Consider the following 55,956-nt stretch of genomic DNA (forward strand, 5'->3'; position numbering starts at 1 on the left):
GGTCGCCCGCGCGGTGCGGGCCGTGGAGGGCGTCGTCGACGTCCGCATGGATCTCGGTGCCCCTTGAGACGCTCCGTGACGGGCAATGTCTCGGTCTCGCTTCGGGACCCGGTGGCGGCGAAGCCGCCCGAGGACGAGCGGCTGCGGTGCTGTCCGAGCGTGAGGGGTCCGTACTCGAACTGATCGGCGCCTGGTGGCCGGGGCGGGTGCGTCCGCGCAGGAAAGGAGCGGGTGATGCGACACCGCAGGATCGACAAGCTGATGACCCGTGAGGTGGTGAGCGTCCGCGGCGACGCGCCGTTCAAGGAGATCGTGCGGGTGCTGTCGCAGCATCGAGTCACCGCGCTGCCGGTGGTGGACGGGGAGAACCGGGTGATCGGAGTCGTGTCGGAGGGCGATCTGATGCGGAAGACGGCCGACCGGGCCATCACCTCGGGAGACTTGCCGGGCGTGCCGGGGCTCGAGGCGTGGGAGCGCGCGAAGGCCGAGGGAACGCGCGCGGAGGACCTGATGTCCGCACCCGCCGTGTGCGCCCGCCCCGACTGGACCGTGGCGGAGGCGGCCCGGCTCATGGAGGTCCAAGGGATCAAGCGGCTCGTCGTCGTCGACGGCGACGACCGCCTGGTGGGCATCGTGAGCCGCCGCGACCTCCTGAGCATCTTCCTCCGCCAGGACGACGACATCCGCCGGGAGATCGTCGAGGACGTGCTCGGCGCCACTCTGCGTCTCGACCCGGCCTCGCTCACGGTCGACGTGCGTGACGGGCGGGTCGGCCTCACGGGGAAGCTGCGCTTCCGCGGCATGATCCCGGCCGTCGAGCGCATGTGCGCGACGGTCGACGGAGTGGTCTCGGTCTCCTCGACCCGTCTCACCTACGACATCGACGACACCGACGACACCGCACAAGGAGGTGGACGATCATGACCCGGCGCACCAGGGGTTCGGCAACGGGCCGCAGTCAGTCACCGGTCGTTCTCGTCCCCCACGGCTGACCTCGGGGCCGACGAGTCGTGGGATGAGGCCGGCCGCAGCCGTACCGCCGTGACCTTGTACTCCGGACACGAGGTCACGGTGTCGGCGTGCTCCGAGGTGAGGGAGTTGACGCCGCTGGCCGGGAAGTGGAAGGCGCAGAAGACCTGTCCCGGAGCGAGTTCCGTGCCGATGCGGGCGATGAGTCGCGCCTGTCCGTGGCGGCTCTCGACGGTGACAGGGGTGCCGTCCCGCAGTCCGTAGCGTGCGGCATCCTCGGGATGCAGGTCCAGGCGGTCGTGCGCGTCGAGGAGGAGGTTGCCGCCGCGCCGGGTCATGCTTCCGGAATTGTAGTGGGCCCAGCGGCGCCCCGTGACGAGCACCAGCGGATAGTCCTGGTCCGGCTCCTCGCCGGGCGGCAGGTAGGGGGCCGCCGACAGGTGCGCGCGCCCGCCGGGAGTAGCGAACTCCGTGCCGTACAAGGTGCGTTCGCCCGGCTGGTCCGGTGCGGGGCAGGGCCAGGGCACGGCCCCCTCCCGGTCGATCCGCTCGTGCGAGAGACCGGCGAAGAGAGGTGTCACACGTCCGCACTCGGCGAGAGCCGCCGCCGGGGTGGGGCACCCCAGGTCGGCACCGAGGGCATCGGCGACGGCGTGCACCACCTCGAAGTCGGAGCGCGCCGTTCCAGGCGGGTTCACCGCCTGCCGTACGCGCTGGAAGCGGCGGTCGAAGTTGACGAAGGTCCCGTCCTTCTCCAGCCACGAGGCCACGGGCAGGACGACATCCGCATGCCGGGCGGTCTCGCTGAGGAAGAGCTCGTTGACGACGACCAGCGGACAGGCGTCAAGGGCCTCCGCGACCCGCCGGCTGTCGGGATCGGTCGCGCACACGTCCTCGCCGATGACCCACAGCGCCCGCAGCCTGCCATCCCGGGCCGCCGCGAACATCTCGGGGATGCGCATCCCGGGCCGCTCGGGGACCGGACGCCCCCACACCGCCTCGGCGCGGGCACGGGCCTCCGGGTCGGTGACACGGCCGTAGCCCGGCAGCAGATCGGGCAGGGCGCCCATGTCGGACGCGCCTTGGACGTTGTTCTGGCCGCGCAGGGGGCTGATGCCGAACCCGCGGCCGGTGCCTCCGACGGCGCCGCGCAGGATGGGCAGGTTAGCCAGGGTCCGGACGCCGTCGGTGCCGTGCAGGTGCTCGGTGACGCCGAGCCCGTACAGGACGGCGGGGCGCTCCGCGCGACCGTAGAGCCGGGCGGCCTTCCTGATGTCGTCGGCGGGGACGCCGGTGATCTCGGCTACCCGCCCGGGCGGGTAGCCAGCCAGCAGGTCGTTGAGTTCGTCCAGCCCGGTGGCGCGTTCGCGGAGGAAGCCCCGGTCGGTCATGCCTTCGTCGACGAGGACGTGGGCAAGGCCGTGGAAGAGCGCGACGTTCGTACCGGGGCGCGGACGCAGGTGCAGGTCGGCATGGCGGGCGAGTCCGACGGTTCGAGGATCGGCCACGATCAGGGAGGCGCCTGAGAGCGCCCGCTGGAGGAGGCGGGCGCCGACGACGGGGTGGGCTTCGACGGGGTTGGCGCCGACGACCAGGAGGCAGTCGGCGGTCTCGACGTCGTCGAAGGGGTCGGTGCCGCCGGCGCGTCCGAAGGAGGCGGTGAGGCCGGCGGCGGAAGGGGCGTGGCAGAGGCGGGAGCAGTTGTCGACGTTGTTGGTGCCGATGACGGTCCGCAGGAACTTCTGGACGAGGTAGTTCTCCTCGTTGGTGGCACGGGCGGAGGAGATCGCGGCGACCGCGTCGGGGCCGCCGTCACGGACGGCCGCGCGCAGACCGTCGGCGATCCGGTCCACGGCCTCCGCCCAGCTCGCGGGCCGCAGGACCCCGTTCTCACGGAGCAGGGGCTCGGTGAGGCGCTCGGCGGAGCCGAGGTATCCGTACGCGAAGCGGCCCTTGACGCAGGCGTGGCCCCGGTTGACGGGGCCGTCCCCGGCGGGGAGCACGGCGGCGACGCGGTCCTCGCGGACGACGACGTCGAGGGTGCAGCCGACTCCGCAGTAGCCGCAGGTGGTGCGCACGCGGTCTGCGGGTGTCTGCCGGGAGGTGAGGCCCTGGCCGGGTCCGGGCTGGGTGATCGCCCCCGTGGGGCAGGTGTCGACGCAGCCGCCGCAGGACACGCAGTCGGATTCGGCCCAGGGGCCGCCGGTTCCCGGGGCGACGACCGTGTCGGCGCCGCGCCCGGTGAGGGTGAGCGCGAACGTGCCCTGGACGTCGGAGCACATCCGGACGCAGCGGCCGCACGCGATGCACAGGTCGCGGTCGAGGTGGACGTACGGGTGGCTCTCGTCCCGCCCGCGCGTGGAGCCGCCGGCGGCCGTGTCCGCCGGTATCCCCAAGGCCCGGCAGGTCTCGGCCAGTTCACTGTGCGCGCTGTCGGCGAGTGCGTGTGGCGGGAGCGCCGAGGCGATCAGGGCGACCGCGTCCCGGCGCAGGTTCCGCAGGCCCTCGTCGGCGGTGTCGACGGTGAGGTCCGCGGTCGCGGGTGTGACGCAGGCGGCGACGGTCCGGCCGTCGGCGCGGACCAGGCAGGTCCGGCAGGAGCCGGCCGGCCGGAGGCGGTCGTCGTGGCAGAGGGCGGGCAGGTCGGTTCCGGCCGCACGTACCGCGTCGAGCAGTGAGGCCCCGGCGGGCAGTTCGACCGGAACGCCGTCGACCTGGAGCCGGGTCATCGGTCCCAACCTTCCAGGGCCGGCCCGAAGGCGCGGGCGAGGCTGCGGACGGCGGCGGGGACTCGGCGGCCGAAGGCGCAGAGGCTCGCCTCGCCCATCACCCGTGCCAGTCGCTCGTAGGTCTCCCCCGGTCCGCCCCGGTCCCGCGCGAGTCCGAGCCCTCGCCGGGTGCCGAGTCGGCAGGGCGAGCAGGCTCCGCAGCTCTCGTCGGCGGCGAACTCCCAGATGTGGCACATGAGTTCGCGAGGATCGGTGTCGGCGTCGAAGGCGACCGTGCCGCCGTGGCCGAGGGCGGCGCCGTGCTCGGCGAGCGCCGCCGTGGTGAGCGGGACATCGAGGGCGGTCCCGGCGAGGAAGCCGCCGAGGGGTCCGCCGATCTGGAGGGCCACGAGCTCGCGCCCGTCCTTGAGACCACCGCCGAACCGGGTGACGACCTCGTCCACGGGAGTGCCGAGTTCGACCTCGTACGCCCCCGGCCGTGCGAAGCGCTCGGACAGGCACACCAGTTTGGTGCCGGTCTCGTCCGGCACGCCGCGTCGGGCGTAGGACGCTCCGCCGTGGGCGACGATCCAGGGCACGGCTGCCAGCGTCTCCACGTTGTTGACCACGGTCGGCCTGTCCCACAGGCCGTGGTCCGTGGGGTAGGGCGGCCGGGGGCGCGCACAGCCGCGACCGCCTTCGAGGCGGGCGATGAGGGCGGTCTCCTCGCCGGAGACGTAGGAACCCGCTCCTTCGACGACCTCGACGAACGGCCGCGGACCGGCCGCCCCGGCCGAGGGAGCCAGGTCGCCGGCCTCCGTCGCACGTTCCACCGCCCGGTGCAGCCGGGCCATGGCCCTCGGATACTCGGAGCGCACCAGGACGGTCCCGCGCCGGGCGCCGCAGGCGAAGCAGGCCAGGGCGAGTCCCGCGAGGACGCGCTCGGGGTCCTCCTCCATGAGCAGCCGATCGGCGTACGAGCCCGGGTCGCCCTCGTCCCCGTTGGCGACGACGACCGCGCCCGGCCTCCCCGCAGCCGCGGCCCACTTGTCGGCCACCGGGAAACCGGCGCCGCCCCGCCCACGGAGTCCCGAGGCGGCGGTCTCCCGCCGTACGTCGTCGGGCCGCAGTCCGGCCACCGCCCGGCGCCACACGTCCCAGGCGTCCTGACCTCCCACGATCCCGGCGAGCAGGACGGGCGCCCCCGTGGTGTCGGCCGCGGGGATGCCCGGCGCGCGCGGTTCCGTCCGCCCGCGGAGCTGGTCGGCCAGGTCCGGGCCCGTACGGGGCAGGGTGCCGTCGAGGGCGGCGGGGCCCGCGTAGCAGTAGCCGAGGCAGTGCACGGTCTGCAGCGAGGTCGAGCCCGCCTCGTCGACCGTGCCCGCCACCACGCCGAGAGCGCGCTCCACCTCCGCCAGATGCTCCCCGCGCCGCGCGGCGAAGCACGCCGTCGCCGTGCACACCCGCACATGCCGCTCGCCGCGCGGGGCGGCGAGATCGGCGAAGAAGGTGGCGGGGCCGAGCCCCGCGGCGGCCGGGAGTCCGGCTGCCGCCGCGACCTGGGGCGCCCACTCCTCGGGTCCTTCGGCGGTGCCCGCCCTGACCCGTTCCAGCGCGGCGGGCAACAGCCCTCCGCGCCCTCCGTGCCGAGCGGTCAGCTCACGGAGCGCGTCGGGGCGTCTGCCCGGCTGCCCGGGCGTCCGACCGGCCATGGTCCCATGGTGAGCGGCCGCACCCGCGCCCGCATCCCGACCGGTCACGGTCCCGCGCTGCGCAAGGCGGTCAGGCGCCGGCGGTACTCCTCCTCGTCGATCTCACCGCGCGCCAGCCGCTCGCCCAGGATCTGCTCGGCCGACGCCGCGGGGCCGAAACCCCGAGGCCGTCCCGCGGCGCGGTCCAGTGAGCGGAAGAGTCAGTCCTCCCGGCGGCCCGGCGATTGGGCCCTTCGGCCCCCTGTCGGGCCTGGGTGGCCGTAGCGCAGCGCTTCCTCCGGAGGTTGGGATGGAGACCATGAACAGCGAACGGGCACTCCTCGTCGCCACCGGGGTACGCAAGATCTACCGGACGGGCTCCGTCGCGGTCACCGCCCTGCTCGACCTGGACCTCCTCGTACGCCGCGGCGAGATGGTCGGGGTCATGGGTCCGTCCGGTTCCGGAAAGACCACCCTGTTGAACTGCCTGTCCGGCCTGGACGACATCGACGGCGGCCGGGTGGAGGTCGACGGTCACGACCTGTTCGCCATGTCGGACGCCGCGCGCACGGAGCACCGGGCCCACACCATGGGCTTCGTCTTCCAGGCGTTCAACCTCATCCCCGTCTTCTCCGCCGTGGAGAACGTCGAACTGCCCCTGCTGCTCGTGGGCACCCGGCCGCGCGAGGCGCGCCGCAGGGCCCTGGACATGCTCGACCGGGTGGGCCTCGGTCACCGGGTCGAGCACCGGCCGAGCGAGATGTCCGGCGGTGAACAGCAGCGGGTGACCATCGCCCGCGCCCTCGCCGGACGCCCGGCCATCGTCTGGGCGGACGAGCCGACGGGCAACCTGGACAGCGCGATGGCGGACCAGGTCATGGACCTGCTGTGCGAGCTCAACCAGGACGAGGGCCAGACGATCGTCCTGGTCACGCACGACAGCGCCATCGGCGCGCGCGTCCCCCGGCTGATCCGGATGCGCGACGGGCAGCTGGTCGACGACGTCCGCCAGGCCGTCACCGCTCCGGCCGCGATCCGTGACCTCCCCATGGGCTGACCATGTACCCGAACCTCCTCATCCCGCTGCTCGGCGCCCTCGCGCTCGCCCTCGCGGCCCTGTTGCTGGTGGCCGTCCGGCAGCCGGTGTCACGACGGCTGGCCTTCCGGCAGGTCGCCCGCCGGCGCACCGAGGCAGCGCTGGTGATCGGCGGATCGATGCTCGGCACGGCCATCGTCATCGGTGCCCTGGTCGTCGGTGACACTTTGAACTTCTCCGTGCGCCAGGAGGCGTACCGCACTCTGGGGCCGGTGGACGAGCGCGTCGTCGCACCCCCTGGACCGACCGGGCGCGTCGTCACGGAACGGCTGGCCGGCCTGGTCGGCGATCCCGATGTCGACGGTGTTCTGAACGCCGGGGCCGCGCAGGCATCCGCCGTCAGCGGTGCCGGTGGCCGCAAGGTCGCCGAGCCGCGGGTCCTGGCCTGGCAGATGGACTTCGGCGAGGCCTCGCGGTTCGGCGCGCCGGGTGGCGACTCCGGTCTCGGCGGACCGAACCCGGAGCCCGGTCAGGTCGTGGTCAACGAGCCGCTGGCCCGGTCCCTGAGCGTGGGAGCCGGTGACCCGGTCACGGTGTACCTGTTCGGCGCACCCCGGACGTACCGGGTCGAGCGTGTGGTCCCGGAGCAGGGCCTCGCCGGTGTGGGTCTCGGCGGCAGGCTGAACCGCGACGTCTTCCTGCCGCCGCAGGCCCTGGACGCCGCCGCCCGGGCCGCAGGCACGGAGCCGCGCTCGGTCACCTTCGTGTCCAACCGGGGCGGCGTCGAGAGCGGCGAGGCCCTGACCGAACAGGTGACCGCCGACATCCGGCAGGCTCTGGGCCCGCTCTCCGGCCAGACGGCGATCGACACTCCGAAGCACACCGTGCTGCGGGACGCCAAGCAGGCCGGGGACTCCCTCGGAGCCCTGTTCCTCATGATCGGCAGTTTCAGCATCATCGCGGGCGCCCTGCTGCTGGTGAACATCTTCGTGATGCTCGGCGAGGAGCGGAAGTCCCAGATGGGCATGGTGCGGGCCGTGGGGATGAAGCGCTCGCGGCTGGTCAGGTCCTTCACCCTCGAAGGGGCGACGTACGCGTTGCTGTCCGCGCTGCCGGGCGTGGCCGTCGGGGTCGCGGTCGGCTGGGGTGTCGCCGTGGTGGCGGCGCAGATCTTCCAGGGCTGGTCGGTCGGCGGCAGCAGCATCCGCATCGCCTTCGCCATCACACCCACCAGCGTCCTCAACGGACTGGCCATGGGCCTGCTCATCGCCTTCGCGGCGATCCTCGCGACCAGCGTCCGCATCAGCAGGTTCAACATCATCGCCGCCATCCGCGACCTTCCCGCCACGCCCGGACAGGGTCCACGCCGCCGTCTGCTCGCGGTCTCCACCACCCTGGCCGTCCTGTGCGCGTTCGTGGCCGTCCCGGCCGTGGCACGCAGCCAGCCCGACGCGACGTACCTCATGCCGGCGCTCGCCCTCGCCTTCGCCGCTCCGGCGCTGCTGCGCGTCCTTCCCCGTCACACGGTCACCACCCTGGTCGCCGGGACCGTGCTGGCCTGGACGCTGCTGGCGCCCGTCATACGTCCCCGGGTCTTCGACACGCCGTCGATGTCCGTGTACGTCATCCAGGGCGCCCTGGCCGCCTTCTCCGCCGTGGTGCTCGTCAGCGACAACCAGAAGACCCTGCTCCGCCCCGTACGGCGGCTCCTCCGGCGGCCGACGGAAGGCGGCCTCGCGGCGCGGCTCGCCGTCGCGTACCCCTTGGCCAAGCGCTTCAGGACCGGCGCGACGCTGGTGATGTACACGCTGATCGTGTTCGTCCTGGTGCTCCTGACGGAGATCTCGGGCATTCTCCGCGCCGGCGTCGACGGCGTCGTCGCCGATGCCACCGCCGGATACTCCCTTCGGCTGGACTACAACCCGGAGGTCGCCGGCGATCGACTCGTCTCCGATCTGCGGGCCGGCCCTTCGGCCGCCGGGATCTCCGCCGTGACACCGTTGCTCAACGCCACGGGGCGGGCCACCGATCCGGGTGGCCGCGGCCCTCAGCCCCTGGACACCGCTGTCGTCGGCGTACCCGACGGGGCGATCACCGGCATCACGTTCCGCGAGCGGCTGCCCGGCCTGGCCGACGACCCCGCGGTATGGCGGGCCCTGGCTTCCGACCCCCGCTACGTCGTGCTCGACGGCTTCTTCGGCAGCACCGGCGGCCCGGCCGGCGACTATTACGACCCCGGGGACACCCTCACGCTGACGGATCCCCGGACGGGCCGCGGCGAACAGAAGGTCATCGCCGGCGTGCTCAGCAACGGCATGGTCTTCTACCCGGGCACCGGCGCGAGTTCCACCACCTACCCGGTCGTGATGAGCGAGCGGGCCACGCACGAACTCTTCGGCGACCAGGCACAGAACGCCTCCGCACTGGTGAGAACCAGCCCTGGCACCGCACCCGACGCGTTGGCGACCCGACTGCAGGGCGAGCAGCTGTCGTCCAGCCTGGTCGCCACGCCCATCGAGTCGGACATCCGCCGCCAGTTCGACTCCAGCACCGCCTTCTTCCGCCTCATGCAGGGCTTCCTCGTCCTCGGCCTCGGCGTGGGCATCACCGGTCTCGGTGTCGTCATGGTCCGAGCCGTACGCGAACGCCGCCGCACCATCGGAATCCTCCGGGCCCTCGGCTTCCGGGCGCGGACCGTCCAGCGGTCCTTCCTGGGGGAGAGCGCCTTCGTCGCGGTGGAGGGAATCGTGCTCGGATCCCTGCTGGGCGTGCTGACGACCTGGCTGATGTACCGGAACAGCGCCGCGTTCGAGGGCCTCGAAGGCGGGTTCCCCGTCGAATGGGCCGGCGTCGGCGGCCTGGCGGCAGCCACCTTCGTCGCGTCGCTCCTGGCCACGATCGGACCGGCACGCCGCGCGGCCGCCATCCGCCCGGCCCTGGCGGTCCGCGTCACCGAATGACGGGCAACCCGGGACAGCTCATCCGGCCAACCCAAACGGGGACCACTGCGAACTCACCGCTCCGCGCCGGGAGCCCGGTACCGGACTTGCCCGGCTCTGCCCAGGGCATCCAGTGTTTCATCGACGGTCGGGGCCCGCTGATCCCCCGAACAGCGGGCACGATGCCTTGAGCCGACACGACGGACGCCCGCCTTCCCAGGTCAGTGTGGGTTGCGGCGGCTCTTGAGCGGGGTCGTGGGGAGTTCGGGGGCCGGGAGGCGGTCGCCCGGGTAGCCGTGGACCTCGCCGAAGCGGGTGCCGGTCATCCAGTCCTCCCTCGCCTGGCGGATCTCGGCGTCGGTGCGGGCGATGAAGTTCCACCACATGATGATCTCCTCGCCGAAGGGGGTGCCGCCGAGGAGGACGGCGCGGGCGCGGTGCGGGGAGGTGTTGGTGAGGGTGAGGGAGGTGCGGCCGGGGGCCGTGTAGCCGAGTTCGGTGGGGTGGAGGACGGTGGCGTCGAGGCGGATGTCGCCCTCGTCGACGAGGAGGCCGTGCTCGAAGGCGGGGTCGGTGTCAAGGGTGACGGTGGCGCCGGGGTCGAGGAGGAGTTCGGCGCCGAGCAGCGGGGTGAAGGTGCGGACCGGGGAGGTGTCGCCGGCCAGGGTGCCGAGGAAGACCCGGAGTTCGGCGCCGTCGACATGGACCGGCTTCGGGGCGTGGTGCTGGAAGGCGCGCGGGGTGTGGCGGTGGGCGTCGGGGAGGGCGAGCCAGAGCTGGACACCGTGCAGGACGCTGGTGTCGGAGGTGGAGACCTCGGAGTGGCTGATGCCGTGGCCGCCGGTCATGAGGTTGATCTCGCCCGGGCGGACGTACGCGTGGGTGCCCAGGCTGTCGCGGTGCTCGATCTCGCCGGTGAACAGCCAGCTGACGGTCTGCAGCCCGGTGTGCGGGTGCGGGGCGACGTCCATGCCGCCGGACACGGCCACCCGGTCGGGGCCGTAGTGGTCCGCGAAGCACCACGCGCCGATGAGGGTGCGCGACCGCTGCGGCAGGGTCCGTCGTACGGTCATGGCGCGCGGGCCGCCCAGCGGGACGTCCCGGGCGGTGAGGACCTCGACCTCGTTGGCACCCATTCCCGACCCCTCTCACCGGTCTCACCGGTCTCACCGAACAAGATAGTTTCTGATTCAACAATCATGGGCGATAATAGTCCCGAGGACAACCCGGGACAACGGTCCCGGGACGACGGCGAAGGAGCAGACCGTGAGCGAGCAGCGGGTGTACGTCGACAAGCAGAGCCCCGCCGCCTACCAGGCGCTCGTGAAGACGGCCGAGGCCGTCCGGACGACCGCCGCCGAAGCGGGCCTCGACCGCGTTCTGGTGGAGCTGGTGAACCTGCGGGTCTCGCAGCTCAACGGCTGCGCGTACTGCCTGGACGTGCACACCCGCGCCGCGCTCCGCGCCGGCGAGACCACCCGCCGGATCGGCGTCCTCGCCGCCTGGCGCGACACCGAGCTCTTCACCGCGCGCGAGCGCGCCGCGCTCGCCCTCGCGGAGGCGACCACCCACCCGGCGGACGCCCTCGCCCAGGAGCACGCCTACGCCGAGGCGCGGGAGGCGCTGACCGAGAACGAGCTGTCCGCGGTGATCTGGGTGGCCATCACCATCAACGCCTTCAACCGGGTCTCGATCCTCAGCAAGCACCCGGTACGGGACACCCCCGTCCGCCGCTAGGCCGCTCTCGCTAGGGGGCGGTCGCCCACACCGCGTCCGGGGTCGAGAGCCGCCACAGCACGGCAGCGGCCGTCGCAAGCAGGCCGAGGCCCACGCCGAGGACCAGCGGAATGCCGGAGCCGAACAGGAGCAGACCGCCCGTCAGTCCGCCGAGGCCCAGGGCGAGCACGGACAGGACGCGGCGGCCGCGACGGTGGGTCGCTCCGCCCACGTCGGCGGTGTCCGCCACCAGACCGGTCAGGGTCTGGTTCACCACGGTCGTGGTCTCGTCCGGGACGCCGAGCCGGCGGGCGACCGCGTTCTGCAGGCCCATGGCGAGGCCGAGCGGCACGATCACCAGGAAGCGGGCGGGCCGCCCCTCCAGGCTGCCGACCACCACGGACACCACGAGCGCCGCGGCGAAGAGCGCGGCCTGCACGGTCATCGCCCCGGCGATCAGGCGCCCGCGGTGCGCGGCGAGCCGCCCCCCGAAACGCCCGCCGGCCGCCGCCCCGGTGACGAAGGCGGCGAGCGACACGCCGGAGGCGAGGACGGAGTGGCCCTGGGCACCGGCCAGCGCGAAGCCGAGGAACACCACGTTGCCCGTCATGTTGGCGACGAAGACGTGCCCGAGGCCCAGATAGCTGACCGCGTCCACCAGGCCGGTCAGCACCGTCAGGGCGAGGAGCAGCGGGGGCAGCGGGCCGTGCCGGTCCCCCTTCGGGGGGACCAGCGCGCGGGCCGCGTCCACGAGTAGCGTTCGCATCCTCGTCAGGCTCCTTCCGCGAGGGGGGCGCGGCCCGGCGGCTCCGCGCCCGTCCATGATTCACCGCGGACGGGCCCGGCTCAGTCCGCCGCGTACGTGTCCACGACCTTTCCCTTCTGATCGGCCACCAGATAGCCGGTCGCGTGGTAGGCGTTGAGGAGGTAGAAGCGCATCGAGGGCCGGTCCTCGTTGAAGGTCCAGCGGTCGACGATCACATAGCGCTGCGTGGGGTTCTCGACGTTCAGTTCGCGCTCGCCCCGGGCGATCAGCGCGGGCAGCGTGTCCCAGGACATCGCGGCGACATCGAAGGGCTGCTCGTCCGCGGCGTCGATGGTCCCGCCGGGGCCGGTCTTCGTGACGACGCCGTCGCGGTACGCGTAGTTGTCGTACGTCTTCGCACCCGGCTTGGTCGGGATCTCGGCGGAGGCGTGCTCCTCGTAGACGTTGAACTCCTTCATGGTGGTGGTGCCGGTGGCGTCGCGGAACGCCTTGAGCACCGCCCGGACGTTGGCCGGGGTGAGCAGGCTGCCCTGGGGCGCGGGGGCGGCGGAGCCGGTCGGAGTGGCGGTGGGCGTCCGGGTGGGGGTGCCGGTCGTGCCCCCGCCGGGCGTGCGGGCCGCCGTCGACGGCGTAGAACCGCCCTTGGCGCCGGCGTCCCCGTCGCCGCCGTCGCCGCGGTCGGGCAGCAGCTTCACCACTCCGACCACCACGGCGGTGACGAGCACCGCGGCCCCGGCGACCAGCACGGCCCGGCGGCCGGCCGTGGCGGTGGTACGGGTACGGGGTGGGGCGGCCGGGGCGGTCGGCGCACCCCACGGGGACGGGCCGGGCGCCGGAGCGGGCGCCGGGGTTCCGTAGGCGGGGTGGGCGTACGGCGCCCCGAACCCGGCCGGAGCCGGTACGGGGGCCGGTGCCGGAACAGCGGCCGGTGCCGGAGCCGGGCTCGGGGCCTCGGGCGCCTCGGCCTCCGCGAGCAGCCGGTCCAGGAGCGCGCCGTCCGGCCGGGCCGCCGGGTCGCGCACCAGGACCTGGGCGAGGACCGGGGCCAGCGGCCCGGACCGTACCGGCGCGGGGATCGGGTCGTCGAGCACGGCGACGACCGTGGCCAGGCTGGTGGCGCGGCGCAGCGGGTGGTGGCCCTCGGCCGCCACGTACAGGAGCATGCCGAGGGACCACAGGTCGGAGGCCGGGTTGCCCTCCTCGCCGCGCAGTCGCTCCGGAGCGATGAACTCGGCGGAGCCGATGACGTCGCCGGTGGAGGTGAGCCGCGAGGTGTTCTCGCTGAAGGCGGCGATGCCGAAGTCCGTGAGGACGGCGCTGCCGTCCTCACGGAGCAGCACGTTGGCGGGTTTGACGTCGCGGTGCTGGATGCCGGCGGCGTGGGCGGCGCGCAGCGCGGACAGGACCTGGCGGCCGAGGGTGACGGTCTCGGCGGGCGTCATCGGACCGTCGGCGAGCCGGTCGGCAAGCGAGCGGCCGGAGACCAGCTCCATCACGATCCACGGGTGGGCGCCGTCGCCCGGCTCGACGATGTGATGGATGGTCACGACGTGCGGGTGGGAGAGCCGGGCGAGGGCGCGGGCCTCGCGGAGCGCCCGCTCGCGCAGCTGCGCGGTGAAGCCGGGGCTCGCCTCCTCGACGGCCGGGTCCGGCGGCCGGACCTCCTTCAGGGCGACGTCCCGGTCGAGGGCGATGTCCCGCGCCCGCCACACCGTCCCCATGCCGCCGCTGCCCAGTCGGCCGACCAGCCGGAACCGCCCGTCCACCAGCGGTCTGTCGTCCTCACTCGTTCCCATGGGCGGTCATGCTAAAGCCTGTGCATGACACCGCCCACGTCACCTCTGACGCTTCTCCCGATCAGTCCTCGGCGGGCAGGCTGTCCATGAACGAGCTCACCGAGAAGACCGCGCGGCCGGGGCCGGCCGGGCCGTAGCCGGGGGGCGAGCTCAGGCCGTTGGACTCCATCGTGGCGCGGTAGGCCTCCAGGAGGCGGATGTGGTACTCCAGGGGCGCGCCGGCCGGGTTGGCCTTGCCGAGCGGGGTGGTGGGCTCGGGGCACCAGGTGGTGAAGCGGGGCGTGATGCCGCGCGACATGAAGTACTCCAGGCCCTCCGTCGTGGAGGCGATGGCCTCGTCGACCGTGGTGAAGCCGAAGGGCTCGGCCATCTCCACGCCCGCCACGAAGTTGGGGATGACGTTGCGCGGCCCGAAGACCTCCGCCGAGTCGAGGATCCGGCGGTGCCACTCGTCGCGGCCGACGTAGCGCTCCTTGCCGGGGCAGTACAGCTCGAACAGGCGCTTGTCCCACACCTCGTAGTTGGGGTGGTAGATCTGGATGCCGTAGTCCTTGAAGCGCTGCACGTCGGCCTTGGGCAGCGCCTGGGCGACGACCTTGCCGATCCAGCGGCCGGGGAACCGCTCCTCGATGGCCTGCGCGTACTGCCCGTAGAAGTCGGCCTCGTCCTTGCCGCCGACACGGGAGGTGACGGCGCCGCCGGTGAGGGTGTAGGCGGTGGAGGCGCCGGCCGTGTCGTACTTGTCGATGATCGAGAGCGCCTCCAGCACCTCCTCCACGTCCTTCACGCCCGTGTAGGGGCGGCCGGCGGCCTTGTGCTGGCGCCAGTTGTGGTTGATGTCGCAGTACTGGCACTCCTCCTTGGCCCCGAAGTACTGGCAGACCCGGAAGACCGTCAGATAGATGAGGTAGCCCCACTGGATGGTGGGGGCGACCTCCATCACCGACTTCCCGCTGGAGAGGGTGTGCCGGTAGTACTCCGGCATCGGCGGCAGGCCGACGTCGGCGATCCGGCGCCCGTCGAGGTACAGGCCGAGCATGCCGTCGTCGCCGGCCGCGACGCGGTACGGGGAGGCGGGGTTGACCCGCACCGAGACGACCGTGCGGCGCAGCTCGTACGGGCCGCCGGTGAGGACGATCTCCTCCGGCGGGCGGCGCAGGGCGGCCTGGCCGAGCTCGGGCAGGGTGCGGTGGTCGAAGGAGAAGATGAAGTACGACTTCGGCTTGACCTCGCCGGCCGCCTCGTCGCCCGAGTCGGTGAGGGCCGAGTCGTCGAAGGCGATGCCGCCGCGCAGCAGGTCCTCCTTGATCACCGCCTCCTTCGGGACGTGCGGGAAGCGGTGCATGAGGTCTTCGACCTCGTCGGTGCGGCGGATCATGCGCGAGTACATCTCCTCGGTCGGGCGGTCGGTCGCGAGCCGGTGGGCCGATGACCACCCTAGGACGGCGCCCGGCGGCCCGGCATCCGGCCCCGGTCGCAGACGGCCTCCGCCGCGCGACCGAGACCGGTCCGCGACTCCAGGGCCGCCCGCGACCGGGGGTCACGACCGGTGCTCAGAAGTTGCCGTAGTTGACCTGCCAGGTCGGCAGGCCCATCCGGCGCCACACCGCGACCACCCGGTCGCGGTCGTCGAGCGACACGCGCACCGCGTAACGCGACCGGACGTGCGCGTCGAAGAGCTCGGCCTTGACGAGGTCGTCGGAGCGCCCGTCGTCGCTACCGCGCATCCACAGCTCGTCGTACGGCACCTCGTGGCGGGCGAGCCAGGCCTCGGTGAGCTCCCGGTGGTCCTCGCTGCGCCCGGAGAGCAGCACGATCCGGTCCCGGTGCGCGGCGCGGAAGGCGCGCAGCGCGTCGCGCACGGGCGGGTTGAGCAGATCGAGGTCGCAGCGGGTGAAGTCGTACGGGCCGCGGTCGCCGCGCAGCGCGAGGGTGCCGTCGATGTCGCACAGGACGGCGCTGGGCAGTGCGGGGTCGGGGACGTACGGGGTGACGCCGGGGCGCTCGTTGAGCCAGGCGTCGGTGAGCCGCCAGCCGCCGCGGCGGGCCTTGGTGTGCTTGTCGGCGAGGATCCGGATGATCTCCTCGCCGACCGGCCGCTCGCGGGCGGCGTCGCGGCGCACGCACTCCTCGACGGGCACGTCGGTGAAGTCGTGCACGACGAAGACCGCGTCGCGGCCGGTGAGGGCCGCCTTGAGGCGCCGCGGGATGTGCGGGGTGAGGTGGGTGTTGTCGACGACGACGTCGAAGCCGTCGTCGACGGCGGCGCGGATCGCGGCGTCCTGGATGCCGAGCACGGTCTGCTCGTGGGCGCGGGAGCGGCGGTCGCCGCCGGTGGTGCCGCCGGGCAGGTCGAGCATCCCGCGCAGGTCGTCGAGGTTCACCCGGCGCATCCGGCCCTCGGACCGCTCCTGCAGGGCGCGGGCGGCGGTCGTCTTGCCGGAGGCCGGCAGTCCGGTCATCACATGGACCACGGGCACGGTCAGTTCTCCTCGTCGGTGGCGAACGGGTCGGCGTTCTCGGGGCGCAGCGCGCGCCAGGTCATCAGGTCGGTGCGGCGCCCGTCGAGGCGCAGGAACATCGCGGAGCGCAGCTGCCGGTCGGGCAGTGCGCGCGCCGCGCGGGCGAAGGCGGCGCGGTCGCCGGCGAGGTGCGCGAGCGTGGCGTACGCCGCGTCGACGGCCTGCTCGCGGGCGGCGAACTCGGTCTCCAGGCGCTCGACGACGGACCGCACCCAGGCGTCGAACTCGTCGGGCACCTGCTCCAGGAGCGCGTCGAGCGGGCGGCCGCCGTCGGCGCGGATGCCGCCGAGTTCGGCCATGGACAGGCCGAGGCCGCTCGCCAGGATCTTGGCGGAGGTGCCGGCGAAGCGCTGGATGCCGTGGCCGCGCCAGATGTCGCGCTCGGTGACTCCGGTGACGACCTTGTGCAGCCGCACGTACTCGGCGATCTTCGCCTTGGCGCGGACGCCGGACGCGAAGCGCAGCACGAAGCCCTCGGCGTCGGTGCCGGTGGCGGCGCTGCCGTCGGGCAGCGTGTTCGACGCGGTCAGCTTCAGCAGGGCGTCGAGGTCCATCGGCGGGTGCAGGGTGACGACCGAGCCGATGCCCCGCCAGGCGCCGGCGGCCTCGGCGAGCGGCGTCTCGGTGCCGTCGGGGCCGTAGGCGGCGAGCAGCACGAGGTCGCGGCGGTCGCCGTAGTCCACGACGATCCGGTTCTCCGGGTAGAGGATCTCCATCAGGTACGTGGTGCCCGGGACGAGCGCCGAGGTGTCGGCGGTGTCGAGGCGGCGCTGCGCCCAGGTGGCCTGGGTGCTGGTGAAGGATCCCTTGGAGGCGACGCGCCAGCGGTCCTCGTAGTGGAAGAGGACGCCGAGGCTGCCGTCGACCTTGTCGTACACCTCGAAGGGCTCGTCGGGCAGCGCGGGCGCGTAGGCGCGGCCGTGGGTGTGCTCGGAGACGTTGAAGAACTTGGGCAGCGGCAGGGCGACGACGCGGCCGGTGCGGTCGTCGGCGACGAGGCCGCGGCAGCGGACGGTGACCCGGTTCCAGACGCCCTCGTACTGGCAGGCCCGTGTGTACGTGTAGATGGACAGCGGCAGCTCGGGGTGCGGCTTGCGCGTCACGTGGCCTGCTGCGACCGCCGCCGCCAGTTCGTCCGGCGGCAGCAGCGCGTCGAGAGTCAGGTGCGCCTGGCTCATGGGTTCCCTCCCGTGTTCAAGGAGGCCCATTCTTCTGTGCGCCCGCCGCGCCGACCAGCGAATTAGCGGGCGGGCCGATCTTGCGGCGGGGGCGAGGGATAGGACACATCCCGGCGGCGCGGGCCGGAGCGGACCGCGACCGGTCCGTGACCGATCCGGGACGGCCGGGGCCGCTCGGGGCCTCCGATACCGGTGGAAAAGGGCACGAGCTCCCCTGCCGGGCGGCTGTCCAGGCGGGCGTCCGGCTTCCGGACCCGGCCCCTCGGCCGGGGTGGGGCCCCGTAGACTCGCCGCCCGAAGGACGTCGCAGAAGCCGAGGAAGCGAGCGCAATGAACTACGCGGACACCACCGCCCCGATCTACGCCGAGCTCATACGGGAGCAGGGCGACGTGCCCGGTGAGGTCCGGCGGACCGCCGAAGAGGTGATGCGCGACCTCAGCCGCGTGATCCAGATGCCGCCGGCCGGGCTCGGCCCGAACGGCGGGCAGATGGCTCCGATGGCGCAGGTCTCGCCGATGGCCCCGCTGCAGTAGCCGGCGCTTCCGCTCCTCGCGGGCGCTCATTTGGTATACAAAAAACGGTATACCAAGTGGGCGCCCTTTCGTGTGCGCCCGTGCCGCCCCCGAGCCGAGGAGTCCGCCCGTGCCCTCCCTGTCCTCCCCGACCTCCCGGTCCGCCACGTCCGCCGCGTCTCCTCGCACCGCCACCGTCTTCCGCCGGGTCCGCCCGCTCGGCGGCCCGGTCACGGACCTGGTCGCCGTCGACGGGGTGCTGGTGGACGCCGTACCGGACGGCACCGCGGTCGAGGTGGTCGACGGCGGCGGCCGGATGGCGCTGCCCACTCTGGTCGACTCGCACATCCACCCGGACAAGACCTCGTGGGGCGAGTCCTGGTACAGCCGCCGGGCGGCGCAGGGCATCGCCGGGTTCGTGGCCGGGGACGTGGAGCTGTCCCGGGCGCTGCCCACGCCGGTGGGCGAGCGCGCGTACCGCCTGATGGCCCACGCGGCCGCCCAGGGCACCCGGGCGATGCGGGCGCACGCCGACGTCGCGCCGGCCTTCGGCCTGTCGGGCCTGGCGGGCATCGCCGAGGCGCGCGAGCGGCTGCGCGGCATCGTGGACGTGGAGCTCGTGGCCTTCCCGCAGCACGGCCTGGTCCGGGAGCCGGGCACCCTGGAACTGCTCGCGGAGGCGGCCGAGGGCGGGCTGATCACCCATGTCGGCGGGATCGACCCGGCCGGTTTCGACGCGACCGGGGACGCGAAGGCCGCCGACGGCGACCAGCTGGGCGCGGTCTTCGGGCTCGCCGAACGGCACGGTCTCGGCCTCGACATCCATCTGCACGACCGCGGCGAGACCGGTCTGGTCCCGCTCCGGGACATCGCCGCCCGCACCAAGGCGCTCGGCCTGCGGGGCAGGGTGAGCGTGGCGCACGCCTTCGCGGTCGCCCAGCTGTCCGGCCGCGAGCTCGACGAGACGGCCGACCTGCTCGCGGACGCCGGGGTGTCGCTGACCACGGTCGCGCTGTCCGCCGTCACGATCCTGCCGTTCCGGCGGCTCGCCGAGCGCGGGGTGCGGGTCGGCCTCGGCTCGGACGGGGTGCGGGACAACTGGAGCCCGTTCGGCAACGCCGACATGCTGCACCGGGCGTGGCTGGCCGGCTGGGCCCTCGACGCCCGCCTCGACGAGGACCTCGAGGCCTGCTTCGAGCTGGCCGCGCACGGCGGCGCGGAGCTGCTCGGACTGCCCCGCGCCGACCTGCGGCCGGGCGCGCCCGCCGACTTCATGCTGGTGGAGGGCGAGTGCCTGCCGCAGGCCGTGGTCGACCTGCCGCGCCGTGAGCTCGTGGTGCGGGCGGGCCGGGTGGTGGCCCGCGACGGAGCCCTGGTCTGAGTCAGCTGTCGCGGCCTCCGAGGGTCCGCCACAGGAAGGTGTGCTCAAGCGCGCTGTTGTACGCGGTCTGTTCGTGGTCGGTGGCCCCCGCGTGGCCGCCGGCCAGGGTCTCGTGCAGCAGCACCCGGTGGCCGAGCTCGCGCAGCCGGGCGGCGGCCTTGCGGGCGTGTCCGGGGTGCACCCGGTCGTCGCGGGTCGAGGTGGTGAGAAGGACCGGCGGGTAGGGCCGGCCCGCCGCCAGCCGGTGGTACGGCGAGAGCGCGGCGAGGTGCGGCCGGTCGGCCGGGTCGTCGGGGTCCCCGTACTCGGCGATCCAGCTGGCCCCTGCCAGCAGCCGGTGGAAGCGCAGCATGTCGAGCAGCGGCACGTGCGCGACGATCGCGCCGAACATCTCGGGACTGCGGACCAGCATGGCGCCCATGAGCAGGCCGCCGTTGCTGCCGCCGGTGATGCCGAGCTGCTCGGGCGTGGTGATGCCCCGGGCGACCAGGTCGCGGGCGACGGCCTCGAAGTCCTCGTAGGCGCGCGGCCGGTCGGCCTTGAGGGCGCTGCGGTGCCAGCGCGGCCCGTACTCGCCGCCGCCCCGGATGCCGGCCACCACGAAGGTGCCGCCGCGGGCGAGCCAGGCGCGGCCGCGCACGGTGTCGTACGAGGGGGTGAGGGAGACCTCGAAGCCGCCGTACCCGTTGAGGAGGGTGGGCCGGGGGCCCTGCCGGTCCCCGGGGCCGACGACGGTGTACGGGACGCGGGTGCCGTCGGCCGAGACGGCGAAGTACTGCCGGGCCTCCAGGCCGTCGGCGTCGAAGCGCTCGGGGGCCTGCTTGATGGTCTCGCCCGGTCCGCCGATCTCGCCGCGGTGCAGGGTGGGCGGGACGAGGTGGCCGGTGACGGACAGGAAGTACTCGTCGCCGGTGTCGGGGTCGGTGTCGGTGAGGGCGGCCGAGGAGAGCGGCGGGATGTCGGCGAGCTCCTGGCGCTTCCAGCCGGCTCCGGTGCCGGTGCCGGCGGTGGCGGGGTCGGCGGGCGGGGTGAGGACGTGCAGACGGCTGGCGACGTCCTGGAGGGTCTCGACGATCAGGTGGTTGCGGGTCCAGGAGTGTCCGGCGAGCGCGGTGCGGTCGTCGGGCGTGAACAGCACCTCGGGCTCGCGCCGCCCGGCGAGGAAGGCGTCGAAGCGGAAGGCGAGGAGCGCGCCCGCGGGCTGTCCGAGCCAGGGCGCCTTGGGGGTGACGAGCAGCCACTCGCGGTGCACGGAGCTGTCGGCGTCCTCGGGCAGGTCGAGGCGGCGCAGCTCGCCTTCGTCGTCGATCAGATGGGTCTCGTGGTGCCAGAAGTCGCGGTAGCGGACGACGAAGTCGCGCTCGAAGCCCTCGGTGGGGTCGTGCCAGGCAGAGACGACGAGGTCGGACTCCTGGCCCTCGTGGACGAGCTCGGCGGCGTCGAGCGGGGTGCCGCGGCGCCAGCGGCGCACGGTGCGGGGGTAGCCGGAGGCGGTGAGGGAGCCGGGGCCCTCGTCGGTGCCGACGAAGACGTGGTCCTCGTCGATCCAGCCGATGTCGGTCTTGGCCTCGGGGAGGGTGAACCCGTCGGCCACGAAGGCCCGTTCCGCCAGGTCGTACTCGCGTACGACCACGGCGTCGCCGCCGCCGCGCGCGAGGCTCACCAGGGCCCGCCGGTACGCGGGGCGCAGCACCTGCGCGCCCGCCCAGGTCCAGTCCTCGCCCTCCTCGGCGGCGAGCGCGTCGAGGTCGAGCAGGACGTCCCACGCGGGCGCGTCGGTGCGGTACTCGTCGAGGGTGGTGCGCCGCCAGACGCCCTTGGTGTGCTCGGCGCTCTGCCAGAAGTTGTAGAGGTACGGTCCGCGCCGCCGGGTGTACGGGATGCGGTCCGGCGCGTCGAGGACTTCGCGCAGCTCGGCGACGAGGCCGGCGAAGCCGTCTCCTCCGGCGAGCTCCGCCGCCGTCTCGGCGTTGCGCTCCCGCACCCAGTCGAGGGCGCGCTCCCCCTCGACCTCCTCCAGCCACAGATACGGGTCGTCGCTCACGCCCGGTCCTCCTGCTCGTCGTCGTGCTGCTCGTCGTCTTCCCAGGCCGGGATGGTCCAGCGCAGGACGGTACCGCCGTCGGCGGCGGGGTGGAGGGTCACGGGGTAGACCCGCCCGTAGAAGCGCTCTCCCGCGTGCCGCGCCGCGTGGTCCCCAGGATTCCAGCCGATCCCGAGCACCCGGCAGCCGGCCACCTCGATCACGCCGGCCTCCAGCGGGTGGTCCCAGCCGGCCCGCTGGGCCCGGTGGTAGTCGGTGTGCGGGTCGACGGACCACACGAGGCCCATGCCCCGGTGGTGTTCACGGGTCCAGTCGGCGAGTGCCTCGGCTCTCCGCTCGGCCTCCGCGACGGGCAGGTCCAGCCAGCCGCGCGGACCGCCCTCGTACCGCTGCCCGACCGGCTCACCGCCGAAGTGCGCCCACGCGGCCTCCGCATGGAGCCCCCAGTAGCCGAGGTCGGCGAGCCCGTTGTCCGACGGCGCCCCGAGACCCGTCCACGCGTCCAGGGCGACCGCGTCCCCCACGACCATGCCGCACCGGTCGACGGGCAGGTCCCCGAGCCGTACGGCCTCCGGGGCGCGGCCCGCCGGCCACGGCACGCCGAGGTGTGTCTCCAGGACGGAGATGACCGGCACCTCGTCGAAGAGGGACCACTCGGTGAGCGCCCGTACGGCCAGCGGCCGGTCGGGGCGCGCCGGGACCGCGACCGCCTCGCAGTCCCCGTCGCGCAGCTGCCCGCCGCCCGCGGCGGCCGCCTCGCGGGCTCGTTCCGAGAGCGGGGGGCCGGTCTCGGACCAGCAGTCGATCCAGCCGCCCATGCCGAGCACGAGCACCCCCGACGGCGCCGTCACCTCACCGAGCCCGGTCCACGTCCCCGTCATGGTCTCCGTCATGTTCCCCTCCCTGCCGCCCATGATGGACGACCCCACTGACAACCGGACCACCGCACACATTGGTTCGTGGTCGAACCAATTCCCGCCCGGCTTCTCGTCCCTCCCTGTAGCACCACCTCACCGTCCTCGGGAAGTTCACCCATCGATTACTGCACGGCTGTATACCTTTGGGACCGGTTCCCTCATCCTGTCCTCGCGTGCCACCGGGGCACCGCGGGACACGAGAGGTGGGCGAGGCGGGACATGACTCCCATCAGCCGCAGAGGGTTCGTAGGGATCGGGGCGGGGCTCGGGGCCGGGCTGGTCGCCGGGGCGGGGGCGCCGGCCGGCGCGGCACCCGCGGAGGCGGAGGCGGTGTCGGCGGCCGCGCAGGCGGCCTCCGGCGACATCACCGACGTCAAGCACGTGGTGATCCTCATGCAGGAGAACCGGAGCTTCGACCACTACTTCGGCCGGCTGCGCGGTGTGCGGGGCTTCGGCGACCGGGCCGCGGGCAACATCCCGGGCGGCTGGGGCATGTTCAACCAGCCCAACTGGGGCGGGCGGCAGTACCCGTGGAAGCTGAGCGCCACTCCCCCGGCCGGCGGTGTGGACGGCGAGACGCTCGCGCAGTGCAACGGCGACCTGCCGCACAGCTGGACCTCGCAGCACGCCGCGTGGAACAAGGGCCGGCTCGACAACTGGGTCACCGGCGTCGGCAACACCCGCACCCTCGGCTACCTGGACCGTGGCGACATACCCTTCCACTACGCGCTCGCCGACCACTACACCGTCTGCGACGCCTACTTCTGCTCGACGCTCAGCGCGACCGGCCCCAACCGGACCTTCCTGTGGAGCGGCAAGGTCGACGCCGCCAGCAAGGACGGCGGCGAGGAGTCCGGGCTGACCTGGGAGACGTACGCGGAGGCCCTGCAGCGCGCCGGCATGAGCTGGAAGGTCTACCAGAACGCCCAGGACAACTACGGCGACAACGGTCTGGCCTACTTCAAGAAGTTCACCGACGCCAGGCCGGGCGACCCGCTGTACGACCGGGGCATGGGCTCGGTGCCGAAGGTGACCGGCTCGACCCCGGACGACATCGCCGCCGCGATCCGCGCCGACGTGGTCGCCGGCACCCTGCCGCAGGTGTCGTGGGTGGTGGCCAGCGAGGCCTTCTCCGAGCACCCGTACGCCCCGCCGGGCGACGGCGCGCACTTCGTGAACCTGGTGTACCAGGCGCTCGCCGCGAACCCGGAGGTCTTCGACTCCACCGTCCTGTTCCTCAACTACGACGAGAACGACGGCTTCTTCGACCACGTGCCGCCGCCGGTCGCGCCGCCCGGCACGGCGGGCGAGTACATCGACGGGGTGCCGATCGGTCTCGGCTACCGGGTCCCGATGATCGTCATGTCGCCGTGGACCCGGGGCGGCTGGGTGAGCTCCGAGGTCTTCGACCACACCTCGGTGCTGCGCTTCATGGAGGTCTGGACTGCGGCCCTGGGCACCCCGGCGACCTGCCCGAACATCAGCGCCTGGCGCCGCAGGGTGAGCGGCGACCTGACCGGGGTCTTCGACTTCGCGCACCCGGTGTACGGGGTGCCGGCGAACCTGCCGTCGACCGCGAAGGTGATCGGCCAGTCCACCTGCGGCCCGCTGCCCAACCCGGCGCCGCAGGACAACGCCCTGCCGCAGCAGGAGCCGGGCACGCGGCCGGCGCGCTCCGTGCCGTACCAGGTCAACGGCAATCTGGACCGCTTCGAGTTCGGTGCCGCGGGCAAGATCCTCGCCTGGTTCTCGATGACCAACCAGGGCACGGAGGCGCGCCGGTCCGCGCACTTCTCGATCCATCCGCACCAGTACCGGGACACCGCCGCCTGGCAGTACACGGTGGACCCGGGCACGACGGCCAGCGACTACTTCAACATCGGGTTCGGCTCGGGCTCCGGGAAGTACGACATCTCGATGATGGGCCCGAACCGCTTCCTGCGCCGCTTCATCGGCGACGCCTCCAAGGCGGGCAAGGACGTCGAGGTCGCGGCGCGCTACGCGACGGAGCCCGGCACCGGGAAGACCGCGATCTGGTTCAGGATGACCAACAACGCGTCCGCCGCGGTCACCTTCACCATCCGCTCCGACGCCTATCGGTCGGACGGCCCCTGGACGTACACCGTGCCGGCGAAGTCGTCCCGCGAGGACTACTTCAACGCCGTCGCCTACACCGACGGCTGGTACGACTTCACGGTCCTCGCCGACATCGACGGCACCTGGTCGCGCCGCTACACCGGCCACATCGAGACGGGCGCGCCGAGCGTCACCGGCAGCTGAGCACGCGCACTCCTGCCGTTCCGGCGCGCCGTTCAGCGCCGGGGCGGCAGGACCGTCAGGACGCGCTCGATGAAGGTCTCGAAGTCGCTCATGAAGTCGGTGAGGAACTGCTGCGTGGTGGGGTCGCTGACCTCGCCGTCCTCGCCGAACAGCCCCGGGGTGAACTGGATGTACGCCTCCGGGGCGTTCATCTGCGGGGAGTTGCAGAAGGAGAGCACCGAGCGCAGGCTCTGCTGGGCGACGGCGGTGCCGATCTTGCCCGGGGATGCGCCGATCACGGCCGAGGGCTTGTGGGTGAAGGAGTTGGTGCCCCAGGGCCGGCTGGCCCAGTCGATGGCGTTCTTCAGCCCGCCGGGGATCGAGCGGTTGTACTCGGGCGTGACGAAGAGGATCGCGTCGGAGGCGGCGATGGCCTCCTTGAGGGCGGTGCCCTCGGGCGGGTAGTCCGCGTCGAAGTCGTGGTTGTAGAGCGGCAGGTCCTTGATGGGGATCTCGCGGAAGTCGAGATTGCGCGGCGCGACGCGGATCAGGGCCTTGGAGAGGATCCGGTTGATGGACTTCGCCGACAGGCTGCCGACGAAGTAGCCGACCTTGTACGTGGTCATGCGGATGCCGTCCTTCGTCTTCGCGGGGAGAGGGGGACGTCCCTGGCGAAGCTAACCCGGTCCGGGGTGGTCGGCGACCCGGGCGGGTGGGGCCGGGTCCCTCGAACAGCGCCACCCTTTTGCCGGATATGCACGCTTTCCGGATGATGGGTGAGGTCAGGACAAGGCGCACGGCGCAAGGCGTGGAAAGGCGGACTTCACCGTGTCTCGACCGAGGATCCTCGTGGTGGGCGCCGGCTTCGCCGGGGTGGGGTGCGTCCGGCGCCTCGAACGGCGGCTGACCCCGCGGGAGGCCGCGATCTCGCTGCTCTCGCCCTTCTCGTACCAGCTCTACCTGCCGCTGCTTCCGCAGGTCGCGTCCGGGGTGCTGACGCCGCAGTCGGTCGCGCTGTCGCTGCGGCGCAGCGAGCGGCACCGCACCCGGATCATCCCCGGCGGCGCGATCGGCATCGACACCGAGGCCAAGGTCGTCGTGGTGCGCACGATCACCGGCGAGACGGAGACAGAGCCGTACGACCACCTGGTCCTGGCCCCCGGCAGCGTCACCCGCACCTTCGACATCCCCGGTCTGGCGGAGCACGCCCGCGGCATGAAGACGCTCGCCGAGGCCGCGTACGTCCGCGACCATGTGATCGCCCAGCTGGATCTGGCGGACGCCAGCCAGGACGAGGCCGAGCGGGCGGCGCGGCTGCAGTTCGTGGTGGTCGGCGGCGGGTACGCGGGCACCGAGACGGCCGCCTGCCTCCAGCTGCTCACCCACAACGCGGTCAAGCGCTATCCGCGGCTCGACCCGAAGCTGATCAGGTGGCATCTGATCGACATCGCGCCCACGTTGATGCCCGAGCTCGGGCCCAAGCTCGGCGGCGCGGCCCTGGAGATCCTGCGCAAGCGCGGGATCGAGGTGTCGCTCGGGGTGTCGGTGGCCTCGGTGGACGACGAGAACGTGACGCTCACCGACGGGCGTGTGCTGCCCAGCCGCACCCTGATCTGGACGGCCGGCGTCGCGGCCAGCCCGCTCATCGGCACCCTCGGCGCCGAGACGATGCGCGGCCGGCTCGTGGTCGGCGCGGACATGGTGGTGCCGGGCCTTCCCGGGGTGTACGCGCTGGGCGACGCGGCGGCCGTGCCGGACCTGGCGAAGGGCGAGGAGAACGCGATCTGCCCGCCGACCGCCCAGCACGCCATGCGCCAGGGCAAGGTGATCGCCGACAACCTGGTCGCGACCCTGCGCGGCGAGCCGACCCGTCCGTACGTGCACAAGGACCTCGGCCTGGTGGTGGACCTCGGCGGACTCGACGGCGTGTCCAAGCCGCTGGGCATCGAACTGCACGGCATGCCCGCGCAGGCGGTGGCCCGCGGCTACCACTGGGCGGCCCTCCGCACCAACGTCGCCAAGACCCGCGTGATGACCAACTGGCTGCTCAACGCGATCGCCGGCGACGACTACGTCCGCACCGGCTTCCTCGCCTCGAAGGCCGGCACACTCCGCGACTTCGAGTACACCGACGCCTACCTCACCCCCGACCAGGTCCGCGCACACACCGCCGCGCTGCGCGCCGCCACGTCCTGACCGAGGCGCGGGTCAGCGCCGCGTGCGGCGCCGTTACTGCTCCCGCCGGTGCGCCACCCGGGAGCGGGTCGCGGCGCACCGGCGGGGCAGGGCGGAGGCGACGGACGGGACTCAGATGTCGATCACGCGGTAGGCGATCGTGTAGACGCCGCCGGAGCCCTCCAGGGAGCGGTACTGGACCTCGGCGCCGGCCTCGGTGCCGGTGACGAGGGTGGCGCCCAGCTTGTCGGAGCCGAAGGTGTCCTTGTCCCAGAGGGTGAGGGTGCGGGCCTGCTCGCGGCCGAGGATCAGGGCCGAGTTGCCGTTGCCGTCGGTCAGGGAGCGGACGTAGCCGGAGCCCATGGTCTGGTACGAGATGCCGTTGCCGGGCCACACCTTGACCTGGTTGCCGTTGGCGTCGGTGATGTTGAGGTAGGCCTCGTCGTGGTTGCCCTCGCTGTTCTGGTGGCAGGTCAGCTCAAGGAGCTCGATCTTCACGTAGTCGATCGGCTCGGCCTGGGCGGTGCCGGCGAAGACGCCGAGGCTGCCGAGTCCGAGCAGCGCGGCGGCGGCCATCCGGACGGTGCGGCTCTTGTTCATGGTGATTCCCCCAGTGTCGTGACGTCACCTCGGGTGACGTGCGGTGTGTGACGTGCGGTGTGCGTCCCCGCCGTGCCGGCGGGTCCGGTGTCGTGCCGTTTCCCCCCGGCACGTCCCTCACTGTGCCCGGCCCGCGGAGGCCGGTTCTACGCGCGTTCCGCTGGACGGAACAGCCCGGCGGGAGACACCGCGGGCATCCCCCGGGCGAGGCCGCGGGCCAGCGCGCCGGCCGCCTCGGCGACGGCCTCGGCCAGCGGTTCCAGGGCCCGTCCGGCGCGGATCATGCCGGCAACCGCGGCCACCGTCCGGCCGTCCGGCGCCCGTACGGGAAGGGCCGCGCAGCACACCCCGGCCATCACGTCCTCGCGGTCGAGGACGGCGCCCGCGCGGCGGGGCCCGCGCAGGGCGAGGCCCGCCGCCGTGTCGAGGCGGAAGCCGACCCCGTCGCGTACCGGCACCACCGGCTCCAGCTCCCCCGGCACCGAACTCACCGTCAGGGCCTGGTCCTCCCGCTCCACCACGAGCAGCACGCTCGCCCCGGTCGACGCCCGCAGCCGGTGCAGCGGCAGGCGCGCGGCGGCCCGCAGGCCCGGGTGGGGCTCCCAGGCGAGGCCGAGGCGGTAGAGCTGGGGGCCGACCCGGTATCGCCGGTCGCGGCGCTCGACGGCGCCGACGGCCACGAGCTGGTCGAGCAGCCGGTGTGCGGTGCCCTTCGGCACCCCGCAGGCCAGCGCGAGTTCGGTGACGCCCGCCGGCTCGTCGCCGTGTCGCCGTAACGCCTCCAGGAGCGCGAACGCCCCTTCCAGGACGCCCCGTCCGCCCCGGTTCGCGGTGTCTCCGCGCCCCGGCGTGGCTCTGTGTCCCGGCGTGTCTCCGTGTCCCGCCGATGCGGCGTGTTCCATGTGTCCCCCCGGACCACTCCCGCCCGGCCGCGACCCCCGACGGCGCGGCTCCGGACGCAGGGGACACCATGCGGCAGAACGGACGTACCGGCCAAGCCTTTTCGCGGCGTGGCGCGAACGGGACGACCAAGCACCGCTCAGCCGGCGAGCACCGACGCCGGCCCCATGACGACGACCGGTTCACGGGCCGGGTCGAGGGCGCGCAGCAGTTCCGTCATGTCCTCGCGGGGCAGCGAGACGCAGGCCTGGGTGGGGCCCCCGTGGTCGACGTGGATCCACACCCCGCCGCCGGCCTCCGGTCCGAGCGGGCGTTCCTTGTTGAGCGGGGTGGTGCCGGGGATCCGGTTGTAGTCGATGGCCACGACGTAGTCGAAGGAGCCCTCCAGGGGCTCACCGAGGAATCCGGTTCCCGAGACCGCGAACTCCTCGTCCTGGTCGTACGGGAACCGTGCGCCGGGGTCGGGCAGCCGGCCGCCCGCGTCGCCGATCCGGAACACGCCGATCGGCGAGCGGAGGTCGCCCGCCGTGTGCGCGTCGGTCCAGCCGCGCAGCGCGTTGTGTCCGGTCCAGGGTCCCGCGGTGCGGTGCCAGCGGCCCGCCGGGTCCCGCTGGTGGAGCACGGCGGTGGCCACGTTGCCGTCGGGGCCGTCGCCGGTCACCACGAGCACCTGGGTGGTGCCGTCGGGGATCCGGCCGTGGGTCCGCGGGCCGATGCCGGGGATCCGCGAGGGGGCCCGGTTCGCCGCGTCCGGCCGCTCCTGGGCGGGGGCCTTGGAGGCGGCGGGTGCCGGGGCGGGCGGCGCGGGCCTCGGCTCGCCGGCGGTACAGCCGGTGAGGACGCCGGCCAGCACCAGGGCCGAGAACAGCGTGCCGGTCAGGGCGCGGGTCGGGAGGGTGACGGTGGTGCCCTTGCGGACGGGCATGGGGAGGGCTCCTCCGGGGCTCGGGGCAATGCCGGAATCCGTACCCGGTGCGCGCCGGCCCTGTCGCGCGGCCGGTGCCGCCTCACCCGTCCGGGCGAGGCCCGATTGCGGTTGACTCCCTGTACGGCGGCGGGATTTCCTGCCCGCATGAGCGAACCGCACGAGCTGCGCATCGAAACCATCGACCCCGCCGACCCGGCGGCGGCCCCCGCCCTCCTCGCGGACTGGCGGCTCATCCACAACACGATCATCCCGACGGCGCCGCTGTCGGAGGCCGACGTGCGCGAACGCGCGGGCCGCAACCGGCTGGACGTCGCCTATCTGGACGGCGTGGCCGTCGGCTGCTCCACGGTCCGCCCGCCCGACGACGAGACCCCGGCGGCCACGGTCATCTCCCGGATCATGCCCTCACACCGGCGCCGCGGCTTCGGCACGACGCTGTACGAGCGCGGCCTCGCGCACGCCCGGACGCTGAGCGACGCGGGCGTGGAGACGGTGGTCCTCGCGACCAACGAGGAGGGGCTCGCGTTCGCGCTGGCGCGCGGGTTCGTGGAGACCGAGCGCTATGTACTGCCCGGCGACACCGTGCCGTTCGTGTCACTGCGGCTCGCCGACGAGGCGCCGGGCGGGGACGCGTAACCCCCTGGACGACGGCCCCGGGGTACGGCATCCTCGGGGCATGATCAAGAGAATCGAGCACCCCACCAGCCGGTGAGCGCCCGCGACGAGCGCGCGGCGCTCACCGACCGGCCCTCGCTGTACGCCTACGCCCTGAGCCTGATCGAAGCCGGCCCCCGAGAGGGCCCCGCTTCGGGCGCGGTCACCCGCCGCCAGGGCTTCCCGCTGCCCGCCGAGCCACCGCTGCCGGACGGCCCCCGACTGCGCGGCAAGAAGGGCTTCGCCGCCGTCCGGGCCGCCCTCGGCCCGCTGCTCGCCGGGCCCGACACCCCCGAGGCGGCCGAAGAGGTCCACCGCCGTCTCGCCGAACTCCCCATGCACACCGGCGCGGTGGTCGGCGCGGTCCTGTCCATGCCGCTCGACGATCCGGCGGCGGCCCGAGCGGTGGCCCGCCGTCTGGTGCGCACCGGCACCCTGAGCAAGCCGGTGTGCGTCGGCCTCGCGCTGCTCCGGCGGCTGGGCGAGCCCGAGGACATCCCGGTACTGCGGGTTCTTACCCATCTCGACGGGCTCCTGGAGCTCGCGCTCACCGCCCTGGAACCGCTCGACCCGCGCACCGCCGCGCTGCGCCGGCTGGACCTCCGGACGCGGGAGACCGACCGCCTGCGTCCGTTCGTGGACGCGCTGCTCTCCGGCGGGGCGTGCGATGTGCGGGCGCTGCTGATCGGGCTGCCGGCCGACCTGCGTGCCGTCGGTCCCTCCCCCGCCCGTCGGATCGCCGAGGCGATCGGCCTCGCGGCGCTGCTGCGCCGTAAGCCGGTGGACCCGCGGCTGCTCGCCCGTGCGGCCCGGCTGTTGGTGCGGATGGCGAGCCCGCGCGACTACGCGGCCGAGGTCCGCTCGTACCGCGAGGCGGTCGAGGTCTGCGAGCTCGTGGTCCGGCGTGCCGCCGCGCTCCCGTCGGGCGTCGACCACGCCGCCGTGCTGCTCTCGCTCGCCGTCGACCTGCACAGCGGGGCGACCCGGCTGCTGACGTGGCGGGACGGGCAGGTCGAGCAGCTGCTCGACGCGCTCGGTGCGCTGCTCCACTCCCCCGCGTGGGAGGGCGTGTTCACCGAGCCGGACCCGGCGGTCGAGGCCGACCTGTCTCCGGCGGTACGGCGCCGGGCGGAGTGGCTGCGGTACACCCGGGACCGGGTGTTCCTGGATCCGCCGCCGGACGGCCGGCTGCGGATCGAGGTGCTCTCGCGCGATCCGGACGACGGCGACCCGCTGGAGACCCGCTTCCTGCTCGACGGCGAGCCGCTGGTGCCCGCGGTGTTCGGGCGGGGCGCGGGCAACTCCCCGGAGTACCTCCTGGGCGACGGACGGCTGCGGGCGACGGAGGAGCCCCGGGACGTCCAGCTGGCCGAGGCCTGGTGCACCGAGGGCTGCTGCGGTGCGCTGTGGGTGACGGTCGTGCGCGAGGGCGACGCGGTGGTGTGGCGCGACTGGCGGCTGCCGAGCCTGCTCCCGGGCGGCGCGCCCGCGCCCGTACTCCCGGCGTACCGCTTCGACGCCGTCGCGTACGACGCGGAGGTCGCCCGGGCGAGCGCGGAGACCCGCTGGTCGTGGTCGGCCCGCGTCACCGCGCGGCTGGTCAAGGAGGAGCTGAACGCGCGTCGGGAACTCCTGGGCCGCTGGGACTGCCGCCTCAGCTATGCCATGTCACCGACCCGCACTCCGGAGACCACCGAGGTGTGGTTCGTCTACCGGCCCGGCACCTTCGAGGGCACGGCGACGGAGGACGGGCCGTGGATCCAGTTCCGCTGGGAGCTGCCCGACGACGGCACGCCGCCGGCCGAACGCGCGGCGGCCGCGCTGCGCAGGCTCGCGACGGAGGACCCGCGCGGCTTCGCCCACTGCGCGGGCGGGATCCGGTGACCGGGCGGAATCCGGTGACCGGGCCCGCCGGGCCGTACATCGTGACGCCCGCACCGTACTGACGCTCCGTCAGATCCGTCCCGTCGCGGCTCTGGGAACCTCGCGCGCCCGGCGCTACCCTCCGCGCATGATTCCGACCGTGGTATGGGGAACCGGAAATGTCGGGCGCGCGGCCATCCGGGCCGTCGACGCCCATCCGGCGCTCGCGCTCTCGGCCGTCCTCGTCGCGAACCCCGCCAAGGTCGGTCGCGACGCGGGCGAGCTCGCCGGGCTCGGGCGCCTGCTCGGGGTGGCCGCGCGGGACGACGTCGAGGCGGTGCTCGCCGAGGGCCCGGGCGCCGTGGTGTACGCGGCGTCCGGGGACCTGCGCCCGGACGAGGCGCTCGCCGACGTGGTCCGGGCGGTCCGCGCGGGTGCCGTGGTGGTGACGCCGTCGCTCTATCCGCTGTACGACCACCGGGGCGCGCCGCCCGAGTTCCGCGACCCGGTCCTGGCGGCGGTGAAGGAGGGCGGCGGGTCGCTGTTCGCCTCGGGCGTGGACCCGGGCTGGGGCAATGACGTGCTGCCGCTGCTCGTGAGCGGTCTGGGCAGCACGGTGGAGGCGATCCGCTGCCAGGAGATCTTCGACTACTCGACGTACGAGCAGGAGGAGTCGGTGCGCCTCCTGGTCGGCATGGGGCAGCCGATGGAGTACGAGCCGCCGATGCTGCTTCCGTCGGTGCCGACGATGGTGTGGGGCGGGCAGCTGCGGCTGATGGCGCGGGCGCTCGGGGTCGAGCTCGACGAGATCCGGGAGACGCTGGAGCGGCGCCCCCTCGATGCGACGGTGCGGACCCGGACCATGGGCGAGTTCGCGGCCGGCACCCAGGGCGCGGTGCGCTTCGAGGTGCAGGGGATCGTCGGCGGCGAGCCGCGTCTGGTGATCGAGCATGTGACGCGGATCCATCCGGACTGCGCGCCGGACTGGCCGGTGCCGCCGGACGGTTCGGGGGCGCACCGGGTGATCGTGGAGGGGCGGCCGCGGATCGTGGTGACGGTCGAGGCCTCGGACGAGGGCGAGAACCGCTCGGCGGGCGGGAACGCGACCGCGGTGGGACGGCTGGTCGGCTCGATCGACTGGCTGGTGGAGGCGGAGCCGGGGCTCTACGACGCGCTGGACGTGCCGTTGCGCCCGGCGGTGGGCAGGCTGGGAAGGAGCACGCGGTGATCATCGACATTCCCGAGGGGCAGGAGCCGATCGGGTACGTGTGGGGCGACATGGTGCCCGGGATCGGGATGGCGGCGGCGAACTTCTCGCTGTCGGTGTACGCCCACACGACCCTGGGGCTGCGCGAGTTCGAGGCGGCGCGGCTGCGGATCGCGCAGATCAACGGCTGCAGGTTCTGTCTGGACTGGCGGACGGACCGGGACGGGGAGAAGGTCGAGGAGTCCTTCGCGGACGCGGTCGCGCAGTGGCGCACGACGGAGGTCTTCGACGAGCGGACGCGCCTGGCGGCGGAGTACGCGGAGCGGTACGCGCTCGACCACCACGGCCTGGGCGAGGAGTTCTGGGCGCGGATGACGGGCGCGTACAGCCAGGTGGAGATCGTGGAGCTGACGATGAGCCTGGGGTCGTGGCTGGCGTTCGGGCGGCTCAACCGGGTGCTCGGGCTCGACACGGTGTGTGTGCTGCCGACCCACTGAGGCCGTACGACAAGGGGGCCGGCCGGGTTCTCCCGGCCGGCCCCTCTTCATGCCCGCCCTCACAGGTCGGTCGCGATGATCTTCTCGATGTTGCGTTCGGCGAGCGCCGTGATGGTGACGAACGGGTTGACGCTGGTGCTGCCGGGGATGAGGGCCCCGTCGATGACGTAGAGGCCGTCGTAGCCGTGCAGCCGGCCGTAGTTGTCGGTGGCCTCGCCGAGGACGGCGCCGCCGAGCGGGTGGTACGTGAGATGGTCGCCCCAGATCTTGTAGGCGCCGAAGAGGTCCGTGCGGTAGATCGTCCCCTCCTTGGCGTTGATCTTGTCGAAGATGGTCTTGGCCGCGTCGATGGAGGTCTGCTTCCAGGCCCGGTCCCAGCTGAGGTCGACCCGGCCGGCGGCGGCGTTCCAGCTGAACTCGGCGCGGTGCGGGGTGCGGGTGATGGAGAGGTAGAAGGAGGCGTAGGTCTCGATGCCGGTGGGCAGCGGGGCGACCTCGGCGAAGGCGCCGCCGGCGTCCCAGTTGTCGATGCCCGCGGTGGGCATGGAGGACTGGAGCTTGCCGGTGGGGTCCCACATGTGGTTGGCCCGGCCGCACATGACGTTGCCGTTGTCGCCCCAGTTCTTGCCGACCCGGTCGTTGAGGGCGGGTAGCGCACCGGTGGCCCTGAGCCGGGTGAGCAGCTTGCTGGTGCCGACGCTGCCGGCGGCGAAGAACACCCGGTCGGCAGTGACGGTCTTGGTCTCGACGGTGGTGCCGGCGGTGTCGATGCGTTCGATGGTGACGGTGTAGCCGCCGTCGGACGCCGGGGTGACCGTGGTGACCCGGTGGAGCGGTGAGACGGCGACCCGGCCGGTGGCGGCGGCCCGGGCGAGGTAGGTCTTCTGCAGGCTCTTCTTGCCGTGGTTGTTGCCGTAGATGACCTCGCCCTCGAGGGCGGACTTGGGGACGGCGCCGGCGGCCTCCTGCTTCATGTAGTCCCAGTCGTAGACGTTGGGCACGAAGACGAAGGGGAAGCCGGAGCGCTGGGCGTGCTTGCGGCCGACGCGCGCGTACTGGTAGCAGTCGGCGTTCTCCCACCAGGTCTGGTCGACCTCGGTGACGCCGAGTCCGGCGTTGGCGCGCGGGTAGTAGGTGGCGTACATCTCGGCGGGGTCGACGGTGGGCAGCAGGCTCGGGAACAGCTCGCGGCGCGGGGTGACGGCCATGCCGCCGTTGACGAGGGAGCCGCCACCCAGTCCGCGGCCCTGGTAGACGGTGATCCCGGCGAAGTCCTCGGCGTCGAGGATGCCGGTGTAGCGGGGCACGTCCTTGTCGAGCGGGAAGCCGAGGAACTGGCTCAGCGGCTGCTTGGTGCGGGTGCGCAGCCAGAAGGACCGGTAGTCGGGCTGGGTGGTGTTGGCGAAGATCTTGCCGTCGGACCCGGGGGTGTCCCAGGCCATGCCCATCTCGATCAGGTGGACGTCGACGCCCGCCTGGGCGAGCCGGAGGGCGGCGACGGAGCCGCCGTATCCGGAGCCGATGACGAGGGCGGGGACGCGGGCGCCGGAGGGGATGGGCGCGAGGGCGGCGGTGACCTCGGCGGGGGTGGCGGCGCTCGCCGCGGCGGTGTGCCCGGCGAGCGCCAGGCCACCCAGAATGGAACCGGTTCCACTGACGAACCGACGACGGGTCAGACCCCGGGAACCCGAGGCCGAAAAGGATCTGTCACTCATGTGATGTTCCTCACCCTGGGGGGTAATGGGAACATGTTCTACTGGCGGGTTCTTGGGAAGTCACGAGAAACCGCCCGGTAACTTTCGGCCGAAAACAGCCGTTCGTGATCACGGTCCCGCAACGAACCCCCACCCCGCGTGTCGAACGCGAGTGCGGGCCTGATAAATGTTCACGTCTGGTCGTCGCTCTGCGCCTTCGCGCGCGCGGACGGCACCGGGGGGGTTTCACGCAGAACGGGCTTCGGCGCTGCCGCGCCGTGCCCGCATTTCCGCCTTCGCTTCTCCTTCCGGGCTGCCCGCTGCCCCTGGCCGCGTGCGACGCGGAACGTGAGAGGGAGCGTGTGCATGGGCGGAACCGCCCGTAGCAAGGCATTCAGATGGGGTGCGGCCGCCGTCGCCGCCCTGGCCGTCGCCACGGCCGCCGTCCCGGCCTCGGCCGCGACGGCCGCCCCGGCCGGCGACCCGGGCCCGCAGCGGGTCGGCAAGGCCCCGAAGGCGCCCAAGGGCGCCGTCCGAACGGCCGATCCGGCCCCCGGCGCGGCGCTCGACCTGAGCGTCGTCCTGGAGCCCCGTGACCCGGCCGCACTGCAGCGGTTCGTCGCCGAGGTCTCCACCCCCGGTTCGCCGCGCTACCGCCAGTACCTCGGTACGGGCGAGTTCGCGAAGGTCTTCGGCGCCGAGCCGGCCACCGTGCAGCGGGTGCGGGCCGAGCTCGAGGCCAAGGGCCTGACCGTCGGCGCCCTGGGCGCGGACGGCCTCACCCTGCTGGTGAAGACCACCGTCGCCGACGCCGCGAAGGCCTTCGGCACCGAGTTCGACGGCTACCGGATGCCCGACGGCAAGGCCGGTGTGCTCAACACCCGCGCCCCGTCCTTCGGCGGCCGGGTGGCCGGCGAGGTCAGCACAGTGGTCGGCCTCAACACCCTGGCCACGTACCAGCCGCGCAACACCGGCCTCAAGGGCAAGGCGCACAAGAAGCAGACGGCCACCGCGCCGCGCGCCCTGCAGCCGCGGCTGACCGGCACCACCCCGGCGCTCTGCACCGAGGTGCAGAACTACCTCGCCGACGCCAGCGACCCGGCCTACCCGCCGCTGTACGACAAGACCGACTACTGGAGCGCCCGCTCCCTGGCCACGGCGTACAACATGGCCAACCAGGTCAACGTGCAGACCGGCACCACCGTCGCGGTCTACTCCCTGGAGAACTACGACCCGAAGGACATCGCGGAGTACCAGCGCTGCCACGGCACCAGGGCGTCCGTGAGCGCGGTCCGCGTCAACGGCGGCCCCACCGAGCCGGTGGACCCGTTCGGCACCGGCGCCGGCATGGAGACCGCGCTGGACGTCGAGACCATCATCGGTCTCGCGCCGCAGGCGAAGATCCTCGTCTACCAGGGCAAGAACACCTGGAACGACTCCACGCTGACGTACCAGCAGATCGTCAACGAGAACCGCGCCAAGGTCATCTCGGTCAGCTGGGGCCTGTGCGAGATCCACACGCCCGACGACGTCCGCACCGCGCAGAACCTGATCTTCCAGCAGGCCGCCGCGCAGGGCCAGAGCGTCGTCGTCGCCTCCGGCGACAGCGGCTCGACCGGCTGCTACGTGCCGATCGACGCCCAGGGCACCCCGGACCCGGAGGTCCCGGACCAGGACCAGCTGGTCGCCGACTTCCCGTCGGTCTCCCCGTACGTGCTCGCCGTCGGCGGCACCACCATGCGGACGGACATCACCCAGCAAACCACCTGGCCGGGCTCGGGCGGCGGCGTCGCCCGCGGCATCTCCGTGCCGGCGGACGGCTTCCAGGCCGGCCGCACCGGCGCCGGCTACGCCGACGCCTGCGCCGCGGCCGCCGGCACCACCTGCCGTCAGGTCCCGGACGTCGCCGGCGTCGGCGACCCCGCCACCGGCTACCCGATCGCCTTCGGCGGCGGCGACTACTGGGGCGTCATCGGCGGCACCAGCGGCGCCGCCCCGGTCTGGGCCGCGCTGCTCGCCCAGGCGAACCAGGACCTCGCGTGCCAGGCCAACGGCGCGGTCGGCGACGTCCACCGCGCGCTGTACCAGCTGCCGGCGACCGCCTTCCGCGACGTCACCAGCGGCAACACCAACCTGACGAAGTCGGGCAACTTCAGCGGTCTGTACGCGGCGGGCGCGGGTTACGACCTGGCCACCGGCCTCGGCGCCCCGAACGGACGCGAGATCGTCGCCGGCCTGTGCAAGGCCGTCGCCCCCTCCGCCGCGAGCGCGTTCAACGCGCTCACCCCGGCCCGCATCCTCGACACCCGGGCCGGCATCGGCCGGGCCGGCACCTCGCCGGTGGGCGTCAACGGCACGGTCAAGCTCAAGGTGACCGGCGTGGGCGGCGTCCCGGCCTCCGGCGTCACCGCGGTCGTCATGAACGTCACCGCGACCGCCCCGACCGGCCCGGGCTACCTGATCGCGTACCCGAGCGGCACCACGCGTCCGGCCTCCTCGAACATGAACTGGCTCAAGGGCGAGACCATTCCGAACCTGGTCACCGTCCCGGTCGGCAAGGACGGCTCGGTCGACCTGTTCAACGCGGGCGGCTACACGGCCCACTTCGTCGCCGACATCTCCGGCTACTTCTCCACCGAGGCCGGCGGCTCCACCTACGTGCCGAAGGGCCCGGCCCGGATCCTCGACACCCGCAGCGCCATCGGCCGCGCCGGCACCTCGCCGGTGCCCGGCAAGGGCACCGTGTCGCTGCAGGTCGCGGGCGCCGGCGGCGTCCCGGCCACGGGCGCCACCGCCGTGGTCCTCAACGTCACCGCCACGGCGCCGACGTCGAACGGCTACCTCATCGCCTACCCGAGCGGTGCCACCCGCCCGACCGCCTCGAACATCAACTGGCTCACCGGCCAGACCCGTCCGAACGCGGTCGTGCTGCCGATCGGCCCCGACGGCAAGGTGAACCTGTACAACGCCGGCAGCGGCACCGTGCACTTCATCGCCGACGTCTTCGGCTACTACACCGCGGGCGCCGAGGGCAGCACCTTCCACAGCGCTGGCCCGGCCCGGCTGCTCGACACCCGGTACGCGCTCGGCACCTCCGGCACCACCCCGCTCAAGGGCGGCACCCCGCTGGTGCTGAACCTGAACGACGGTCACACCCTGTCGACGGCCAAGGCGGTGGTCCTCAACGTCACCGTCACCGCGCCCAGCGCCGGCGGCTTCCTGACGGTGTGGCCCGACGGCACGACCCTGCCCACCGCGTCCAACCTCAACTGGACCACCGGGCAGACCACGGCCAACCTGGTCACCGTGCCCGTGGTCAACGGGAAGATCGACTTCCGGGCGAACACCGGAACGGTGCACGTGATCGCCGACCTGTTCGGCTACTACTCCTGATCCCGGGAGCCCTCGGGCCCCGTCCCCGCCGCGCGAGCGCCGGGGGCGGGGCCCTTCCCGTTCCCGGCGGCGGAGGTGAGACCGGCGACCAGCACCCCGGCGAGGGCCGCCCAGGCCAGCGCGCCGGCGCCGGCCGCCCGCCAGGCGGGACCGGCCAGGAGCAGGCTCGCGAGCAGGCCCGCCGCGAGTGCGCGGGGATCGCGGGTGAAGGCGAGGGCGCGGCGGGCGCTGCCGGGCGCGGCGCGCTCGCGCAGGGCCAGCCGGCCGACGAGCAGGGCGGCGGCGACCGCCGCCGTGAGGGCCAGGACCATGCCGTGCCCACCGCCTCTCCGTGCCGCGCGCCGGCCGGACCGGCGCGTCCGCGACCAGTCTCCCCGCCGCCCGCCGGGCCCGCCCGTCGACCCGCCCGTCGGACCCGCCCGCCGGGTCAGGCGGCCAGGAAGGCCTCGATGGCGTCGGCGACGGCCTTCGGGGTCTCCTCCGGCGCGTAGTGGCCGGCGTCCGGCAGCACGGTGAGCCGGGCGTTCGGGTACCAGCGCAGCCAGGTGGCCTCCATGGCCTCGGCGCCGAGCGCCGGGTCGTGGGCGCCGACGACCAGGAGGACGGGCGCCGGGTTGTCGCGGACCCGCTCGTGGAAGTCGGTGCGCGACCAGGAGTCCAGGTAGGCGCGGAAGGCGGTGGGCGAGGAGCGGGTCAGGGAGCGGTCGACGAGGGCGGAGAGCCAGGCGTCGTCGTAGCGGCCGCCGGTGGTGTTGTCGATGATCGCGCGCCGGTTCCCGGGCTGTTCCGCGGCACCGGCGAAGAGCTCCCAGGTCGCGTCGTCGAGCGGGAAGCCGGCCGCGGAGACCGGGGAGATCCCGACGATCGACCGCACCCGGTCGGGTGCGTCGAGCAGCATCAGCTGGGCGGCCTTGCCGCCCATGGAGTGGCCGACCACCGAGAAGGTGTCCCAGCCCAGGTCGTCGGCGACGGCGAGGGCGTCGGCCGCGACCTCCTCCATCGTGTAGGCGCCGTCGGCGTCGATCGCCTCCCCGTAGCCGCGGCAGTCGAGGAAGGCGTAGGAGCCGGCGGCCCCGTCCAGGTGCTCGCGCAGCGGCGCGAAGCTGCTCCGGTCGCCGAACCAGTTGTGCAGGACCAGGGCCCGGTGCGGCCCGGTGCCCTGGACGTCGTACGGAAGAACCCGGCCGGTCATTCATCCCCCTGGTCACGAGGGGCTGCGCGCCGTCCGCGGCAGCCGACGACGGGAGTCTGACGAGCCGCGGCGGCCCCGGTCAATGCCCCCATGGGGTGGTTCCCGGCGGTACGGGCGGGGGCCGGGGGCCGGACGGGTGCGCCGTTGCTCCGGATGCGTGGCCCTTCCGGCCGGGCGCATCCTTGCTGTGTGACCTCGTACGGCGCGGCAGGCACCGCCCCGTCGGACGGGACCGGGCCGCCGCGCCCGGAGCCACGGGCCGCCGGGTGGGCGGCCGACGCCCTGACGGTGGTGCTCGCGGAGTCGGTGCTGCGGGCCGTGGAGGCGGCCGGGGGCTATGCGGGCGGGGTCTATCTGCGCTCGGGCACGCCGGGACTGCTGCGGCTCGCGGTGCTCGCGGGGCTGCCGGGGCCGCTGTTCCGGCCGTGGTGGCGGATGCACGCCAACCGGCCGTTCCCGGTGGCCGAGGCGCACCGCTCGGGCCAGCCGGTGCATCTCGGGGACGTCGAGGAGGCCATGCGGCAGTTCCCGCAGCTGGTGGCGAGCCTGCCGTTCCCCTTCGCCTCCCTGTACGCGCCGGTGGTCAACGGCCGCGAGCGGTTCGGGGTGCTCGTGGTGCTGCGCACGCCCACGCCGGGGGTGCCGGTGGACGCGCAGGACCGGGGCCGGATGATGCAGGAGGCACGCCGTCTGGGCACGACGCTCGCCGGTCTGGCCGGGCACGGGTCCCGGGTGGCCTGGCCGGGCGAGCCGGTGTCCGTGCAGCTGCCGAGCCGGACCGCGCCGCCGGTGCGGATCGGCTACTTCGACTGGGACCTGGACAGCGGCACGCTCCGGGCCGACGCGGGGCTGCGGGACATCCTGGGCGAGACGGGACCGCTGCCGTGGACGGTGGCCTCGCTGACCTCGCGGCTCGTGCCGGAGGACGCGTACGCGCTGGGGGCGCTGGCGCGCCAGGCCGCCGGCTCGGGCGGCCCGGCGGCGCGCCGGCTACGGCTGAAGGGTCCGGACGGCGGGCTGCACCTCCTGGAGGTGACGGCGCGGCCGCTCACCGACGGGCGGGCGGGGCACGTCCTCACCGGCTCGCTCGTCGACCTGGGCACCGGGCTCCTCGGCTCGGACGCCACCGACCGGCTGCCCCGGGCAATCCTGGCGATCGACCGGCTGGGCCGGATCACGTACGTCAACGAGCGCACCGAGGGGCTGCTCGGTCTGGCGCGCGGCACGCTCGCCGGGCAGCGGCTGTGGGAGGCGGTGCCGTGGTTCGCCCATCCGTACCACGAGGAGCAGCTGCGCGGGGCGCTGCTCTCGGACCGGCCGATCCACTTCCTGGCGCACCCCGGGCAGGGCGAGTGGCTGTCGGTGTCGCTCTATCCGGGCCGGGACGGGGTGACGCTGGTCCTGGTGCCTTCGAGCGATCCGGCGGCGGCCGACCTGCCGCCGCGTACGGCCACGGAGGACGACGACGGGCTCGCCTCGCCGGAGGGGCGGGCTGCGGCCTTGTACCGGCCGGTGGCGCTTGCCATCGCGCTGTCGGAGGCGGTGACGGCGCGCCAGGTGTCGGCGGTGGTCACCGAGGAGCTGCTGCCGGCCTTCGGCGGGCGGCAGCTGGCGATCTATCTGCTGAGCGACCGGCATCTGTACCTGGCGTGGGAGACCGGTTTCCCGCCGGGCTTCCTGGAGCCCTTCGACGGGGTGCGGCTCGATGCCCGGGTGCCGGGTGTGGAGACGCTGACGACGGGGCGGCCGCTGTTCTTCGAGTCCATGGACCAGCTGGGCGCGGCCTATCCGGGGCTGCCCCTGGACGCGCACACGGGTGCCCGGGCGTTCCTGCCGTTGATCGCCTCGGGCCGGCCGGTGGGCTCGTGCATCCTCGGCTTCGACAAGCCGCGCGGATTCACCGCCGAGGAGCGCACGGTGCTCACGGCGCTCGCCGGGCTGATCGCCCAGGCGCTCGAGCGGGCGCAGCGGTACGACTCCGAGTCCGCGCTGGCCCGCGGGCTGCAGGACGCGCTGCTTCCGCACCGGCTTCCGGTGTACGAGGGCGTGGACACGGTGGGCCGCTATCTGCCCGGCACGCAGGGCATGGACGTGGGCGGCGACTGGTACGACGTGATCGAGACGGGGCAGGGGCGGCTCGCCCTGGTGATCGGCGACGTGCAGGGCCATGGCGTGGCCGCGGCGGCCACCATGGGGCAACTGCGCAGCGCGGTACGGGCCTTCGCGCTCGGCGGGCACCGGCCGCAGGACGTGGTGCGGGGCACCAACCGGCTCCTTATCGACCTGGATCCGGGGCAGTTCGCGAGCTGTTGTTACGTGGTGCTCGACCCGGCCACCGGCGAGATGCAGGCGGCCCGGGCGGGGCATCCCCAGCCGCTGCTGCGCCGGGCGGACGGCAGAACGGAGGTGGTCGAGCTGGCCGGCGGGGTGGTGCTCGGGGTGGACGGTGCGGCCGTCTACCCGGTGACCCGGTTCCGCCTCGAACCGGGCGATGTGCTCGCCCTGTTCACGGACGGCCTCGTGGAGCGGCCGGGCACCGACATCGACGAGGGCGTCGAGCGCCTGCGCCGCACCTTCGCGGCCACCGGCTCCGCCGAACTCGCGGACACCGCCGACCGCCTGATCCGCGAGGCCCGCCAGGCCCCGGATCGCCCGGACGACATCGCCCTGCTCCTCGCGGCGAGGTGGGGCGCGCCGCCGCGCGGTGGGTGAGGTGGGGGCGGCCGGCGGCCGTCGCTCACCCGGTCGGACGTGCGGCGCTGGTCGTGGGGGCGGGGGGCGGGGAGGCTGGGCGGACCGGGGGGCGACCGGCTACGGCGGCCCGAGGGCCGTCCGAGGAGGACAAGTGCAGCAGGACAAGCAGCCGGAGTACCGGCCCGTGGTGTTCCGGGACCGCTCGGCCGGGTTCGCGTTTCTGACCCGGTCCACGGCGAGCAGCGAGCAGACCATCGACTGGGACGACGGCAACACGTATCCGGTGGTGGACGTGGAGATCTCGTCGGAGAGCCATCCGTTCTACACGGGCAAGGCGCGGACCGTGGACAGCGAGGGGCGGATCGCCAAGTTCGAGCGCAAGTACGGCGAGGGCGACGGCTGAGGCGTCCCGGCCCCTCGCCCCGGCACGGGGGCGTTGTCAGTGGCCGCCCGTAGGGTGATCGGACCGGTGGGGAGCCGGTCCGACGGGGAGTCATGGGAAGGGCGAGGGCCATGCGGGAGCTGTATCTGGCGGAGGCGAGGGGGCATGTGCGGTGGATCGACCTGCCGGGCGCCGGGGAGGGGCCCGCGCGGGTGTTCCTGCATGGTCTCGGCTGCACCGGCGCCTCGGACTTCGCGCACATCGCGGTGCATCCGGCGCTGGCCGGGCGCCGTTCGCTGCTCGTGGATCTGCTGGGCTTCGGGCTGAGCGACCGGCCGGGTGATTTCGACTACCGGATGGAGTCGCAGGCGGCGGTGGTGGCCCGGATCCTCGACCACGAGGGGCTGACGGGCGTCGAGCTGGTCGGGCACTCGATGGGCGGTGCCGTGGCGGTGCGGCTGGCCGCGTCCCGGCCCGATCTGGTGGACCGGCTGGTGGTGGCGGAGCCCAACCTGTACCCGGGTGGCGGCCTGTTCTCCTCCCCGGTGGCCGCGCAGAGCGAGGAGGCCTTCGTCCGGGAGGGCTTCGCCGCCATGGTGGCCGCGCAGGACCGCGCGGACTACGCGGCGCGGCTGCGGCTCGCCGATCCGCTGGCCGTGCACCGCAGCGCGGTGGCGCTCGTGGAGGGCACGGTGCCGTCGGGGGGCGAGCTGCTCGCCGGGCTGCGGCGGCCGCGGGCGTTCCTGGTGGGCGAGCGGAGTCTGCCGGACGCCGACGCGGAGAAGGTGGCGGCCCTGGGCATACCGGTCCTGGAGGTGCCGGCGGCCGGGCACGACATGATGATCGACAACCCGGACGGCTTCGCCCGGGCGCTGGCCCGCGCCCTCGGCTGACCGCCCGGCGCCGGCCTCCGGCCCTGCGCTTCCGGGCGTGCGCTTCCGGGCGTGCGACCGCCCCCGGCCGAGGTCGGCGCGGGGGCGGTGGTCGACGCGCGGCGCGAGCCGCACGGTCAGAGCCGGGAGGTCCGGGCTCAGGCCTCGACGACGCCGGACTTGGCGACGCGGATCTCGGCGTCCGTGGCACCGGAACGGGAGCCGTGGGACTCGATCTCCTTGACGAGCTCCTGGCCCTCGACGACCTCGCCGAAGACGACGTGCTTGCCGTCCAGCCAGTCGGTGATGATCGTGGTGATGAAGAACTGGGAGCCGTTGGTGTTGCGGCCCGCGTTCGCCATCGACAGCAGGAACGGGCGGTCGTGCTTCAGCTGGAAGTTCTCGTCCTCGAACTTCTCGCCGTAGATGCTCTTGCCGCCGGTGCCGTTCTCGTTGGTGAAGTCACCGCCCTGCAGCATGAACTGCGGGATGACGCGGTGGAAGGGGGAGCCGGCGTAGCCGAAGCCGTGCTTGCCGGTGGCCAGCTCGCGGAAGTTGCGGGCGGTCTTCGGCACGACGTCGTCGAAGAGCTTGAAGACGATCCGGCCGGCGTCCTTGCCGTTGATGGTGATGTCGAAGTAAACGTTGTTGCTCATAGGGACATCCTGTCATTCCTCGGCCACTGCGCGCGCACGGGCCACCCCCGTCCGGGGATTACGGAGGTCAGAGCAGGCCGCCGGGCAGCGGGGCCTGGGGCGCCTCGGCGGGCGCGAGGCCGTCGCCCGCACCCTCGGCCGCCCCGTCCAGCAGGGCGCCGACGCCCTGGTCCTCCTGGAGGAGGCCGGTGACACCGGCGGTCGCGTCGCCGGGCTCCATGGCGGAGGCGTTCGGCGGCGGGGTGACAAGGGCGGTGACGACGCCCGCGGCAAGGGAGGCGATGGCGAGCATGCTGCGCTTCTTCATGGCCTGGTCAACTGCCGGGGCGCCCTGAGGTTACGGCGGCGGGCCCACCGATTCCCCGAGCGCCCGGCGGCGCGCATACTGCAGAACAGAGGAAATCCACGCAACTCGGGTGGAACCATCCCCATCCGGATGAATGTCCTTCCCAGTGACACCACAGTCCCCACCGCTCGAGAAAACCGGGGGACGTCATGCTTCACCGTCAGAGCCTCGCGGCCGGCGCCGCGGGCATCCTCCTCGCCGCCGGGATCGGTGCCACCACCGTCCCCGCCGGCGCCAGCGCCGCCCCGCCCCGCTCCACGACCCCGCCGGCCACGGCCCAGGTCGTGAACGTGCGCTGGGGCACCCACCCGGCCTTCGACCGGCTCGTCATCGACGTCCGGGGCACACTGCCCCCGGTGAAGGTGACTCCGGTCAAGGTGCTGCGTTACGACGGCTCGGGCCAGCGGGTGCCGCTGCCCGGGAAGTACTTCCTGGAGATCAGACTCTCGCCCGCCGCCGCCCACAACGAGTCCGGACAGTCCGTCTACAAGGGACCCCGGCTCGTGAGACTCTCCCTCCCCGCGCTCAAGGGCGTCGCCCTCACCGGCGACTTCGAGGGCGTGGTCACCGTAGGAGCCGCCTTCTCGGCCAAGCCCTTCTACAAGACCTTCACCCTGCACTCCCCCGAGCGCTTCGTGCTCGACGTCGCCCACCCGGCGCCCGTCTGCGGCCGCTGAAGGGCCACCGGCGGCAGGGCGGCGACCGGTCCGGATCCACGGCCGGCCGCCGCCCCGCCACCCTGTTCAGGACGCGTCCGCGGCCTCCAGATAGATCGTGGTGCCCGCCCGGCGGGCCCGGTCGACGGCGACGAGGCGCCTGAACCCGCGGGGGCTCATCTCCCGCTCCCACTCGTCGAGCGAGCGGACCCGGTACGCGCTGTGCTCGGCCGGGTCGAGGACCACCCCGGCGATCTGCTCGTCGGTCAGCTCACCGCCGTCGAAGATGAAGCCGATGTGGTTGGCCGGCCAGTCCTGGCCGCGGTCGGAGGTGAAATGGGCGCCCAGGAGCCGGGGTTCGCCGGAGAACACCATGCCGGTCTCCTCCCGGCACTCCCGCAGCGCCGTCTCCCACGGGGTCTCCCCCGGGTCCATGTTGCCGCCGGGCCACTGCCACAGCTCGGACGCCTGCGTGGCGCGCAGCTGGAACGGACGTCCGCGGGTGTCGGTGAAGTAGAGGCAGGCGTACGCGGTCGCTCTCGGGAGCGTCGCGATGTACTCGGCGGGCGGCAGCCAGGTGTGCGTCATGAGGGCGGCTCTCTCACGTCGAGGGCGAAAGGATCACCATCCATCCAAGCGGCCCGGCGGGCCCCGGCGGGCCCCGCGCGCGCTCGTCACCGGATCGTGTGATCACCCGGCGGCGCTCCCGGTGCCGTCAGCCCTGAGAGGTACCTCCCGGGAGGACAGCGGGCGGGCCGGATTGTCGTCACCGGTCAGATGTGGCGGACGGCGCCGGAACGGCACCGTGGAGCCATGATCGAAGTCAGGGAGCTCACGAAACGCTACGGTGCGACGACCGCCGTCAACGCGCTTGATTTCACCGTCCGTCCGGGCCGGGTGACCGGTTTCCTCGGGCCGAACGGCGCGGGCAAGAGCACGACGCTGCGGATGATCCTGGGGCTGCACGCCCCGTCCGGCGGTTCGGTCACGGTCGGCGGCGTGCCGTTCCGCGACCGTCCGCGGGGTCTGCGGCACGTCGGCGCGCTGCTCGACGCGGGAGACATGCACGGCGGCCGGACCGCCCGGGCGCATCTGCGCGCGCTCGCCCGCGGCAACCGGATTCCGCTCGCGCGGGTCGACGAGCTCCTGGCGGAGGTGGGCCTCGCCGGTGCGGCGCGGCGCCGGATCGGCGGCTGTTCGCTGGGCATGCGGCAGCGGCTCGGGATCGCGGCGGCGCTGCTCGGCGATCCGCCGGTGCTGCTCTTCGACGAGCCGCTCAACGGGCTCGACCCGGAGGGCGTGAAGTGGGTGCGGGGGCTGTTCCGCAGGCTGGCGGCGGAGGGCCGCACGGTCTTCGTCTCCAGCCATCTGATGAGCGAGATGGAGCACACGGCGGACGAGCTGGTGGTGGTCGGCCGGGGTGAGCTGATCGCGGCGGAGAGCCTCGCGGAGTTCGCGGCGCGCGGTGCCCGGCCGAGCGTCACGGTCGGCACGCCGGATCCCGGCGGGCTGGCCCCGCTGCTGCTCGCCGCGGGTGCCGAGGTGGCGCGGGAGGACGGCGGGCTGCTCACCGTGACGGGCCTGACGGCCGCGCGGATCGGCGAGCTGGCACTCGTACACCGAGTGGCGCTGCATCAGCTGACCACGCGTACGGCCTCCCTGGAGGAGGCGTTCATGGAACTGACCGCCGACAGCGTCGAATACCTCGCGGGAGATGCCCGATGACCGCTCTCGTCCTGCCCGTGTCCGAGCCCCGGGCCCGCTTCCGTGACCTGGTGGCCGCGGAGTGGTGCAAGCTGTGGTCGCTGCGGTCGACCGGCTGGTCGCTGCTGCTCGCCGGACTGGCGGTGGCGGCGTTCAACGTGGGCCAGGCCTGGGACCACCACCGGTACTGGAACGCGTACGACGAGGAGAGCCGGGTCGCGTTCGTCCGGGACGGGATGGCGCTGTGGGACGCGTTCACGGGGAACGCGGTCATGGTGCTGATGCTCGCGACCGCGGGGATCGGGGCGATGGGGATCACCGGCGAGTACAGCAGCGGCTCGATCCGTACGACCTTCGCCGCCGTGCCGGCCCGGCGGTCGGTGATGGGCGCGAAGGTGCTCGTGACGGCGCTGGTGCTCACCGGTTTCGGCGCGGTGGTGGCCCTGGGCTCGTTCTGGGCGACGCAGGCGATCCTCTCGGTGCACGGCGCCGGGCTGCCGATCGGCCATCCCGGGGCGTGGCGGGTCGTGGCCGCGTCCGCCCTGCTCGCGCCGGTGAGCGGGCTTGTGGGCATGGCCCTCGGGACGCTGCTGCGCAACGGCGCGGCGGCGATCGTGGCGAGTGTGGTGGTGCTCCTGCTGCTGCCTGCCGTGACGAGCGAGAGGCGGTACTGGTCGGCGGTGCTCGCGCATCTACAGCCGCGGGTGGCGTGGGAGCGGCTGCTGCAGACCGGGGACTGGCCGGCGCCGTTCCCGTGGACGGCGGGCGGGGCGTGGCTGGTGTACGGCGCGTGGGCGCTGGGTGCCGCGCTGGTCGCGGTGTGCGCGGTGCACCACCGGGACCAGTGAGGGTCAGCCGGCGGGTGGCGGCGTCGGGGGCCTGCGGCGGAGGCGGCGCAGGACCAGTCCCTCGTGGACGAGGCGTCCGACCAGGGCGCCTCCGTACACGACGAAGCCGACGCCGACGAGCCAGGACTGCAGGACGAGGACGGTGCCGAACTGGCCGTAGGTGACGGCATTCGAGGCGATGAGGGGCGAGAACACCAGCTGGGAGAAGACGCGCAGGCCGAGCAGGCCGAGGGCGGTGAGGACGGCGCCGGGGACGAGGGCGCGCCAGCGGATCCGGCCGCAGAGCAGGAAGCGCTGCGACCACCAGAAGAAGAGGAAGCTGCCGGCGACGTCGCCGACGGCGACCAGGGCGGTGACGGCGGCCGGGGAGCTCTCGGGAGCGGGGTTGGCGACGAAGAGGAGCAGCGCGGCGACGAGGACGGCGAGCCAGACGACGTGGCGCCACATGGTGTGCCAGCGGGCGGTGGGGAGGTTCCAGATGCGTTCGTAGCCGGTCTGAACGGCGGATCCGAAGGTGACGCCGAAGGCCGCGAGGGCGGCGAGGCCGAAGGCGGTGGTGCGCTGGAGGGCCTGTCCGGGCTGGCCGAAGAGCTGTTCGACCTCCTCCTGGGAGACCTCGGAGACGCCGAGGCCCTGGATGAGCCAGCGGGCGAAGCCCTGGCCGCTGGCGAGGTCGGCGGCGGCCACCACGATGAGCAGGGGGACGAGGGTGAGCAGGCTGAGGGCGGCGAACCCCATGGCGCGGTGCATGAGTTCCACCTCGCGGCCGCGGTACCAGACGAGTCCGGCCGGTGAGGCGAGGACCCGGTCGTGGAGCCGGTGGAACCAGTGGCCGTGCTCGGCGGGCGGACCGTCGTGGGGAGCACCGGAAGTGGGGGGCATGCCTCGTCGAGTACCCCGCCGGCCGGCCGAACCCGTCCGGCATGCGGCCGAACGGGTGCAGCGGGACCGGGGAGGGTCACTGCGGGCCCGGGAGGGTTCGCGGTCGGCCGGTGAGTTTCAGTGCGGGAGGGGGCGGGCGGCGGGGCCTGGGCGGACGGTCACGTCGAAGGGGGTGAGCGGGGCGTGCTCCTCGCCGGTGCAGACGACCTCGACGCGGACGGGTGAGCCGCAGTCGGCGTGGCGGATGTCGAGGGGGGTGCCGTCGGGGTCCGCCGCGTGGGTGTCGCCCCACTGCTTGAGGGCGAGCAGCACGGGCCACAGGTCGCGGCCGCGGGCGGTGAGCCGGTACTGGGAGCGGGTCCGGGCGCCGGGTTCGCGGTAGGGCTCGACGCGCAGGATCCCGGCGGCGACGAGTTTGCGGAGCCGGTCGGCGAGGACGGCCTCGGAGAGTCCGAGGTGGCGGCGGAAGTCCTCGTAGCGGCGCACCCCGTTGAAGGCGTCGCGCAGGATGAGCAGGGACCACTTCTCGCCGACCAGGTCGAGCGCGCGGCGGACCGGGCAGTTCTCGGTGTCGATCTCCAGCCACTCCATCGTCACACTCTAGCCAGCTGGCTTCTCCGTTGACAGTCAGCCGCCCCGGCATCTAGCTTCGATCTTCGAAGCCAGTAGTGGGGAACGCGGGCACACGGCCCCGACGGAGGGACATCGGTGATGGAGCGGACACGGACGGTGCGATGGCACGACGCGGCGGCCACCGCCGAGGCCGCCGGCACGATGGCGGGCCTGGACTTCCTGCACGAGATGATCGCCGGACGGCTGCCGGGTCCGCCGATCGGAGCGCTGCTCGGCTTCTCCCTCGAGGAGGTCGAGCACGGCCGGGCGGTGTTCTCGTTCGCGCCCGGCGAGGAGCACTACAACCCGATCGGGAGCGTGCACGGCGGGGTCTGCGCAACCCTGCTCGACTCGGCCGCGGGCTGCGCGGTGCACACCACGCTGCCTCGGGGCACGGCGTACACCTCGCTGGACCTGTCGACGCGATTCCTGCGCCCGATCACCCTGGACACCGGCAAGGTGCGGGCGATCGGCACGGTGATCAGCCAGGGCCGGCGCACGGCGCTCGCCGAGGCGGGTCTGTACGACGACCGGGACCGGCTCCTCGCCCACGCGACCAGCACCTGCATGCTGTTCCCGGTGGGCTGAGCCGGGGAGCCGTTCAGTCGTTGAGCCGCTCGGCCGCTCGGCCGTTCAGGAGCAGACGAACGGGCGGCCGGTACGGGTGCAGTGGTCGGGAGCCGGGTCGCCCGCCGGGTAGGGGGCGCCGGTGGCCTGGAGGGCGGCGCTCACCAGGGTGGCGAGCAGATCGATGTCCGAGCCGGCGTCCAGACGGACCGTCACCCAGCCGGATCCGGCGCGGAGTCGTAGCGCGCTGGAGCCGAGCAGGGCGGGGCGCAGCCGGGCGATCATGGCGCGGGTGAGATGGACGTCGGCCTCGTGCTCTCCGTGGAAGTGCACGATCTCCTGGGTGGCGGTGCGGAGTCCGAGTTCGGCGCCGCAGGGCGCGCGGTCGGCGATCAGCGAGGGCCAGCTCATCAGGCGTTCACTGGCGTGCCTGGCTGTGTTCATACGAGGAGCGTGCCGCGCCGGACGGGACGACACAAGCGTCCGACGGAAACAATTCGGCCAGGGTGTGAAACCCGTCGACTCGCCTCAACTCGTGGGGCGTTCGCGGCAGCGCGCGGCGAGCATGGCGACGTCGTCCTCGGCGGTGTGCGCGTCGAGCCGGCGCAGCACTTCGTCGACCACTTCCTCGGGCCCTGAGCCCGGGGGGAGGCGCAGCGCGGCGAGGCGGGCGAGGGAGACATCAATGTCCTCGCCGCGCCGTTCGACCAGGCCGTCGGTGAACGACAGCAGGGTGTCGGCCGGGGCGAGGGTGCGGACGGCGGGTTCGTAGCCGCCGAATCCGGTGCCGAGCGGCGGGCCGACCGGCAGGTCGACGAGTTCGGCGGAGCCGTCGGCGGCGAAGACGACCGGCGGGAGGTGGCCGGCGCTGGCGAAGGTGGCGGTGGAGCGGGCCGGGTCGACCTGGATCAGCAGACAGGTGGCCGGCCGCCGGCCCGCGTCCTCGGCGACCACGGCGTCCAGCTGGCGCAGCACCCGGTGCGGCGGCAGGTCGGTGGCGGCGACCTCGCGCAGGGCGCTGCGGTAGGCGTTCATGTCCACGGCGGCGTCGAGGCCGTGGCCCATGACGTCGCCGACGACGAGCAGACTGCGCCCGAAGTGGAGCCGTACGGTCTCGAACCAGTCGCCGCCGACCAGGGTGCGGGCGCCGGCGGGCAGATAGCGGCCGGCGATCTCCAGGTTGGGATGCGGGCGGCCGGGTTCGGCGACCAGGGCGCGCTGCAGGTGCAGCGCGGTGGCCTCGGTGGCGGCGAGCCGGCGCGCGTGCCCGAGGTGGACGGCGGCGAGCCGGGCGGCGTGGGCGGCCACGGCGGCCTCGTGCGCGCCGAACCCGCCGGCCGCCCTGGCCACCCGTACCCGCCCGAGCTCCGTCCCGTCGGGTGCGAGCAGCGGTACGGCGAGTACCGAGGCCCCGTCCGGGTCGGCGCGGTCGAGCAGGGCGGTCTTTCCGGCGGAGGCGGCGGGGCCGGGCGGGGAGACAGGGGTAGGGGTGTCCGGGGCCGCCGGGCGGAGCCCACCGGAGGGGCCCGCGTCCACCGGCCGGAGCTCGACGGCGGCGGCGTCGGCCACCCGGCGCACCAGGAAGTCGGCGAGCTCGGCGCAGACGGTCCGTTCGTCGAGCCGGGTGCCTATCTCGGTGGCGGCGTGCTCCAGGGCGTCGAGACGGGCGAGGACGGCCTCGTACTCCCCCTCCGGCGGGGGCCGCTCCCCAGCTCGTCCGGACACCGCACCTCCACACCCGTTCGCCTTCCCCCATTCCATCAGCGCCCCGCCCGCGCCGCGCGCGGCACCCCCGGCGATCCGATCCGCCCGGAGGGGCGTGACCGGCGGCATACCGGCCGGTAGGCTGCTTCTACTGGTGGGTAACCCAAGGGAACTCCGGGGGAACAGCAATGACGACCGGGTACTTCCGTTCCGTCGACGACGTCGCCGAGCGCCTCGCCGCGACCGGCTATCTGGCCTCTCCGGCCGTCGCGACCACGGTCTTCCTCGCCGACCGGCTCGGCAAGCCCCTGCTCGTCGAGGGCCCGGCCGGCGTCGGCAAGACGGAGCTGGCGAAGGCGGTCGCCGCCGTCACCGGGGCGCGCCTGGTCCGGCTGCAGTGCTACGAGGGCGTGGACGAGGCCCGCGCGCTCTACGAGTGGAACCACGCCAAGCAGCTGCTGCGGATCACCGCGGGCCGCGACGAGAGCTGGGACGACGCCCGCACGGACATCTTCGGCGAGGAGTTCCTGCTGTCCCGCCCGCTGCTCATCGCCATCCGCTCCGACGAGCCGACCGTGCTGCTCGTCGACGAGACCGACAAGGCCGACGTCGAGATCGAGGGGCTGCTCCTGGAGGTGCTCAGCGACTTCCAGGTGACCGTGCCCGAGCTCGGCACCATCACCGCCACCCGCCGCCCCTTCGTCGTGCTCACCTCCAACGCCAGCCGTGAGCTCTCCGAGGCGCTGCGCCGCCGCTGTCTCTTCCTCCACATCGACTTCCCCGAGGCGGACCTGGAGCGCCGGATCGTCCGCGCCAAGGTGCCGGGCCTCGACGAGGCCCTGGTCGCCTCGGTGGTACGGGTGGTCGGCGCGCTGCGCGCGATGGACCTGCGCAAGGCGCCGTCCGTGGCGGAGACCGTCGACTGGGCCCGTACCCTGCTCGCGCTCGGCGCGGACACCCTCTCGGAGGACGTCGTCCGCGGCAGCCTCGGCGTGATCCTCAAGCACCAGGAGGACATCCGGAAGGCGGCGGCGAAGCTCGACCTGGACACGCTGTGACCGCCCGCCCCGAGCCCGCCGCCCCGCCCGCCCCCGCCGCCCCCGCCACTCCTGGCGACCGGGTCACCGGCCTCGTACGGGCGCTGCGGGCGCACGGCTTCGGCATCGGCACGGGCGAGACCGTGGACGCCGCCGAGGCGCTCGCCGCGGTCGGCTTCGACGACCGCGAGCGGATGCGGGAGGCGCTGGCCGCGACGCTGCTGCACGGGGCGGGGCAGCGGCGGGTGTTCGACCGGGTCTTCGACCTGTACTTCCCGCTCGTCGAAGGGCGGGAGGAAGACGCCCGGGAGCGGGGCGCGCCCTCCGGTCCCGACGTGGCCGGGCTCCGCGAGCGGCTCGCCGCCGCGCTCGCCGCGGGCGACGACGCCGCGCTGAACCTGCTGGCCGGCGAGGCGGTGGGGGCGCTCGGCGGCTTCGGTGCCACGCCGGGCTCGGACGGCTGGTCCTCGTACCAGACGCTGTCCCGGCTGCGCCCCGAGACGCTGCTGGCACGGATCCGGGCGACGCTCCGGGGCGGCGGCGACGCCGAGCCGGAGTTCTCCGACCGGCTGGCCGACGACGAGATCCGGCGGCGCATCGAGGACTTCCGGGAGCGGGTGCGGACCGAGGCACGGCGCCGGGTGGCCCTGCGGCAGGGCCGGGACCGGGTGGCCCGGCGGGCGGTCGAGGCGACCCCGGACCGGATCGACTTCCTGCTCGCCGGCCGCGACCAGCTCGACGAGCTGCGGCGTACCGTGCGGCCGCTGGCCCGCAAGCTGGCCACCCGGCTCGCCGCCCGCCGGCGCAGGGCGGCGCGCGGCGAGATCGATCTGCGGCGCACCCTGCGCCGTTCGCTGTCCACCGGCGGTGTGCCGGTGCGGCCCGTGCTGCGCCGGCGACGCCCGGGGCGGCCCGAGCTGGTGCTGCTGTGCGACGTGTCCGGCTCGGTGGCCGGATTCGCCCACTTCACGATGCTGCTCGTGCAGGCGCTGCACGACCAGTTCAGCCGGGTGCGGGTGTTCGCGTTCGTCAACCGGGTCGACGAGGTGACCGACCTGGTGGCCCGGGGCCGGGCCGACCCGGCCGGGCTCGGCGAGCGGATCCTCGCCGAGGCGACGCTGACCGGCTGGCACGGGCAGAGCGACTACGGGACGGCCCTCGGCGAGTTCGCCGAGCGGTACGTCGACGTGCTCGGCCCCCGGAGCGTGGTGTTCGTCCTCGGCGACGCCCGCACCAACCGCAGCGACCCGAACCTCCCGGCCCTGCGGCTCATCGCGGACCGGGCCCGCCGGGTGTACTGGCTCAACCCGGAGCAGCCGGCGCTGTGGTCGACCGGCGACTCCGTGGCGCACGCCTACGCGGAGCTGGTCGAGATGCGTGCCTGCCGCAACGCGGCGCAGCTCGCCGAGATCGTCGGACGGCTCCTTCCGGTCTGAGCCGATCGGGCGACAGCGGGTAGCGTGACCTGCATGGAACTCATGGGTGAGATCACCGCCGGCCGTCCCCTGCTCGTCCTCGCGGTCAAGGAGGAGGCGCAGCACCTCGACACCGACCTGCCGGTGCTGCTCACCGGCATGGGCAAGGTCAACGCGGCCACGGCGCTCGCCTCCGTCCTCGGGCGCGGCACCCGCCCCTCCGAGATCGTCAACCTCGGCACGGCGGGCGCGCTGCGCCCCGGCTGGACCGGCACCCATGTCGTCGGCACGGTCATCCAGCACGACTTCGACGGCGAGCTCCTCGCGACCCTCACCGGCGAGACCTACGGCGCGCCGATCACCCTGCCCGCGGGCGGTGACGTGGTGCTCGCCACCGGCGACGCCTTCATCGCGGACGAGCCGGCCCGCGAACGCCTCGCCCTGCGCGCCGCCCTGGTCGACATGGAGGGCTACGCCCTGGCCTCGGCCGCCGCCCTCGCCGGAGTCCCGCTGCGCCTGGTGAAGCACGTCAGCGACGAGGCCGGCGAGGGCGCCGCCCGCAGCTGGCGCGACTCGGTCGCCGCATGCGCCCGCGCCCTCGCCGACTGGGCCGAGTCCAACACCCCGTACCGGGGCTGAGGCCGCGGTTGCGGTACGGGCAGGGGCCAGCGGCCCCGCCCCCCGTACCCCCAACACGTCCTCGGCCGCCTGCCGTTGGGCTCCCTTGACAGGCCGTCATCGCGCCTGCCTAAGCTGAGGCATTCCCTTCCGGGTCCGTGGAGGTCTCCCGTGTACGCACCGCTCGCCGCGCAGCGTCGTGGTCGTCGGGGCGTGCGGGTGGGGGCGCGGCTGAGCTGCCGGCGGCATGTCGACTTCTGCCGTACGGCGTCCGCGATCTGTCCTTCCGTGCACCGCTGATCCCCGGCCCGCCCCAGCGCGTCCGCTGACACGCCGCACCTTCGTGCCCCCGTGTCCTCGTGGCGCCGAGGCGTCGGGCCGCCCTGCCGTGCCCCGCCCTTCGGAAGGACTTCGATGTCTCACCCCACCCTCCATCTGGCCGTCGAGATCGACGGCGACGGTGCGCATCCGGCCGCCTGGCGCCGGGCCGCGCACGAGCCCGGTGAGCTGCTCACCCCGCGGCGGGTCGCCCGGGTCGCGGCCGTGGCCGAGAACGCCGGCTTCACCCTGGTCACGCTGGACGACGGCATCCTGCCGCCCGGTTCGGCCGGGGCCGCCGGGCCCGCGGGCCGGATCGGGTCTGTGGAGCGGGCCGCGTACATCGCCGCGAGCACGAGCGTGCTCGGGGTGGCGCCGGTCGTCGCGACCACGTATGCCGAGCCGTTCCATGTGTCCACCCGGATCGCCTCGCTGGACCATGTCTCGGTGGGCCGGGCGGGCTGGGTGGTCGGTGTGGAGGAGGGGCCCGAGGCGGCCCGGGCCTGGGGACGGCCGCCGGTCGAGGGCGTGGCGGCGCTGCGCCGCGAGGCGGTCGACGGGCTGACGGTGGCCCGTGATCTGTGGGACTCGTGGGAGGACGACGCCGTCGTGCGCTCGGTCGCCACGAGCCGCTATCTGGACGGCGGGCGGCTGCACTACGTCGACTTCGCCGGGGAGACGTACAGCGTGAAGGGCCCGGCGATCGTGCCGCGTCCGCCGCAGGGCAGGCCCGTGGTCCTGGCCCCGGCGGGGCTGGTCCCGCCGGAGCTGGTGGACGTCGCGCTGGTCGACGGCCACTCCCCCGCGCTGCTCGGCAGGGCGGCGGCCGCCTCGGGTGCGCCGCTGGCCTTCGCCGAGCTGGAGGTGGCGCTCGACACCCCGCGCGAGACCGCCGCCGAGCGGATCGCCGACCTGGAGCGGTACGCGTCCTGGGACACGGCGCCGGGGCGGCCGCCGGGGCGGCTTCGCTACACCGGTCCGGCCGCCGGCCTGGTCGAGCTCCTGGAGGAGTTGAGCGGTCTGGTCGACGGGGTGCGGCTGCGTCCGCTGGTGCTCGACGAGGAGCTGTCGGTGCTGTCCCGGCTGGTGCTGCCCGAGCTGTTCGTC

Annotated in this window: 49 protein-coding genes (1 of these 49 only partly in view); 24 read left to right on the forward strand and 25 right to left on the reverse strand. The window is 73.7% G+C overall.

Features of this window, described 5'->3' with window-relative positions; all coding sequences use genetic code 11:
- Positions 1-234: 234 nt before the first annotated feature.
- Positions 235-924 carry a CBS domain-containing protein gene (locus KV205_RS07815; protein WP_265863315.1) on the forward strand — a complete coding sequence of 230 codons (690 nt, stop codon included), beginning with the start codon at positions 235-237 and terminating at the stop codon, positions 922-924.
- Positions 925-962: 38 nt separating this feature from the next.
- Here KV205_RS07815 and fdhF read toward each other — a convergent pair whose 3' ends face one another.
- The 3 genes from fdhF to KV205_RS07830 form a co-directional block, all read right to left on the reverse strand.
- Positions 963-3,698 (reverse strand): formate dehydrogenase subunit alpha, encoded by a 2,736-nt coding sequence (gene fdhF, locus KV205_RS07820; RefSeq protein ID WP_265863316.1) that lies wholly within the window; start codon positions 3,696-3,698, stop codon positions 963-965.
- Positions 3,695-5,302 carry an NAD(P)H-dependent oxidoreductase subunit E gene (locus tag KV205_RS07825; RefSeq protein WP_265863317.1) on the reverse strand — a complete coding sequence of 536 codons (1,608 nt, stop codon included), beginning with the start codon at positions 5,300-5,302 and terminating at the stop codon, positions 3,695-3,697. The genes fdhF and KV205_RS07825 overlap by 4 nt, the downstream gene beginning before the upstream one ends.
- Positions 5,303-5,433: 131 nt before the next feature.
- A complete protein-coding gene (locus KV205_RS07830; RefSeq protein ID WP_374214652.1) occupies positions 5,434-5,577 on the reverse strand; it encodes an SHOCT domain-containing protein in 144 nt (47 codons plus the stop codon).
- A gap of 110 nt (positions 5,578-5,687) precedes the next feature.
- Here KV205_RS07830 and KV205_RS07835 point away from each other — a divergent pair, with 110 nt between their 5' ends.
- Positions 5,688-6,425, forward strand: a complete 738-nt coding sequence (locus tag KV205_RS07835) for an ABC transporter ATP-binding protein (protein WP_265863319.1) — start codon at positions 5,688-5,690, stop codon at positions 6,423-6,425.
- Positions 6,426-6,427: 2 nt separating this feature from the next.
- Entirely contained in the window at positions 6,428-9,364 is a 2,937-nt protein-coding gene (locus KV205_RS07840; protein WP_265863321.1) for an ABC transporter permease, read from the forward strand.
- 200 nt (positions 9,365-9,564) lie between these two features.
- Here KV205_RS07840 and KV205_RS07845 read toward each other — a convergent pair whose 3' ends face one another.
- Positions 9,565-10,479, reverse strand: coding sequence for a pirin family protein (locus tag KV205_RS07845; RefSeq protein WP_265863323.1), 915 nt, complete (start codon positions 10,477-10,479; stop codon positions 9,565-9,567).
- A gap of 130 nt (positions 10,480-10,609) precedes the next feature.
- Between KV205_RS07845 and KV205_RS07850 the strand changes: the two genes are divergently transcribed.
- Positions 10,610-11,080, forward strand: a complete 471-nt coding sequence (locus KV205_RS07850; protein ID WP_265863324.1) for a carboxymuconolactone decarboxylase family protein — start codon at positions 10,610-10,612, stop codon at positions 11,078-11,080.
- A 10-nt stretch (positions 11,081-11,090) separates the two neighbouring features.
- Here KV205_RS07850 and KV205_RS07855 read toward each other — a convergent pair whose 3' ends face one another.
- From KV205_RS07855 to KV205_RS07875, 5 genes are all read right to left on the reverse strand, one after another.
- Positions 11,091-11,825 carry a YoaK family protein gene (locus KV205_RS07855; protein ID WP_265863326.1) on the reverse strand — a complete coding sequence of 245 codons (735 nt, stop codon included), beginning with the start codon at positions 11,823-11,825 and terminating at the stop codon, positions 11,091-11,093.
- Positions 11,826-11,905: 80 nt separating this feature from the next.
- Positions 11,906-13,621, reverse strand: a complete 1,716-nt coding sequence (locus KV205_RS07860; protein WP_265863327.1) for a serine/threonine-protein kinase — start codon at positions 13,619-13,621, stop codon at positions 11,906-11,908.
- 61 nt (positions 13,622-13,682) lie between these two features.
- On the reverse strand, positions 13,683-14,999 hold the full coding sequence (locus tag KV205_RS07865; protein WP_265863328.1) for a radical SAM protein: 1,317 nt from the start codon (positions 14,997-14,999) through the stop codon (positions 13,683-13,685).
- Between the two features lie 175 nt (positions 15,000-15,174).
- Positions 15,175-16,101 carry an AAA family ATPase gene (locus tag KV205_RS07870; RefSeq protein ID WP_265863330.1) on the reverse strand — a complete coding sequence of 309 codons (927 nt, stop codon included), beginning with the start codon at positions 16,099-16,101 and terminating at the stop codon, positions 15,175-15,177.
- A 2-nt stretch (positions 16,102-16,103) separates the two neighbouring features.
- Entirely contained in the window at positions 16,104-17,321 is a 1,218-nt protein-coding gene (locus tag KV205_RS07875; protein ID WP_265863332.1) for an RNA ligase, read from the reverse strand.
- A 330-nt stretch (positions 17,322-17,651) separates the two neighbouring features.
- Between KV205_RS07875 and KV205_RS07880 the strand changes: the two genes are divergently transcribed.
- Both KV205_RS07880 and KV205_RS07885 read left to right on the forward strand, forming a co-directional pair.
- Entirely contained in the window at positions 17,652-17,855 is a 204-nt protein-coding gene (locus KV205_RS07880; protein WP_265863711.1) for a hypothetical protein, read from the forward strand.
- A 70-nt stretch (positions 17,856-17,925) separates the two neighbouring features.
- The gene (locus tag KV205_RS07885) at positions 17,926-19,215 is read left to right on the forward strand and encodes an amidohydrolase (protein ID WP_374214641.1); all 1,290 of its coding nucleotides are present in this window, start codon (positions 17,926-17,928) and stop codon (positions 19,213-19,215) included.
- 1 nt (position 19,216) lies between these two features.
- Here the strand turns inward: KV205_RS07885 and KV205_RS07890 are convergent, their stop codons facing one another.
- Positions 19,217-21,259, reverse strand: coding sequence for a prolyl oligopeptidase family protein (locus KV205_RS07890; protein ID WP_265863333.1), 2,043 nt, complete (start codon positions 21,257-21,259; stop codon positions 19,217-19,219).
- Positions 21,256-22,152: a hypothetical protein gene (locus KV205_RS07895; RefSeq protein WP_265863334.1), complete on the reverse strand. Its 897-nt coding sequence runs from the start codon at positions 22,150-22,152 to the stop codon at positions 21,256-21,258. The genes KV205_RS07890 and KV205_RS07895 overlap by 4 nt, the downstream gene beginning before the upstream one ends.
- 243 nt (positions 22,153-22,395) lie before the next feature.
- Here KV205_RS07895 and KV205_RS07900 point away from each other — a divergent pair, with 243 nt between their 5' ends.
- Entirely contained in the window at positions 22,396-24,456 is a 2,061-nt protein-coding gene (locus KV205_RS07900; RefSeq protein WP_265863335.1) for a phosphocholine-specific phospholipase C, read from the forward strand.
- Positions 24,457-24,488: 32 nt separating this feature from the next.
- Here the strand turns inward: KV205_RS07900 and KV205_RS07905 are convergent, their stop codons facing one another.
- Entirely contained in the window at positions 24,489-25,061 is a 573-nt protein-coding gene (locus KV205_RS07905) for an NADPH-dependent FMN reductase (protein WP_265863337.1), read from the reverse strand.
- Between the two features lie 202 nt (positions 25,062-25,263).
- Here KV205_RS07905 and KV205_RS07910 point away from each other — a divergent pair, with 202 nt between their 5' ends.
- A complete protein-coding gene (locus tag KV205_RS07910) occupies positions 25,264-26,631 on the forward strand; it encodes an NAD(P)/FAD-dependent oxidoreductase (RefSeq protein ID WP_265863340.1) in 1,368 nt (455 codons plus the stop codon).
- A gap of 111 nt (positions 26,632-26,742) precedes the next feature.
- Here KV205_RS07910 and KV205_RS07915 read toward each other — a convergent pair whose 3' ends face one another.
- From KV205_RS07915 to KV205_RS07925, 3 genes are all read right to left on the reverse strand, one after another.
- Positions 26,743-27,210 carry a hypothetical protein gene (locus KV205_RS07915; protein WP_265863341.1) on the reverse strand — a complete coding sequence of 156 codons (468 nt, stop codon included), beginning with the start codon at positions 27,208-27,210 and terminating at the stop codon, positions 26,743-26,745.
- Between the two features lie 146 nt (positions 27,211-27,356).
- Positions 27,357-28,112, reverse strand: a complete 756-nt coding sequence (locus KV205_RS07920; protein WP_265863343.1) for an IclR family transcriptional regulator — start codon at positions 28,110-28,112, stop codon at positions 27,357-27,359.
- A gap of 137 nt (positions 28,113-28,249) precedes the next feature.
- Positions 28,250-29,035 carry a L,D-transpeptidase family protein gene (locus tag KV205_RS07925; RefSeq protein ID WP_265863344.1) on the reverse strand — a complete coding sequence of 262 codons (786 nt, stop codon included), beginning with the start codon at positions 29,033-29,035 and terminating at the stop codon, positions 28,250-28,252.
- 147 nt (positions 29,036-29,182) lie between these two features.
- On the opposite strand from KV205_RS07925, the gene KV205_RS07930 reads away from it, so the two are divergent.
- The 4 genes from KV205_RS07930 to KV205_RS07945 all read left to right on the forward strand — a co-directional run bounded on the left by KV205_RS07930 (position 29,183) and on the right by KV205_RS07945 (position 33,259).
- Complete coding sequence (locus tag KV205_RS07930; RefSeq protein ID WP_265863346.1) at positions 29,183-29,674, forward strand: GNAT family N-acetyltransferase; 492 nt, start codon at positions 29,183-29,185, stop codon at positions 29,672-29,674.
- A gap of 72 nt (positions 29,675-29,746) precedes the next feature.
- Entirely contained in the window at positions 29,747-31,576 is a 1,830-nt protein-coding gene (locus KV205_RS07935) for a hypothetical protein (protein WP_265863347.1), read from the forward strand.
- A gap of 127 nt (positions 31,577-31,703) precedes the next feature.
- Complete coding sequence (locus KV205_RS07940; RefSeq protein WP_265863349.1) at positions 31,704-32,783, forward strand: dihydrodipicolinate reductase; 1,080 nt, start codon at positions 31,704-31,706, stop codon at positions 32,781-32,783.
- Complete coding sequence (locus KV205_RS07945; RefSeq protein ID WP_265863350.1) at positions 32,780-33,259, forward strand: carboxymuconolactone decarboxylase family protein; 480 nt, start codon at positions 32,780-32,782, stop codon at positions 33,257-33,259. The genes KV205_RS07940 and KV205_RS07945 overlap by 4 nt, the downstream gene beginning before the upstream one ends.
- Before the next feature lie 59 nt (positions 33,260-33,318).
- Here the strand turns inward: KV205_RS07945 and KV205_RS07950 are convergent, their stop codons facing one another.
- Positions 33,319-34,974, reverse strand: a complete 1,656-nt coding sequence (locus KV205_RS07950; protein WP_265863351.1) for a GMC oxidoreductase — start codon at positions 34,972-34,974, stop codon at positions 33,319-33,321.
- 345 nt (positions 34,975-35,319) lie between these two features.
- Between KV205_RS07950 and KV205_RS07955 the strand changes: the two genes are divergently transcribed.
- Positions 35,320-38,346, forward strand: coding sequence for a protease pro-enzyme activation domain-containing protein (locus KV205_RS07955; RefSeq protein WP_265863353.1), 3,027 nt, complete (start codon positions 35,320-35,322; stop codon positions 38,344-38,346).
- On the opposite strand, the gene KV205_RS07960 is transcribed toward KV205_RS07955, so the two are convergent.
- Complete coding sequence (locus KV205_RS07960) at positions 38,337-38,657, reverse strand: hypothetical protein (RefSeq protein ID WP_265863355.1); 321 nt, start codon at positions 38,655-38,657, stop codon at positions 38,337-38,339. The genes KV205_RS07955 and KV205_RS07960 overlap by 10 nt on opposite strands.
- A gap of 116 nt (positions 38,658-38,773) precedes the next feature.
- The gene (locus KV205_RS07965) at positions 38,774-39,538 is read right to left on the reverse strand and encodes an alpha/beta fold hydrolase (RefSeq protein WP_265863357.1); all 765 of its coding nucleotides are present in this window, start codon (positions 39,536-39,538) and stop codon (positions 38,774-38,776) included.
- Between the two features lie 153 nt (positions 39,539-39,691).
- Here KV205_RS07965 and KV205_RS07970 point away from each other — a divergent pair, with 153 nt between their 5' ends.
- From KV205_RS07970 to KV205_RS07980, 3 genes are all read left to right on the forward strand, one after another.
- The gene (locus KV205_RS07970; protein WP_265863358.1) at positions 39,692-42,250 is read left to right on the forward strand and encodes a SpoIIE family protein phosphatase; all 2,559 of its coding nucleotides are present in this window, start codon (positions 39,692-39,694) and stop codon (positions 42,248-42,250) included.
- Between the two features lie 133 nt (positions 42,251-42,383).
- Positions 42,384-42,635, forward strand: coding sequence for a type B 50S ribosomal protein L31 (locus KV205_RS07975; RefSeq protein ID WP_265863359.1), 252 nt, complete (start codon positions 42,384-42,386; stop codon positions 42,633-42,635).
- Between the two features lie 110 nt (positions 42,636-42,745).
- Entirely contained in the window at positions 42,746-43,507 is a 762-nt protein-coding gene (locus KV205_RS07980; RefSeq protein ID WP_265863362.1) for an alpha/beta fold hydrolase, read from the forward strand.
- A 137-nt stretch (positions 43,508-43,644) separates the two neighbouring features.
- Here the strand turns inward: KV205_RS07980 and KV205_RS07985 are convergent, their stop codons facing one another.
- Both KV205_RS07985 and KV205_RS07990 read right to left on the reverse strand, forming a co-directional pair.
- Positions 43,645-44,142 (reverse strand): peptidylprolyl isomerase, encoded by a 498-nt coding sequence (locus KV205_RS07985; protein ID WP_265863363.1) that lies wholly within the window; start codon positions 44,140-44,142, stop codon positions 43,645-43,647.
- Positions 44,143-44,209: 67 nt separating this feature from the next.
- Entirely contained in the window at positions 44,210-44,449 is a 240-nt protein-coding gene (locus tag KV205_RS07990; protein ID WP_265863365.1) for a hypothetical protein, read from the reverse strand.
- Between the two features lie 188 nt (positions 44,450-44,637).
- Here KV205_RS07990 and KV205_RS07995 point away from each other — a divergent pair, with 188 nt between their 5' ends.
- The gene (locus KV205_RS07995; protein ID WP_265863366.1) at positions 44,638-45,165 is read left to right on the forward strand and encodes a hypothetical protein; all 528 of its coding nucleotides are present in this window, start codon (positions 44,638-44,640) and stop codon (positions 45,163-45,165) included.
- Positions 45,166-45,231: 66 nt separating this feature from the next.
- Here the strand turns inward: KV205_RS07995 and KV205_RS08000 are convergent, their stop codons facing one another.
- Positions 45,232-45,732: an NUDIX domain-containing protein gene (locus KV205_RS08000; protein ID WP_265863368.1), complete on the reverse strand. Its 501-nt coding sequence runs from the start codon at positions 45,730-45,732 to the stop codon at positions 45,232-45,234.
- A gap of 225 nt (positions 45,733-45,957) precedes the next feature.
- Between KV205_RS08000 and KV205_RS08005 the strand changes: the two genes are divergently transcribed.
- Positions 45,958-46,869 carry an ABC transporter ATP-binding protein gene (locus KV205_RS08005; RefSeq protein ID WP_265863370.1) on the forward strand — a complete coding sequence of 304 codons (912 nt, stop codon included), beginning with the start codon at positions 45,958-45,960 and terminating at the stop codon, positions 46,867-46,869.
- The gene (locus tag KV205_RS08010; RefSeq protein WP_265863372.1) at positions 46,866-47,696 is read left to right on the forward strand and encodes an ABC transporter permease; all 831 of its coding nucleotides are present in this window, start codon (positions 46,866-46,868) and stop codon (positions 47,694-47,696) included. The genes KV205_RS08005 and KV205_RS08010 overlap by 4 nt, the downstream gene beginning before the upstream one ends.
- Before the next feature lie 3 nt (positions 47,697-47,699).
- On the opposite strand, the gene KV205_RS08015 is transcribed toward KV205_RS08010, so the two are convergent.
- Complete coding sequence (locus KV205_RS08015) at positions 47,700-48,578, reverse strand: YhjD/YihY/BrkB family envelope integrity protein (RefSeq protein WP_265863374.1); 879 nt, start codon at positions 48,576-48,578, stop codon at positions 47,700-47,702.
- A gap of 117 nt (positions 48,579-48,695) precedes the next feature.
- Positions 48,696-49,169, reverse strand: coding sequence for a helix-turn-helix domain-containing protein (locus KV205_RS08020; protein ID WP_265863376.1), 474 nt, complete (start codon positions 49,167-49,169; stop codon positions 48,696-48,698).
- Positions 49,170-49,289: 120 nt separating this feature from the next.
- Here KV205_RS08020 and KV205_RS08025 point away from each other — a divergent pair, with 120 nt between their 5' ends.
- The gene (locus KV205_RS08025; RefSeq protein WP_265863377.1) at positions 49,290-49,778 is read left to right on the forward strand and encodes a PaaI family thioesterase; all 489 of its coding nucleotides are present in this window, start codon (positions 49,290-49,292) and stop codon (positions 49,776-49,778) included.
- 45 nt (positions 49,779-49,823) lie between these two features.
- On the opposite strand, the gene KV205_RS08030 is transcribed toward KV205_RS08025, so the two are convergent.
- Positions 49,824-50,201, reverse strand: a complete 378-nt coding sequence (locus tag KV205_RS08030) for a luciferase family protein (RefSeq protein ID WP_265863378.1) — start codon at positions 50,199-50,201, stop codon at positions 49,824-49,826.
- Between the two features lie 84 nt (positions 50,202-50,285).
- Positions 50,286-51,482 (reverse strand): PP2C family protein-serine/threonine phosphatase, encoded by a 1,197-nt coding sequence (locus tag KV205_RS08035; protein ID WP_265863380.1) that lies wholly within the window; start codon positions 51,480-51,482, stop codon positions 50,286-50,288.
- A 167-nt stretch (positions 51,483-51,649) separates the two neighbouring features.
- On the opposite strand from KV205_RS08035, the gene KV205_RS08040 reads away from it, so the two are divergent.
- The 4 genes from KV205_RS08040 to KV205_RS08055 all read left to right on the forward strand — a co-directional run.
- Positions 51,650-52,519 (forward strand): MoxR family ATPase, encoded by an 870-nt coding sequence (locus KV205_RS08040; protein WP_265863381.1) that lies wholly within the window; start codon positions 51,650-51,652, stop codon positions 52,517-52,519.
- Entirely contained in the window at positions 52,516-53,934 is a 1,419-nt protein-coding gene (locus tag KV205_RS08045) for a VWA domain-containing protein (RefSeq protein ID WP_265863383.1), read from the forward strand. The genes KV205_RS08040 and KV205_RS08045 overlap by 4 nt, the downstream gene beginning before the upstream one ends.
- A 33-nt stretch (positions 53,935-53,967) precedes the next feature.
- The gene (locus tag KV205_RS08050; protein WP_265863385.1) at positions 53,968-54,552 is read left to right on the forward strand and encodes a nucleosidase; all 585 of its coding nucleotides are present in this window, start codon (positions 53,968-53,970) and stop codon (positions 54,550-54,552) included.
- Positions 54,553-54,945: 393 nt separating this feature from the next.
- A protein-coding gene (locus tag KV205_RS08055) for an LLM class flavin-dependent oxidoreductase (protein ID WP_265863387.1) crosses the window boundary here: on the forward strand, positions 54,946-55,956 show its 5' portion. Its footprint extends 111 nt past the window's final position; 1,011 of the gene's 1,122 nt are visible here — the first part of the coding sequence; it begins with the start codon at positions 54,946-54,948; the stop codon falls past the right edge of the window.

The sequence above is a fragment of the Streptomyces sp. SKN60 genome, from assembly GCF_026236535.1.
In the GTDB taxonomy this organism is placed as follows: Bacteria; Actinomycetota; Actinomycetes; order Streptomycetales; family Streptomycetaceae; genus Streptomyces.

Coding starts and splice junctions, on each gene's coding strand:
- KV205_RS08025 (WP_265863377.1), top strand. CDS start 49,290: ATGGAGCGGACACGGACGGTGCGATGGCACGACGCGGCGGCCACCGCC.
- KV205_RS08020 (WP_265863376.1), bottom strand. CDS start 49,169: ATGGAGTGGCTGGAGATCGACACCGAGAACTGCCCGGTCCGCCGCGCG.
- KV205_RS07930 (WP_265863346.1), top strand. CDS start 29,183: ATGAGCGAACCGCACGAGCTGCGCATCGAAACCATCGACCCCGCCGAC.
- KV205_RS07905 (WP_265863337.1), bottom strand. CDS start 25,061: ATGACCACGTACAAGGTCGGCTACTTCGTCGGCAGCCTGTCGGCGAAG.
- KV205_RS08010 (WP_265863372.1), top strand. CDS start 46,866: ATGACCGCTCTCGTCCTGCCCGTGTCCGAGCCCCGGGCCCGCTTCCGT.
- KV205_RS07915 (WP_265863341.1), bottom strand. CDS start 27,210: ATGAACAAGAGCCGCACCGTCCGGATGGCCGCCGCCGCGCTGCTCGGA.
- KV205_RS08005 (WP_265863370.1), top strand. CDS start 45,958: ATGATCGAAGTCAGGGAGCTCACGAAACGCTACGGTGCGACGACCGCC.
- KV205_RS07985 (WP_265863363.1), bottom strand. CDS start 44,142: ATGAGCAACAACGTTTACTTCGACATCACCATCAACGGCAAGGACGCC.
- KV205_RS08015 (WP_265863374.1), bottom strand. CDS start 48,578: ATGCCCCCCACTTCCGGTGCTCCCCACGACGGTCCGCCCGCCGAGCAC.
- KV205_RS08040 (WP_265863381.1), top strand. CDS start 51,650: ATGACGACCGGGTACTTCCGTTCCGTCGACGACGTCGCCGAGCGCCTC.
- KV205_RS07990 (WP_265863365.1), bottom strand. CDS start 44,449: ATGAAGAAGCGCAGCATGCTCGCCATCGCCTCCCTTGCCGCGGGCGTC.
- KV205_RS07940 (WP_265863349.1), top strand. CDS start 31,704: ATGATTCCGACCGTGGTATGGGGAACCGGAAATGTCGGGCGCGCGGCC.
- KV205_RS07970 (WP_265863358.1), top strand. CDS start 39,692: ATGCGTGGCCCTTCCGGCCGGGCGCATCCTTGCTGTGTGACCTCGTAC.
- KV205_RS07845 (WP_265863323.1), bottom strand. CDS start 10,479: ATGGGTGCCAACGAGGTCGAGGTCCTCACCGCCCGGGACGTCCCGCTG.
- KV205_RS07980 (WP_265863362.1), top strand. CDS start 42,746: ATGCGGGAGCTGTATCTGGCGGAGGCGAGGGGGCATGTGCGGTGGATC.
- KV205_RS07860 (WP_265863327.1), bottom strand. CDS start 13,621: ATGGGAACGAGTGAGGACGACAGACCGCTGGTGGACGGGCGGTTCCGG.
- KV205_RS07955 (WP_265863353.1), top strand. CDS start 35,320: ATGGGCGGAACCGCCCGTAGCAAGGCATTCAGATGGGGTGCGGCCGCC.
- KV205_RS07875 (WP_265863332.1), bottom strand. CDS start 17,321: ATGAGCCAGGCGCACCTGACTCTCGACGCGCTGCTGCCGCCGGACGAA.
- KV205_RS07960 (WP_265863355.1), bottom strand. CDS start 38,657: ATGGTCCTGGCCCTCACGGCGGCGGTCGCCGCCGCCCTGCTCGTCGGC.
- KV205_RS08050 (WP_265863385.1), top strand. CDS start 53,968: ATGGAACTCATGGGTGAGATCACCGCCGGCCGTCCCCTGCTCGTCCTC.
- KV205_RS07950 (WP_265863351.1), bottom strand. CDS start 34,974: ATGAGTGACAGATCCTTTTCGGCCTCGGGTTCCCGGGGTCTGACCCGT.
- KV205_RS07925 (WP_265863344.1), bottom strand. CDS start 29,035: ATGCCCGTCCGCAAGGGCACCACCGTCACCCTCCCGACCCGCGCCCTG.
- KV205_RS07995 (WP_265863366.1), top strand. CDS start 44,638: ATGCTTCACCGTCAGAGCCTCGCGGCCGGCGCCGCGGGCATCCTCCTC.
- KV205_RS07855 (WP_265863326.1), bottom strand. CDS start 11,825: ATGCGAACGCTACTCGTGGACGCGGCCCGCGCGCTGGTCCCCCCGAAG.
- KV205_RS07920 (WP_265863343.1), bottom strand. CDS start 28,112: ATGGAACACGCCGCATCGGCGGGACACGGAGACACGCCGGGACACAGA.
- KV205_RS07840 (WP_265863321.1), top strand. CDS start 6,428: ATGTACCCGAACCTCCTCATCCCGCTGCTCGGCGCCCTCGCGCTCGCC.
- KV205_RS07895 (WP_265863334.1), bottom strand. CDS start 22,152: ATGACGGAGACCATGACGGGGACGTGGACCGGGCTCGGTGAGGTGACG.
- KV205_RS08030 (WP_265863378.1), bottom strand. CDS start 50,201: ATGAACACAGCCAGGCACGCCAGTGAACGCCTGATGAGCTGGCCCTCG.
- fdhF (WP_265863316.1), bottom strand. CDS start 3,698: ATGACCCGGCTCCAGGTCGACGGCGTTCCGGTCGAACTGCCCGCCGGG.
- KV205_RS07815 (WP_265863315.1), top strand. CDS start 235: ATGCGACACCGCAGGATCGACAAGCTGATGACCCGTGAGGTGGTGAGC.
- KV205_RS08000 (WP_265863368.1), bottom strand. CDS start 45,732: ATGACGCACACCTGGCTGCCGCCCGCCGAGTACATCGCGACGCTCCCG.
- KV205_RS07835 (WP_265863319.1), top strand. CDS start 5,688: ATGAACAGCGAACGGGCACTCCTCGTCGCCACCGGGGTACGCAAGATC.
- KV205_RS07900 (WP_265863335.1), top strand. CDS start 22,396: ATGACTCCCATCAGCCGCAGAGGGTTCGTAGGGATCGGGGCGGGGCTC.
- KV205_RS07865 (WP_265863328.1), bottom strand. CDS start 14,999: ATGATCCGCCGCACCGACGAGGTCGAAGACCTCATGCACCGCTTCCCG.
- KV205_RS07880 (WP_265863711.1), top strand. CDS start 17,652: ATGAACTACGCGGACACCACCGCCCCGATCTACGCCGAGCTCATACGG.
- KV205_RS07965 (WP_265863357.1), bottom strand. CDS start 39,538: ATGACCGGCCGGGTTCTTCCGTACGACGTCCAGGGCACCGGGCCGCAC.